The 57,671-nt window shown below is 56.3% G+C and carries 50 protein-coding genes and 1 pseudogene (2 of these 51 cut by a window edge); 28 read left to right on the top strand and 23 right to left on the bottom strand.

What is annotated here, in order from left to right:
• Window positions 1–386: the 3' portion of an undecaprenyl-diphosphate phosphatase gene (gene ybjG / locus AX755_RS12940; protein ID WP_020689884.1), read on the top strand. Its footprint begins 223 nt before the window's first position; the window shows 386 of its 609 coding nt (coding positions 224–609); its start codon lies beyond the left edge, outside the window; the stop codon is at window positions 384–386.
• Window positions 387–453: 67 nt separating this feature from the next.
• Window positions 454–1,212 carry a DNA-binding transcriptional repressor DeoR gene (deoR, locus tag AX755_RS12935; RefSeq protein ID WP_013097425.1) on the top strand — a complete coding sequence of 253 codons (759 nt, stop codon included), beginning with the start codon at window positions 454–456 and terminating at the stop codon, window positions 1,210–1,212.
• 66 nt (window positions 1,213–1,278) lie between these two features.
• Here deoR and dacC read toward each other — a convergent pair whose 3' ends face one another.
• Window positions 1,279–2,484 (bottom strand): serine-type D-Ala-D-Ala carboxypeptidase, encoded by a 1,206-nt coding sequence (gene dacC / locus AX755_RS12930; protein WP_040020720.1) that lies wholly within the window; start codon window positions 2,482–2,484, stop codon window positions 1,279–1,281.
• Between the two features lie 241 nt (window positions 2,485–2,725).
• Here dacC and AX755_RS12925 point away from each other — a divergent pair, with 241 nt between their 5' ends.
• Window positions 2,726–3,352, top strand: a complete 627-nt coding sequence (locus AX755_RS12925) for a glutathione S-transferase family protein (RefSeq protein WP_013097428.1) — start codon at window positions 2,726–2,728, stop codon at window positions 3,350–3,352.
• Here the strand turns inward: AX755_RS12925 and AX755_RS12920 are convergent, their stop codons facing one another.
• Both AX755_RS12920 and bssR read right to left on the bottom strand, forming a co-directional pair.
• Window positions 3,353–4,471 (bottom strand): PQQ-dependent sugar dehydrogenase, encoded by a 1,119-nt coding sequence (locus AX755_RS12920; protein WP_062856877.1) that lies wholly within the window; start codon window positions 4,469–4,471, stop codon window positions 3,353–3,355.
• A gap of 106 nt (window positions 4,472–4,577) precedes the next feature.
• Entirely contained in the window at window positions 4,578–4,961 is a 384-nt protein-coding gene (gene bssR / locus AX755_RS12915) for a biofilm formation regulator BssR (RefSeq protein ID WP_013097430.1), read from the bottom strand.
• 216 nt (window positions 4,962–5,177) lie between these two features.
• On the opposite strand from bssR, the gene rimO reads away from it, so the two are divergent.
• Window positions 5,178–6,503: a 30S ribosomal protein S12 methylthiotransferase RimO gene (rimO, locus tag AX755_RS12910; RefSeq protein WP_013097432.1), complete on the top strand. Its 1,326-nt coding sequence runs from the start codon at window positions 5,178–5,180 to the stop codon at window positions 6,501–6,503.
• 63 nt (window positions 6,504–6,566) lie between these two features.
• On the opposite strand, the gene gsiD is transcribed toward rimO, so the two are convergent.
• The 5 genes and pseudogenes from gsiD to iaaA form a co-directional block, all read right to left on the bottom strand.
• The gene (gene gsiD, locus AX755_RS12905) at window positions 6,567–7,478 is read right to left on the bottom strand and encodes a glutathione ABC transporter permease GsiD (RefSeq protein WP_029882874.1); all 912 of its coding nucleotides are present in this window, start codon (window positions 7,476–7,478) and stop codon (window positions 6,567–6,569) included.
• A gap of 1 nt (window position 7,479) precedes the next feature.
• Window positions 7,480–8,400 (bottom strand): glutathione ABC transporter permease GsiC, encoded by a 921-nt coding sequence (gene gsiC, locus AX755_RS12900; RefSeq protein WP_038984941.1) that lies wholly within the window; start codon window positions 8,398–8,400, stop codon window positions 7,480–7,482.
• 5 nt (window positions 8,401–8,405) lie between these two features.
• Window positions 8,406–9,944 (bottom strand): glutathione ABC transporter substrate-binding protein GsiB, encoded by a 1,539-nt coding sequence (gsiB, locus tag AX755_RS12895; RefSeq protein WP_013097435.1) that lies wholly within the window; start codon window positions 9,942–9,944, stop codon window positions 8,406–8,408.
• A 23-nt stretch (window positions 9,945–9,967) separates the two neighbouring features.
• Window positions 9,968–11,839, bottom strand: a complete 1,872-nt coding sequence (gsiA, locus tag AX755_RS12890; RefSeq protein ID WP_062856876.1) for a glutathione ABC transporter ATP-binding protein GsiA — start codon at window positions 11,837–11,839, stop codon at window positions 9,968–9,970.
• A pseudogene (gene iaaA, locus AX755_RS12885) lies at window positions 11,826–12,789 on the bottom strand (beta-aspartyl-peptidase). The gene gsiA and the pseudogene iaaA overlap by 14 nt, the downstream one beginning before the upstream one ends.
• Window positions 12,790–12,978: 189 nt before the next feature.
• Between iaaA and moeA the strand changes: the two are divergent.
• Both moeA and moeB read left to right on the top strand, forming a co-directional pair.
• Window positions 12,979–14,211 carry a molybdopterin molybdotransferase MoeA gene (gene moeA, locus AX755_RS12880; protein ID WP_045901364.1) on the top strand — a complete coding sequence of 411 codons (1,233 nt, stop codon included), beginning with the start codon at window positions 12,979–12,981 and terminating at the stop codon, window positions 14,209–14,211.
• A 1-nt stretch (window position 14,212) separates the two neighbouring features.
• Window positions 14,213–14,965, top strand: coding sequence for a molybdopterin-synthase adenylyltransferase MoeB (gene moeB, locus AX755_RS12875; protein ID WP_062856874.1), 753 nt, complete (start codon window positions 14,213–14,215; stop codon window positions 14,963–14,965).
• A gap of 62 nt (window positions 14,966–15,027) precedes the next feature.
• Here the strand turns inward: moeB and fsa are convergent, their stop codons facing one another.
• On the bottom strand, window positions 15,028–15,690 hold the full coding sequence (gene fsa, locus AX755_RS12870; RefSeq protein ID WP_029882869.1) for a fructose-6-phosphate aldolase: 663 nt from the start codon (window positions 15,688–15,690) through the stop codon (window positions 15,028–15,030).
• Between the two features lie 128 nt (window positions 15,691–15,818).
• Here fsa and AX755_RS12865 point away from each other — a divergent pair, with 128 nt between their 5' ends.
• The 4 genes from AX755_RS12865 to AX755_RS12850 all read left to right on the top strand — a co-directional run bounded on the left by AX755_RS12865 (window position 15,819) and on the right by AX755_RS12850 (window position 21,545).
• Window positions 15,819–16,718 (top strand): glycyl-radical enzyme activating protein, encoded by a 900-nt coding sequence (locus tag AX755_RS12865; protein WP_062856873.1) that lies wholly within the window; start codon window positions 15,819–15,821, stop codon window positions 16,716–16,718.
• Between the two features lie 4 nt (window positions 16,719–16,722).
• Window positions 16,723–19,155 (top strand): formate C-acetyltransferase/glycerol dehydratase family glycyl radical enzyme, encoded by a 2,433-nt coding sequence (locus AX755_RS12860; RefSeq protein WP_045901360.1) that lies wholly within the window; start codon window positions 16,723–16,725, stop codon window positions 19,153–19,155.
• Window positions 19,156–19,321: 166 nt separating this feature from the next.
• Window positions 19,322–20,137 carry a Cof-type HAD-IIB family hydrolase gene (locus tag AX755_RS12855; protein WP_062856872.1) on the top strand — a complete coding sequence of 272 codons (816 nt, stop codon included), beginning with the start codon at window positions 19,322–19,324 and terminating at the stop codon, window positions 20,135–20,137.
• A gap of 151 nt (window positions 20,138–20,288) precedes the next feature.
• Window positions 20,289–21,545 carry a DUF1479 domain-containing protein gene (locus tag AX755_RS12850; protein ID WP_062856871.1) on the top strand — a complete coding sequence of 419 codons (1,257 nt, stop codon included), beginning with the start codon at window positions 20,289–20,291 and terminating at the stop codon, window positions 21,543–21,545.
• Here the strand turns inward: AX755_RS12850 and AX755_RS12845 are convergent.
• Window positions 21,542–22,615 carry a LacI family DNA-binding transcriptional regulator gene (locus AX755_RS12845; RefSeq protein WP_062856870.1) on the bottom strand — a complete coding sequence of 358 codons (1,074 nt, stop codon included), beginning with the start codon at window positions 22,613–22,615 and terminating at the stop codon, window positions 21,542–21,544. The genes AX755_RS12850 and AX755_RS12845 overlap by 4 nt on opposite strands.
• Before the next feature lie 286 nt (window positions 22,616–22,901).
• On the opposite strand from AX755_RS12845, the gene AX755_RS12840 reads away from it, so the two are divergent.
• Together AX755_RS12840 and AX755_RS12835 are read left to right on the top strand one after the other, a co-directional pair.
• Window positions 22,902–24,203, top strand: coding sequence for an MFS transporter (locus tag AX755_RS12840; protein WP_023621974.1), 1,302 nt, complete (start codon window positions 22,902–22,904; stop codon window positions 24,201–24,203).
• A gap of 17 nt (window positions 24,204–24,220) precedes the next feature.
• Complete coding sequence (locus AX755_RS12835; RefSeq protein ID WP_062856869.1) at window positions 24,221–26,584, top strand: glycoside hydrolase family 31 protein; 2,364 nt, start codon at window positions 24,221–24,223, stop codon at window positions 26,582–26,584.
• Between the two features lie 91 nt (window positions 26,585–26,675).
• Here AX755_RS12835 and AX755_RS12830 read toward each other — a convergent pair whose 3' ends face one another.
• Window positions 26,676–28,271 carry an ABC-F family ATPase gene (locus AX755_RS12830; RefSeq protein ID WP_013097447.1) on the bottom strand — a complete coding sequence of 532 codons (1,596 nt, stop codon included), beginning with the start codon at window positions 28,269–28,271 and terminating at the stop codon, window positions 26,676–26,678.
• Window positions 28,272–28,492: 221 nt separating this feature from the next.
• On the opposite strand from AX755_RS12830, the gene ldtB reads away from it, so the two are divergent.
• Window positions 28,493–29,413, top strand: a complete 921-nt coding sequence (gene ldtB, locus AX755_RS12825; protein WP_020689864.1) for a L,D-transpeptidase — start codon at window positions 28,493–28,495, stop codon at window positions 29,411–29,413.
• A 43-nt stretch (window positions 29,414–29,456) separates the two neighbouring features.
• Here ldtB and AX755_RS12820 read toward each other — a convergent pair whose 3' ends face one another.
• The 9 genes from AX755_RS12820 to mntR form a co-directional block, all read right to left on the bottom strand.
• Window positions 29,457–30,173: a GntR family transcriptional regulator gene (locus AX755_RS12820; RefSeq protein WP_013097449.1), complete on the bottom strand. Its 717-nt coding sequence runs from the start codon at window positions 30,171–30,173 to the stop codon at window positions 29,457–29,459.
• Window positions 30,174–30,188: 15 nt separating this feature from the next.
• Window positions 30,189–31,511, bottom strand: coding sequence for a PTS sugar transporter subunit IIC (locus AX755_RS12815; RefSeq protein ID WP_038418970.1), 1,323 nt, complete (start codon window positions 31,509–31,511; stop codon window positions 30,189–30,191).
• Window positions 31,512–31,562: 51 nt separating this feature from the next.
• Complete coding sequence (locus AX755_RS12810; protein ID WP_062856868.1) at window positions 31,563–32,939, bottom strand: glycoside hydrolase family 1 protein; 1,377 nt, start codon at window positions 32,937–32,939, stop codon at window positions 31,563–31,565.
• 147 nt (window positions 32,940–33,086) lie between these two features.
• Window positions 33,087–34,127, bottom strand: a complete 1,041-nt coding sequence (locus tag AX755_RS12805; RefSeq protein WP_040020693.1) for an aldo/keto reductase — start codon at window positions 34,125–34,127, stop codon at window positions 33,087–33,089.
• A gap of 106 nt (window positions 34,128–34,233) precedes the next feature.
• The gene (locus AX755_RS12800; RefSeq protein WP_038984969.1) at window positions 34,234–35,757 is read right to left on the bottom strand and encodes an efflux transporter outer membrane subunit; all 1,524 of its coding nucleotides are present in this window, start codon (window positions 35,755–35,757) and stop codon (window positions 34,234–34,236) included.
• A complete protein-coding gene (locus AX755_RS12795) occupies window positions 35,757–37,328 on the bottom strand; it encodes a DHA2 family efflux MFS transporter permease subunit (RefSeq protein ID WP_062856867.1) in 1,572 nt (523 codons plus the stop codon). The genes AX755_RS12800 and AX755_RS12795 overlap by 1 nt, the downstream gene beginning before the upstream one ends.
• Complete coding sequence (locus AX755_RS12790; RefSeq protein ID WP_062856866.1) at window positions 37,325–38,419, bottom strand: HlyD family secretion protein; 1,095 nt, start codon at window positions 38,417–38,419, stop codon at window positions 37,325–37,327. The genes AX755_RS12795 and AX755_RS12790 overlap by 4 nt, the downstream gene beginning before the upstream one ends.
• 101 nt (window positions 38,420–38,520) lie before the next feature.
• The gene (locus tag AX755_RS12785) at window positions 38,521–39,630 is read right to left on the bottom strand and encodes an anion transporter (RefSeq protein WP_062856865.1); all 1,110 of its coding nucleotides are present in this window, start codon (window positions 39,628–39,630) and stop codon (window positions 38,521–38,523) included.
• Window positions 39,627–40,100, bottom strand: coding sequence for a manganese-binding transcriptional regulator MntR (mntR, locus tag AX755_RS12780; protein ID WP_013097457.1), 474 nt, complete (start codon window positions 40,098–40,100; stop codon window positions 39,627–39,629). Before mntR ends, AX755_RS12785 begins: the two co-directional genes overlap by 4 nt.
• Window positions 40,101–40,283: 183 nt before the next feature.
• Between mntR and mntS the strand changes: the two genes are divergently transcribed.
• Complete coding sequence (gene mntS / locus AX755_RS12775) at window positions 40,284–40,412, top strand: manganase accumulation protein MntS (protein ID WP_013097458.1); 129 nt, start codon at window positions 40,284–40,286, stop codon at window positions 40,410–40,412.
• Between the two features lie 283 nt (window positions 40,413–40,695).
• Window positions 40,696–42,279, top strand: coding sequence for a phosphoethanolamine transferase (locus tag AX755_RS12770; protein WP_023621661.1), 1,584 nt, complete (start codon window positions 40,696–40,698; stop codon window positions 42,277–42,279).
• A gap of 150 nt (window positions 42,280–42,429) precedes the next feature.
• Here the strand turns inward: AX755_RS12770 and ompX are convergent, their stop codons facing one another.
• Entirely contained in the window at window positions 42,430–42,948 is a 519-nt protein-coding gene (gene ompX / locus AX755_RS12765) for an outer membrane protein OmpX (protein WP_013097460.1), read from the bottom strand.
• Window positions 42,949–43,302: 354 nt separating this feature from the next.
• Here ompX and rhtA point away from each other — a divergent pair, with 354 nt between their 5' ends.
• The 6 genes from rhtA to ybiO all read left to right on the top strand — a co-directional run bounded on the left by rhtA (window position 43,303) and on the right by ybiO (window position 49,913).
• On the top strand, window positions 43,303–44,190 hold the full coding sequence (gene rhtA, locus AX755_RS12760) for a threonine/homoserine exporter RhtA (protein WP_062856864.1): 888 nt from the start codon (window positions 43,303–43,305) through the stop codon (window positions 44,188–44,190).
• Window positions 44,191–44,489: 299 nt separating this feature from the next.
• The gene (dps, locus tag AX755_RS12755; protein WP_013097463.1) at window positions 44,490–44,993 is read left to right on the top strand and encodes a DNA starvation/stationary phase protection protein Dps; all 504 of its coding nucleotides are present in this window, start codon (window positions 44,490–44,492) and stop codon (window positions 44,991–44,993) included.
• Window positions 44,994–45,354: 361 nt separating this feature from the next.
• Complete coding sequence (glnH, locus tag AX755_RS12750; RefSeq protein WP_062856863.1) at window positions 45,355–46,098, top strand: glutamine ABC transporter substrate-binding protein GlnH; 744 nt, start codon at window positions 45,355–45,357, stop codon at window positions 46,096–46,098.
• 93 nt (window positions 46,099–46,191) lie between these two features.
• Window positions 46,192–46,851 (top strand): glutamine ABC transporter permease GlnP, encoded by a 660-nt coding sequence (glnP, locus tag AX755_RS12745; protein WP_003858462.1) that lies wholly within the window; start codon window positions 46,192–46,194, stop codon window positions 46,849–46,851.
• A complete protein-coding gene (glnQ, locus tag AX755_RS12740) occupies window positions 46,848–47,570 on the top strand; it encodes a glutamine ABC transporter ATP-binding protein GlnQ (protein ID WP_013097465.1) in 723 nt (240 codons plus the stop codon). Before glnP ends, glnQ begins: the two co-directional genes overlap by 4 nt.
• 129 nt (window positions 47,571–47,699) lie before the next feature.
• Window positions 47,700–49,913: a mechanosensitive channel protein gene (ybiO, locus tag AX755_RS12735; protein ID WP_062856862.1), complete on the top strand. Its 2,214-nt coding sequence runs from the start codon at window positions 47,700–47,702 to the stop codon at window positions 49,911–49,913.
• Between the two features lie 45 nt (window positions 49,914–49,958).
• Here the strand turns inward: ybiO and rlmF are convergent, their stop codons facing one another.
• A complete protein-coding gene (gene rlmF / locus AX755_RS12730; RefSeq protein WP_013097467.1) occupies window positions 49,959–50,867 on the bottom strand; it encodes a 23S rRNA (adenine(1618)-N(6))-methyltransferase RlmF in 909 nt (302 codons plus the stop codon).
• A 243-nt stretch (window positions 50,868–51,110) separates the two neighbouring features.
• Between rlmF and mcbA the strand changes: the two genes are divergently transcribed.
• The 3 genes from mcbA (at window position 51,111) to ybiJ (ending at window position 52,307) form a co-directional block, all read left to right on the top strand.
• Window positions 51,111–51,377 carry a DUF1471 family periplasmic protein McbA gene (gene mcbA, locus AX755_RS12720; protein ID WP_062856861.1) on the top strand — a complete coding sequence of 89 codons (267 nt, stop codon included), beginning with the start codon at window positions 51,111–51,113 and terminating at the stop codon, window positions 51,375–51,377.
• Between the two features lie 117 nt (window positions 51,378–51,494).
• Window positions 51,495–51,761, top strand: a complete 267-nt coding sequence (locus AX755_RS12715; RefSeq protein ID WP_013097470.1) for a DksA/TraR family C4-type zinc finger protein — start codon at window positions 51,495–51,497, stop codon at window positions 51,759–51,761.
• A gap of 285 nt (window positions 51,762–52,046) precedes the next feature.
• On the top strand, window positions 52,047–52,307 hold the full coding sequence (gene ybiJ / locus AX755_RS12710) for a DUF1471 family protein YbiJ (protein ID WP_013097471.1): 261 nt from the start codon (window positions 52,047–52,049) through the stop codon (window positions 52,305–52,307).
• 113 nt (window positions 52,308–52,420) lie between these two features.
• On the opposite strand, the gene ybiB is transcribed toward ybiJ, so the two are convergent.
• On the bottom strand, window positions 52,421–53,383 hold the full coding sequence (ybiB, locus tag AX755_RS12705; RefSeq protein WP_062856860.1) for a DNA-binding protein YbiB: 963 nt from the start codon (window positions 53,381–53,383) through the stop codon (window positions 52,421–52,423).
• A 225-nt stretch (window positions 53,384–53,608) separates the two neighbouring features.
• Here ybiB and AX755_RS12700 point away from each other — a divergent pair, with 225 nt between their 5' ends.
• The 4 genes from AX755_RS12700 to AX755_RS12685 form a co-directional block, all read left to right on the top strand.
• Window positions 53,609–54,142 (top strand): fimbrial protein, encoded by a 534-nt coding sequence (locus AX755_RS12700; protein WP_029882477.1) that lies wholly within the window; start codon window positions 53,609–53,611, stop codon window positions 54,140–54,142.
• Window positions 54,143–54,203: 61 nt separating this feature from the next.
• Window positions 54,204–54,878: a fimbrial biogenesis chaperone gene (locus tag AX755_RS12695; protein WP_062856859.1), complete on the top strand. Its 675-nt coding sequence runs from the start codon at window positions 54,204–54,206 to the stop codon at window positions 54,876–54,878.
• A 71-nt stretch (window positions 54,879–54,949) separates the two neighbouring features.
• Window positions 54,950–57,445: a fimbria/pilus outer membrane usher protein gene (locus AX755_RS12690; protein WP_062856886.1), complete on the top strand. Its 2,496-nt coding sequence runs from the start codon at window positions 54,950–54,952 to the stop codon at window positions 57,443–57,445.
• A 17-nt stretch (window positions 57,446–57,462) separates the two neighbouring features.
• Window positions 57,463–57,671 carry the beginning of a fimbrial protein gene (locus AX755_RS12685; RefSeq protein ID WP_028027902.1) on the top strand. The gene runs 781 nt beyond the window's last position, so 209 of the gene's 990 nt are visible here — the first part of the coding sequence; its start codon is at window positions 57,463–57,465; its stop codon lies off the right edge, out of view.

The following is a 57,671-nucleotide window of genomic DNA, read 5'->3' as shown; positions in this document are numbered from 1 at the left end:
GCTATGTTCTGGGTCTCGCCTTCCCGCACGATCGTCCTTTTGTCGAACACGTCGGCTATACCTTCCTGCACCACGCGCCAGATGACTCGTTCCCAAGCGATCACGGTACGGTGATCTTTGCTTTTGCGCTGGCCTTCCTGTTCTGGCATCGCCTGTGGTCAGGTGCGCTGCTGATGGCCATTGCGGTCGCCATTGCCTGGTCTCGCGTGTATCTGGGCGTACACTGGCCGCTGGATATGGTAGGCGGCTTCCTGGTGGGGCTGATCGGCTGCGTAAGCGCGGCGATCCTGTGGAACCTCTTCGGGCTGGCGCTGTATCGCGGACTCTCGTCTCTCTATCGCACCCTTTTCGCTATCCCGATCCGCAAAGGCTGGATACGTGACTAACCCCGGTATGACAGGTTACACTTGAGCCCCCGCCCTGCGGGGGCTCACTTTTTCATCCTGAGGATCTATGGAAACACGCCGCGATGACCGCATAGCTCAGTTGATACAGGCGCTGAAGCGTAGTGATAAGCTTCATCTTAAGGAAGCCGCTACCCTCCTCGGCGTTTCAGAGATGACCATTCGCCGTGACCTGAACAGCGAGAGCGCGCCCGTCGTGCTGCTGGGCGGCTATATTGTGCTGGAGCCACGTAGCGCCAGTCATTATCTGATCAGCGATCAAAAGACGCGCCTGGTTGAAGAGAAACGCAAAGCCGCCCGTCTGGCGGCCTCTCTGGTGCAACCGCACCAGACGCTGTTTTTTGACTGCGGCACCACCACGCCGTGGATAATCGAAGCCATCGACAGCAGCATCCCCTTTACCGCCGTGTGCTACTCGCTGAACACCTTCCTGGCCCTTCAGGAGAAACCCGAGTGCCGGGTGATCCTCTGCGGCGGTGAGTTCCACGCCAGCAACGCCATTTTTAAACCGCTCAATCTTCAGGACACGCTCAGCAATTTGTGCCCGGATATCGCGTTTTACTCCGCGGCGGGCGTGAGTACCCGTCAGGGGGCGACCTGTTTTAACCTGGAAGAGCTACCGGTAAAACACTGGGCGTTAAGCGCCGCGCAGTACCATGTGCTGGTGGTGGATCACAGCAAGTTCGGCAAGGTGCGTCCGGCACGGATGGGCGAGCTGGCACAGTTCAATGCCATCGTCAGCGATTGCCGCCCGGATGAAGAATACGTGACCTACGCGAAGGCGCAGCAGGTGAAGTTAATGTATTGAGAGGGGTGCGGTGTGATGCCTCACCCCGGCCCTCTCCCACCGGGAGAGGGTGAAAAGCTGGAAGACTTAACTAAACCAGCTGCCAAACCAGCTATGGAATTTCATCATCACGAAGTCCCACATCCGGCTGAAGAAGCCGCCCTCTTCGACCGCTTCCATCACAATCAGCGGACGCTGTTCAATCGACTTACCGTTTAACTGGAAATCAATCGTCCCGACCACCTGGCCTTTTTTCAGCGGCGCGGTGAGCTGCGGATCGGTCAGGGTATAGCTCGCTTTCAGGTTTTTCAGCTGACCACGTGGAATGGTCACCGACCCGGCTTCACCGGCCCCCAGGTTCACTTCACTCTTGTCACCAAACCAGACGCGCTGGCTGACGAACGTGGCATCCGGTTTAATCGGCGTCACGGTTTCAAAGAAGCGGAAGCCCCAGGTCAGCAGTTTTTCTGACTCGTTAAAACGAATACGGTCGGTTTTGGTGCCCAACACCACCGAGATCAGACGCATGTCACCCTGGGTCGCGGAGGCCACCAGGTTATAACCCGCCCCGGCCGTGGTGCCGGTTTTCATCCCGTCAACGTTGACGTTGCTGCTCCACAGCAGACGGTTGCGGTTCGGCTGGCGGATTTTATTAAAGGTAAACTCTTTCTCTTTGTGGATGGCATATTCGTCCGGCACATCGTGGATGAGCGCCTTGCCGAGCAGCGCCATATCGCGCGCGGTACTGAACTGGCCCGGCGCATCCAGACCGTGGACGGTTTTAAAGGTGGTATTGGTCAGACCCAGCTTTTGCGCATAGCCGTTCATCAGGCCAATAAACGAGTCCTGGCTTCCCGCAACATAATCTGCCAGGGCGATACAGGCATCGTTGCCGGACTGGATAATCACCCCTTTATTCAGATCGGAAACGGAAACCTGATCCCCCGGTTTCAGGAACATTACCGATGACCCGCGCAGCGCCGGGTTGCCGGTCGCCCAGGCGTCCTTCCCGATGGTGACCATATCGTCGAGCTTGATCTTACCCGCCTTCAACGCCTGGCCAACCACGTAGCTGGTCATGATTTTGGTCAGGCTGGCCGGGTCGAGTTTCTCATCCGCATTGCCTTCCGCCAGCACTTTACCGCTGGAGTAATCCATCAGGATCCAGGCACGCGCATCTACCGGCGGCGCTTCGGGCGCAGCCTGCTCAGCCGCATAGAGAGTTGGTACAAACAGGAAAAGGAGCGCGGAGCCTGCCGCCAGGCTGCGCAGAGAAGTCATTTTTCGCGTCATAAATGCCACCCGAGTGTCCATTCAAAAATTACGTCACATCACCGTGTCGCAAGAAGCGATGAGTAATAGCGCACTAAAACGGTTAATGAAACCCAACGAGGGTAAAGTTATTAAAGTTTATGCAATAACATTCAGATACGCTTTGATTAAGGCGATTTTTTTCTCTTCTGTTGCGTAATTGTTAGGTTTATCTCACCATGGCGAAAAGCTGACTCGGATTCACATCTTATCGGGAGTAATTATGATTACGCTGTGGGGAAGGAATAATTCGACCAACGTCAAAAAAGTGCTCTGGACGCTGGAGGAGCTGGATTTACCGTTTAACCAGATAATGGCGGGTTTGCAGTATGGGGTTAATAAAGACGCCGACTACCTGGCGATGAACCCGAACGGCCTGGTGCCGCTGCTGCGCGATGATGAGACGGACGCCACGCTGTGGGAATCCAACACCATTGTCCGCTACCTGGCCGCCCAGTATGGACAAGGCCGTCTGTGGGTAGAAAATCCGGCCCGCCGCGCGCAGGGGGAAAAATGGATGGACTGGGCCAACCAGACGCTCTCCCCCACGCACCGCGTGATCCTGATGGGGCTGGTCAGAACCCCCGAAGCCGAGCGCGACTATCCCGCCATTCATGCGGCGCAGGACGCCTGTGAAAATCTGTTTGCGATGATGGACGATGAGCTGGCGAAACACGCCTGGTTCTCGGGTGCCGACTTCGGCGTGGGCGACATTGCCGTTGCGCCATTTGTCTGGAACCTGACCAACCTCGGTCTGACGTGGACGCCGCGCCCTCACCTGGCGCGCTGGCTTAAACAGCTGAGCGAACGCCCGGCCTACCGTAACGTGGTGATGATTCCGGTAAGCTGATCATCTCCCGGACGGGCTGACTTTCAGCAACTGCCCGTCCGTTTCATCGGTCAGAACATACAGATAGCCGTCCGGACCGACGCGCACATCGCGAATGCGCTGTTTCCGGTCGCCCAGGATCCGCCCGTCCTCGGTCACCGTGTTGCCGTTCACGCTCAGCACGATCACATCCTTCTCTTTCAGCGCCCCGATAAACAGCTTGTTTTTCCACTGCGGGAACACGTCACTGTTATAAAACGCCATTCCGCTCACGGCGGGTGAGACTTTCCAGACAAACAGCGGTTTTTCGGTTCCTTCAACGTGTTCACCTTTCGCCTCAGGAATTTTTAATCCGCTGTAGTTGATACCGTGGGTCGCCAGCGGCCAGCCATAGTTTTTCCCTTTCTCCGGGATGTTGATCTCATCCCCGCCACGCGGGCCGTGTTCGTTAAGCCACAGCCTGTCGCTCCACGGGTTCATCGCCATCCCTTGCGGGTTACGAATGCCATAAGACCAGATTTCCGGCCGCGCACCGGCGGTGTTCACAAAGGGGTTATCCGGCGGGACTTTGCCATCCTCCGTCAGGCGCACCACTTTCCCCTGGAGTTTATCCAGATCCTGCGCCGTCGGGCGCTGGTTGTTTTCGCCCAGCGCAATAAACAGATAGCCTTTGCCATCAAATACCAGCCTTCCGCCAAAGTGGTGACCGGTGGAGAGTTTCGGCATCTGACGGAACACCACCTGGAACGCCTCAAGGCGGGAAAGATCGTCGCTTAAGCGCCCGTAACCCACTGCCGTTCCGGCTTTGCCGTCAGCGCCTGCCTCGGCGTAGCTCAGCCAGACGCGGCGCGAGGTGGCAAAATCCGGCGCCAGCACCACGTCCAGCAGTCCTCCCTGTCCGTTGGCCCAGACTTTGGGCACCCCTGTTATCGGGTCTGACAGCCCTTTCCCGGCCTGCCAGTGTTTCAACTGGCCGCCCTTCAACGTCACGAGCAGCCCTTTGTTATCCGGCAGGAATGCCAGCGACCAGGGGTGTTCGAGTTTGTTCTGCAATACCTCAACCTTAACCGCATCAGGCGCAGCAAGGAGCGAAAACGGAAATAACAACGCAGGCAGGAAAATCAGCGAGGATCGGTGCATAACGCGCTCCTTTATCGGCATATGGCATAAAGATTAGCCACTACGTCCAGGCACGTTATCACTTTTACAAAAGCTTAATCAGAAGGGGGAGTTGCCTCCCCCGGAATCAGTGCTGTTCAAGCTTCGCGTGCTCGTTCAGACACATGATGCATAGAGAGAGCGTTGTCAGGCAGTTTTCAAGCTTCTCCGCGTTTACAGCGATAAAAGTCGGGCAGTCATGGCGTCCGTTCATCAGACAAACCCCGGCAATGGAGAGCACCTCGGCGGCGCGGCGCAGCGCTATACATTCGCTTTCGGCGTATTCCGCTTTCAGGATGGGTGCTTTTTCACGCATGAAATTGCAAAGTTCAAAGAAATTATCACGCAGATGTTCGCTTTCGCTGACTGACATATACCCTTTCGCCTTCCTCAGCTGCAGATATGCGGCAAGGTCGATTCGGGCGTTGATCAGCTTGTTCAGCAGATCGCGTTTCAGTCTGTCAACGGACATGCTCATTCCTCCTCTGTCAGCCCCTGTGCACAGTCAGAATAAGGTTATTTTTTGTACAGTTTAATGCCTGAGATCAATTATTCTTAACTGATTAACATTCTTTACAATGTTACAACCTGCGCGGGCATCATCTGCACTGCAAAGAGTGTATAAATCCCCCGCGATACGCTGTAAAATCCCGCCCTGATAACTCCATAATTGATGAATTTTTAACCTATGAGCAATGTTACGCACCCGCCGAAAATCGGCTTTGTCTCCCTGGGCTGCCCGAAAAACCTGGTGGATTCTGAACGCATCCTGACCGAACTTCGCACCGAGGGCTACGACGTGGTGCCAAGCTACGACAACGCCGACATGGTGATCGTGAACACCTGCGGGTTTATCGACAGCGCGGTTCAGGAATCCCTGGAAGCCATTGGTGAAGCCCTGACGGAAAACGGCAAAGTGATTGTGACCGGCTGCCTGGGCGCAAAAGAGGACCAGATCCGTGAAGTGCACCCGAAGGTGCTGGAGATCACCGGTCCACACAGCTACGAGCAGGTGCTGGAACATGTTCATCACTACGTACCCAAGCCTAAGCACAACCCGTTCCTGAGCCTGGTGCCGGAACAGGGGGTGAAGCTGACGCCGCGTCACTACGCTTACCTGAAAATTTCCGAAGGCTGCAACCATCGCTGCACCTTCTGCATTATCCCGTCCATGCGTGGCGATCTGGTGAGCCGCCCGATTGGCGAAGTGCTGGCAGAAGCCAAACGTCTGGCCGATGCGGGCGTGAAGGAGCTGCTGGTGATCTCCCAGGATACCTCCGCCTACGGCGTGGATGTGAAGCACCGTTCCGGTTTCCACAACGGCGAGCCAGTGAAAACCAGCATGGTCGGCCTGTGCGAACAGCTCGCTAAACTGGGCATCTGGACGCGTCTGCACTACGTTTACCCTTATCCGCACGTTGACGACGTCATCCCGCTGATGGCCGAAGGCAAAATCCTGCCGTACCTGGATATCCCGCTGCAGCACGCCAGCCCGCGTATCCTGAAGCTGATGAAACGCCCAGGCTCCGTTGACCGCCAGCTGGCGCGCATCAAGCAGTGGCGTGAAATCTGCCCGGATCTGACCCTGCGTTCGACCTTCATCGTTGGCTTCCCGGGTGAAACCGAAGAAGACTTCCAGATGCTGCTCGACTTCCTGAAAGAGGCCCGTCTGGACCGCGTAGGCTGCTTCAAGTACAGCCCGGTTGAAGGCGCAACCGCTAACGAACTGGCGGATCAGGTGCCGGAAGAGGTAAAAGAAGAGCGCTGGAACCGCTTCATGCAGCTGCAACAGCAGATCTCTGCTGAACGTCTGCAGGAGAAAGTGGGCCGCGAAATTATGGTCATCATCGACGAAGTTGACGAAGAAGGCGCGATTGGCCGCAGCATGGCGGATGCCCCTGAAATCGACGGCGCGGTGTACCTGAACGGGGAAACCAACGTCAAGCCGGGTGACATCATTCGCGTGAAAGTGGAAAACGCCGACGAGTATGACCTGTGGGGTAGCCGGGTTTAAACACCCAGCGCCTGTTTTGTAGGCCGGGTAAGGCGTAGCCGCCACCCGGCACATTCCACTGCCCTACCCCTTAATCCTCGGATCCAGCGCATCGCGCAGCCCATCCCCCAGCAGGTTGAACGCCAGCACGGTCAGGAAAATCGCCAGACTCGGGAATATCGCCACGTGTGGCGCAATCACCATATCTGCCCTCGCCTCGTTGAGCATCGCGCCCCACTCCGGCGTCGGTGGCTGGGCCCCTAATCCCAGAAACGACAGGCTGGCGGCGGAAATTATCGACACGCCGATACGCATCGTAAAATAGACCACAATTGACGATACCGTACCCGGCAGAATATGGCTGAACAGGATGTTGGCGTCGCTGGCCCCCATACTGCGGGCGGATTCAATAAAGGTCTGCTGCTTCAGTACCAGCGTATTGCCGCGCACCAGGCGGGCAAACGCCGGGATCGAAAAGACCGCGACGGCGATGATGACATTCGCCATGCCGCTGCCCATAATAGCGACAACCGCAATTGCCAGCAAAATGCCGGGGAAGGCAAACAGCACGTCGCAAATGCGCATAATGATCCGGTCCCACCAGCCCTCGTAATACCCTGCCACCAGGCCCAGAACGGTACCGATGACCGCACCGATAAGCACCGCAAACACCCCGGCGGCGAGCGATATCTGCGCGCCCATCAGCACGCGGCTAAAAATATCGCGTCCCAGAGAGTCCACGCCGAACCAGTGCATCATCGACGGTCCGTCATTCAGGCGGTCGTAATCAAAGTAGTTTTCCGCATCATACGGTGCCACCCACGGCGCAATGGCGGCCACCACAATCAGCAGCAGTACAAACAGCCCCGCCGTCATGGCAACAGGCTGGCGACGAAAGCGCCGCCAGAATTCAAACCATGGGGTGCGGATATGGTCCGGCTTCAGCCCCGGCATAGCGTTTACAATGGCCTGACGACGCCAGTTCAACAATCGCATCTTACTTATACCTGATGGCCGGATTAATGGCGGCGTACAGCACATCCACCACTAAATTGATAAGAATAAATTCCAGCGAGAAGAGCAGAACTTCCGCCTGAATGACCGGATAGTCGCGCATCTCGACCGAATCCACCAGCAGGCGCCCCAGCCCCGGCCAGTTGAAGACCTTTTCCACCACGATAGAGCCCCCCAGCAGGAAGCCGAACTGCAGCCCCATCATGGTCACTACCGGGATCATCGCGTTACGAAAACCGTGCTTGAGGATGACCCACTTCTCGCTCACCCCTTTCGCCCGTGCGGTACGGATGTAATCTTCACTCAACACGTCAACGAACGACGCGCGGGTGAAGCGCGCCATCACCGCGGATACGGCCGCGCCCAGCGTCATGGACGGCAGGATGTAGTGCTTCCAGGTATCGGCCCCGACGGTGGGCAACCAGCCCAGCTCCACGGAGAAAATCTGCATCAGGAGCATCCCCAGCGCAAAAGCCGGGAAAGAGATCCCGGTCACCGCCAGCGCCATGCCGAGCTTGTCCGGCCAGCGGTTGCGCCAGACGGCAGCGACAATCCCGGCGCCAAGCCCAAACACCATCGCCCAGCACATGCTGGCAATCGTTAACCAGAACGTAGGCATAAAGCGGCTGGCAATCTCTTCCGATACCGGGCGACGCGACACCATCGAGATACCAAAATCGCCCTGCAGCACGTTGCAAATATAATGGAGAAACTGCATGTACAGAGGCTGGTCGAGACCAAGCTGTTTGCGCACCAGTTCAATGACGGTGGCATCCGCCTCTGGCCCGGCCACCAGACGCGCCGGATCGCCCGGCAGCAGATGGACAAACAAAAACACCAGTACCGCCACAATCAGCAGCGTCGGGATAAGCCCCAGCAGGCGTTTACAAACATAATTGAGCATGAGTGTTATTTTAAATCCGCATCGTCAAAGCTAAAGCCCGTATCCGGCATGATGTAAAACCCGGTCAACGCTTTGTTATGCGCCGAAACCAGTTTTTCCACCACCAGCGGTACCCACGGCGACTCTTTCCAGATGATATCCTGTGCGTCTTTGTAGAGGCGCGCTTTCTCATCCGGTTTGGTGGTTTTCAGCGCATCGGCAAGATCTTTATCCACCTGTGGGTTGCTGTAGAATGCCGTGTTGAACAGGGTCGGCGGCCAGTTCTGTGAGGCGAACAGCGGCGACAGCGCCCAGTCAGCCTCACCGGTAGAGGCCGACCAGCCGGTGTAGAACATCCGCACGCCGCTCTCTTTCTGCCCTTTCCCTTCCACTTCTGCCGCACGCTGTCCGGCATCCATCGCGGTGACCTGCACCTTAATACCGACCTGCGCCAGCTGCTGCTGGGTAAACTGCAGCACCTTCTGCGCGGTACTGTGATTATGGGATGACCATAGCGTGGTGCTAAAGCCGTTCGGGAAGCCCGCCTCTTTTAACAGTTCACGGGCTTTCGCCGGATCGTATGGCCACGGCTGATAGCTTTGCGCATAGGCAATAGCCGGTGGCAGCACGCCGGTGGCCGGGGTGGCGAAGCCCGCGAAGGCCACTTTCACCAGCGCCTGACGGTTAATCGCGTAGTTGATGGCCTCGCGCACTTTGGGATTATCAAACGGCTTTTGCGTCACGTTCATGCTGATGTAACGCTGCATAATGGACGGACTGGCCACCAGCTCCAGCTTGCTGTTCTTCTGCAGGATCGCCGCCTGCTCGTACGGGATCGGGAAGGCAAACTGCGCTTCGCCGGTTTGCAGCATCGCCGCGCGGGTGTTGTTATCCACCACCGGACGCCAGGTGATGGTGTCGAGCTTCGGCAGCCCCTGCTGCCAGTAGCCGGCGAATTTCTTCACCTTTACAAAGTCCGTCTGGTTCCAGGTCACCAGCTCATACGGGCCGGTACCAACCGGATGGAACCCAATCTCTTTCCCGTATTTTTTCAGCGCCGCAGGGGAGATCATCGCCGTCGCCGGATGCGCCAGAATATTAATAAAGGCCGAGAACGGCTCTTTCAGGGTAATTTTTACCGTTGTCGGATCGACGGCCTCGGTGCTGGCAATATTTTTATAGAGGTTATAGCGCTTGAGGCTGTTTTCCGGGTTGCTGGCGCGGTCGAGGTTAACCTTCACCGCCTCCGCGTTGAAATCGGTGCCATCCTGGAACTTCACGCCGGTTCTGAGCTTAATGGTATAGACCAGCCCGTCATCCGAGACGGTGTACCCCTCTGCCAGCACATTTTTCAGCTTCATCTCTCTGTCCAGGCCAAACAGCCCCTGGTAGAACGACTTGGCGACCGCCTGCGACAGCGTATCGTTGGCGTCATAGGGATCAAGGGTGGTGAAATTGGAGCCGACGGCGACCACCACATCTTTGGCAGCGAACGCGGGAGAGGCGGCCAGGGCTGCCGTCACGCTCGCGGCTAACAGCCATGTACGAGCAACAAATTTAACCATTGTGTTCTCCTGCCTGTTGTACGTTATAACCGCGAAAATGCATTGTCCTGACGCGGAGGGGCAACAAAATGTCCGGGGCCCACTTCACGCAGCGTGACCCGCTCCATGACCTCACCCCGTTTACGAATATTGCTCGGCATCTCATCCTGCAGCAGCACGCGCTGCCCGTGACGGTGTTCGGGATCGGCAACCGGTACTGCAGACATCAGCTTACGGGTGTACGGATGCTGCGGGTTCTCAAACACCGCCCGCCGCGGACCAATCTCGACGATTTGCCCCAGATACATCACCGCCACGCGATGGCTGATGCGCTCCACCACCGCCATGTCGTGGGAAATAAAGAGAAAGGCAATCCCCAGATCCCGCTGTAAGTCGAGCAATAAATTGATGATTTGCGCGCGGATAGAGACATCCAGCGCCGAGACAGATTCGTCTGCGATCACCACTTTTGGGTTCAGGGCCAGCGCGCGGGCAATACAAATTCGCTGCCGCTGACCGCCGGAAAACTCATGCGGGTAACGCCAGGCATGTTCCGGCTTCAGACCCACGCGTTCCAGCAGCCACGCCACCCGACGCTGTGCGGCTTCGCCGTCGAGCAGGTTATGCACCCGCAGCGGCTCCATAATCGAATACCCCACCGTATGGCGCGGGTCCAGAGACGCATACGGATCCTGAAAAATAAACTGGATATTCCGCCTCATCGCCTGAAGCTTACTGTCAGGAAGGGTGTCGATACGTTCGCCGTTAAAGGTAATGCTCCCTTCCTGCGACTCCACCAGCCGAAGTAACGCGCGTCCGGTGGTGGATTTGCCGCAGCCCGACTCCCCCACCAGCGCCAGCGTTTCGCCTGGCCATAAATCAAAACTGACATTTTCAACCGCGTGCACTTCACGCTTTACGCGGTTGAAAATGCCGCTGCGCAGAGGAAAACGGGTCACCAGATCCCGCACCTCAAGAATGGGCTTGCCGGGGACCACGGTGTCCTGCTCGGTTTCCTCTTCCTGGCGGCCCGCCGCCTCAAGGGAAATCAGCGGGAAACGGCGCGGAAGATCGCTGCCGTTCATCGCCCCCAGCCGTGGAACCGCCGCCAGCAGCGCTTTGGTGTAAGGGTGGGCGGGCGCATGGAAAATCTGCTCTACCGTGCCGGTTTCTACCGCCCTGCCCTGGTGCATCACCAGCACGCGATCGGCAATATCCGCGACCACGCCCATATCGTGGGTGATAAACATCACCCCCATCTCCATCTCCTGCTGCAGCACTTTGATAAGCTGCAGGATCTGCGCCTGAATGGTGACATCCAGCGCTGTCGTCGGCTCGTCCGCAATCAATACCGCCGGACGGCATGAGAGCGCCATGGCAATCATCACCCGCTGACGCATCCCGCCAGAGAGCTGATGCGGATAGCGGCCGAGTATGGACTGCGACTCCGGGATACGTACCAGCTCCAGCATCCGTTTGGCTTCCAGAAGGGCTTCATCGCCGCTCAGTCCCTGATGCAGGCGGATGGATTCGGCAATTTGCTCTCCAACCGGGAAGACCGGGTTCAGCGAGGTCATCGGCTCCTGGAAGATCATCGCGATATCCGCCCCGCGCACGCCCTGCATCTGTGCTGCGCTCAGCTCGTTTAAATCAATGACCTGACGATTGCGACGGCGCAGAAGCATCTTCTCGCTGCTGATTTGCCCGCCCGTCTGTTCCAGCAGGCGCATCAGCGCCAGCGCGGTGACCGATTTCCCGGAGCCGGACTCCCCCACAATCGCCAGCGTTTCGCCGCGGTTGAGTGAGAACGATAAATTCTCCACTGCGGGGATGAACTGCCGCTCCTCCTGAAACGCAATATTCAGCTGATGGACAGCCAGCACTTCGCGGTTATCCAGCTCTTCACTGTGCGGCACGCGTTGCCCCCTTATTCACGATAGATCCCGGTGCTGGGTTCATCACCGGCATAGCCCCAGGCGCGGTACATCCCTTCGCTGTTGAACGGCAGGGCTACGTTACCCTCACGGTCCACCGCAATGAGTCCACCCTCACCTCCCAGCGCGGGCAACTTTTCCATTACCACACGCTCGCAGGCTTCACTCAGGCTGAGCCCGCCGTAATCCATCAGGGCGGTAATGTCATATGCGGCGAGCGCGCGAATAAACACTTCGCCGGTTCCGGTGCAGGAGACCGCCGCCGTGGCGTTATTGGCATAGCACCCGGCGCCCGGCAGCGGACTGTCGCCAACCCGGCCCGGTAGCTTGTTGGTCATACCGCCGGTTGAGGTGGCCGCCGCCAGATTACCAGCCTTATCAAGCGCCACCGCGCCAACCGTGCCCATTTTGGTGGTTTCATTGAGCGGTGAGGAGTGGTCCAGCTGGGTCATGCCCGCCGTACGGGCTGCCAGTAGCTGCTGGTAGCGCTCGTCAGTGGAAAAAAGATCCGGCGATACCCGCTCCATCCCGTGTGCGAAGGCAAAGTTCTCCGCCCCAACGCCCGTCAGCAGCACATGAGGACTCTCTTCCATCACCAGTCGCGCCGCCAGAATCGGGTTGCGCAGATGGCTCACGCCCGCCACGGCCCCTGCTTTCAGGGTGACGCCGTCCATCACGCAGGCATCCAGCTCGTGCGTCTCGTCACGCGTATACACGGAACCTATCCCCGCATTGAACAGCGGACACTCTTCCAGCAGACGTACCGCTTCGGTCACCACATCCAGCGCGCTTTCGCCCGCCTCCAGCATTCGCTGGCCCGTTTCGACAATGGCGTAGAGCGCATCAATGTAGCGCTTCTCCTGCTCAAGACTGAGCTGTGCACGGGTAATAGCCCCGGCGCCGCCATGAATTGCGATTACCGCATTAACCATTTCGCCTCACCTGTCAGCCTGCATGGCGGCTTTTTCTATAAATATCATTATCGTTGATGATTCTTCAGATAATTTTTGAATATAGAAAGACACAACTGCGATGTAAAGGGTACTCATGGTGAGTCATACAGTTAGCCGCACTTTTCTGCCATAATGAGCGCTTTCGTTGTTACTGTGCTGGAGCCCACTATGGATTTTACCGCCGGACTGATGCCGCTTGAGACGGCACTCACGCAGATGCTTGACCGACTTTCCCCGCTGCACGACGTAGAGACGCTGCCGCTGGCGCGCTGTTTTGGTCGTATTGCCGCGCGCGACATCATTTCCCCGCTTAACGTGCCGGGGTTTGATAACTCAGCGATGGACGGTTACGCGGTACGCCTGGCGGATCTCCAGACGGGTCAGGCGCTGCCTGTCGCAGGAAAAGCCTTCGCCGGTCAACCGTTTGACGGAGAATGGCCTGTGGGCACTTGCGTGCGCATCATGACCGGCGCGCCGGTTCCTGCAGGCTGCGATGCGGTGGTGATGCAGGAAGAGACCGAACAGACCGCTGACGGCGTGCGCTTTACCGCCAGCGTCAAAGCAGGCCAGAACATCCGCCGCACCGGCGAAGATATTGCTCTTGGCGCAACGGTATTCGCTGCGGGGCAGAAGCTGACGGTGGGTGAACTGCCGGTGCTGGCCTCGCTCGGTATCGCGGACATTGAGGTGATCCGTCAGGTGCGCGTCGCGCTCTTTTCTACCGGTGACGAATTGCAGCTTCCGGGCCAGCCGCTGCAGGACGGGCAGATTTACGACACCAACCGTCTGGCGGTACACCTGATGCTGGAACAGCTGGGCTGTGAGGTGATCAACCTTGGCATTATTCCTGATGACCCGGAAAAACTGCGCGCCGCCTTTATTGAGGCAGACAACGCGGCCGACGTGGTGATCAGCTCCGGCGGTGTTTCGGTGGGTGAAGCGGATTACACCAAAACCATCCTGGAAGAGCTGGGTGAAATCGCCTTCTGGAAGCTGGCCATCAAGCCGGGCAAACCGTTCGCTTTTGGCAAGCTTAAGCACAGCTGGTTCTGCGGCCTGCCGGGTAACCCGGTCTCTGCCGCCCTGACCTTCTACCAGCTGGTGATCCCGCTACTGGCGAAGCTTTCGGGCAACCGTGCCAGTCCGCTGCCGGTACGCCAGCGCGTGCGTGCCGCTACGCGCCTTAAGAAATCCCCCGGTCGTCTTGATTTCCAGCGCGGTATTCTGACGCGCAACGCGGAGGGCGAGCTGGAGGTGAGCACCACCGGCCATCAGGGCTCGCACATTTTCAGCTCCTTCAGCCAGGGCAACTGCTTTATCGTGCTGGAGCGCGAGCGTGGCAATGTGGAAGCAGGCGAATGGGTTGAGGTGGAGCGCTTTAACCACCTGTTCGGAGGCTAAGATGGCGGCGGAACTGAGCGATGAAGAGATGATGCGCTATAACCGCCAGATTGTCCTGCGCGGTTTTGATTTTGAAGGCCAGGAAGCGCTCAAGGCGGCCAGCGTACTGGTCGTCGGCCTGGGCGGTCTGGGCTGCGCCGCCGCGCAATACCTCGCCGCGGCGGGTGTGGGCAAGATGACGCTGCTGGACTTTGATACCGTGTCGGTGTCCAATCTGCAGCGCCAGACGCTGCACAGCGATGCGACACTCGGCCAGCCGAAGGTGGACTCTGCCCGCACGGCGTTAACGCGCATCAACCCCCACGTTCAGTTCACCCCGATTAACACGATGCTGGATGACGAGGCGTTATACGCGCAAATCGCAAAGCACGATCTGGTGCTGGACTGTACTGATAACGTTGCCATCCGCAACCAGCTAAACGCCGGCTGTTTTACCCACAAAACGCCGCTGGTTTCTGGCGCGGCAATCCGCATGGAAGGACAGATCAGCGTCTTCACCTATGCTGAAGGCGAACCGTGCTATCGTTGTCTGAGCCGCCTGTTCGGTGAGAATGCGCTCACCTGCGTCGAGGCGGGCGTGATGGCGCCGTTAGTCGGCGTGATCGGGTCACTGCAGGCGATGGAAGCGATCAAAGTGCTGACCCGTTACGGTACGCCAGCGGTGGGGAAAATTGTGATGTATGACGCAATGACCTGCCAGTTCCGCGAGATGAAGCTGATGCGTAGTCCGGGGTGTGAGGTGTGCAGCGGTTAAACCTCGTTGCGGCCTGATGCCCTCACCCCGGCCCTCTCCCACCGGGAGAGGGAGATAACGCGTCAGAGAGCCGTCCGTCCAAACGCCCCCTGCCAGTCCTGCTCAAACTTCACGATCGCCGCATCCACCGCCGGAGAGGTAATAAACTGCTGCGCCACGTCCAGCGGCAGCGTGATGGACTCACAGCCGGCCAGCAGGCAATCCAGCGCCTGACGCGGGGTTTTGAAGCTCGCCGCCAGCACTTTTGATTGCGGGGCATGCAGCGTCAGCAACTGCTGTAATTCCACAACGGTCTGGATCCCGTCTCCGCCCTGCGCATCCACGCGGTTAACGTAAGGCGCGACATACTCTGCCCCCGCCAGCGCGGACAACATCCCCTGTGCGGCACCATATACCGCGGTCCCCAGCGTCGGGATCCCTTCTGCTTTCAGCATTTTGATCGCCGCCAGCCCTTCCGCCGTCACCGGCACTTTCACCACCAGGTCGTTAATGATGGCACGCAGCTTACGCGCATCGTCCACCATGCCTTCGGCGGTCGTGGCCATCACCTGCGCGAACAGACGGCCTTTGCCACCCAGCGCGTCGTGCAGTTCTGGCAGCAGAACCTCAAGCGGCGTTTTGCCTGCCGCCACAATGCTGGGGTTGGTGGTTACGCCCGCCAGCGGGAAGATACGTGCGAGCTTTTTCACTGCCGCAACGTCAGAAGTGTCGAGATAAAGTTCCATGATGTCGCCCTCAATTTTAGCCTGCACTTACCCTATCACGACAAAACCTGCTCAGGAGTTGACCTGCATCAAGATAACTTTCATTCGAAAGTAATTTAATCTTCATATGCAAGATGAGAGGCAAAATCATGATCTTCAATATTCAGCGTTACTCTACCCACGATGGCCCCGGGATCCGTACCGTGGTGTTCCTGAAAGGCTGCTCGCTGGGCTGTCGCTGGTGCCAGAACCCGGAAAGCCGGGCCCGCACGCGGGACGTGCTGTTTGATGCACGTCTGTGCCTGGACGGCTGCGATCTGTGCCAGCAGGCGGCACCGGGCAGTATCGAACGTGCGCTGAACGGTCTGGTCATCCACCGAGAGAAACTAGACGAACAGACGCTTAACGCCCTTACCGACTGCTGCCCGACGCAGGCGCTCACCGTGTGTGGTGAAGAACGTCAGGTGGAGGAGATCATGGCGACCGTCCTGCGTGATAAGCCGTTTTACGACCGCAGCGGCGGCGGAATCACCCTCTCCGGCGGCGAGCCGTTTATGACCCCCGATCTGGCACTGGCGTTGTTTAAAGCCAGCCATGAACAGGGTATTCATACCGCCGTCGAAACCTGCCTTCACGTGCCGTGGCACTATATCGCGCCTTCACTACCGTATGTCGATCTGTTCCTCGCCGACCTGAAGCATGTGGATGCAGAGGTGTTCAAACAGTGGACGGACGGCTCGGCAAAACGCATCCTGGACAACCTGAAACGCCTGGCGGCGGCCGGGAAAAAAATCATCATTCGCGTGCCGCTGATCCCGGGCTTTAACGCCGATGAAGCCTCTGTTACCGCCATTACCAATTTCGCCGCCGACGAACTGAACGTTCGCGACATTCACTTTCTGCCGTATCACACGCTGGGCATGAACAAATATACCCTGCTCGGCCAACCCTACTCTGCCCCTGACAAACCGCTGGATAACCCTGCGCTACTGGACTTTGCACAGCAGTATGCCTGCCAGAAAGGGTTAACCGCGACCTTACGAGGATAAAACGATGACTACCCTGAATCTCAACACCCTCAGCGAGCGCATTAAAGCGCACAAAATGGCTCTGGTGCATATCGTGAAGCCGCCGGTCTGTACCGAGCGCGCGCAGCACTACACGGAAATGTACCAGCAGCATATGGATAAACCGATCCCGGTGCGTCGCGCGCTGGCGCTGGCGCATCATCTCGCGCAGCGCACCATCTGGATCAAACACGATGAGCTGATCGTCGGTAACCAGGCAAGCGAAGTGCGCGCCGCGCCGATCTTCCCGGAATATACCGTCTCCTGGATTGAGAAAGAGATTGACGATCTGGCGGACCGTCCCGGCGCGGGCTTTGCGGTCAGCGAAGAGAATAAGCGCGTTCTGCATGAGATCTGCCCGTGGTGGCGCGGCCAGACGGTACAGGATCGCTGTTACGGCATGTTCACCGACGAGCAGAAAAGCCTGCTGGAAACCGGCATTATCAAAGCCGAAGGCAACATGACCTCCGGCGATGCCCACCTGGCGGTGAACTTCCCGCTGGTGCTGGAAAAAGGGCTCGACGGCCTGCGTGCTAAAGTGGCCGAGCGCCGCTCGCGCATCAACCTGACGGTGCTGGACGACCTGCACGGCGATCAGTTCCTGAAAGCGATAGATATCGTGCTGGAGGCGGTAAGTCTGCATATCGAACGTTTTGCAGCCCTGGCGCGTGAAATGGCGGCTACCGAATCCCGCGTCAGCCGCCGCGACGAGCTGCTGGCGATAGCGGAAAACTGTGACGCGATTGCCCATGAACCGCCAAAAACCTTCTGGCAGGCGCTGCAGCTGTGCTACTTCATTCAACTTATCCTGCAAATTGAGTCCAATGGCCACTCCGTGTCGTTCGCCCGCATGGATCAGTATCTCTACCCGTACTACCGTCGCGACGTAGAGCTGAACCAGAGCCTTGACCGCGAGCACGCCATCGAGTTGCTCCACAGCTGCTGGCTGAAGTTGCTGGAAGTGAACAAGATCCGCTCCGGCTCGCACTCCAAAGCCTCCGCAGGCAGCCCGCTGTACCAGAACGTCACCATCGGCGGTCAGAAGCTGGTCAACGGTGAGCCAATGGACGCCGTCAACCCGCTCTCTTACGCGATTCTGGAGTCCTGCGGTCGTCTGCGCTCCACCCAGCCAAACCTGAGCGTGCGTTATCACGCAGGGATGAGCAACGACTTCCTCGACGCCTGCGTGCAGGTGATCCGCTGCGGCTTCGGCATGCCGGCGTTCAACAACGATGAAATCGTGATCCCGGAATTCATCAAGCTCGGCGTAGAAAAAGAAGATGCGTACGACTATGCCGCCATCGGCTGCATCGAAACCGCCGTTGGCGGCAAATGGGGCTACCGCTGCACCGGCATGAGCTTTATTAACTTCGCCCGCGTGATGCTCGCCGCGCTGGAAGGCGGCCGCGACGCCACCAGCGGGAAAGTGTTCCTGCCGCAGGAGAAAGCGCTCTCTGCCGGTAACTTCGGTAATTTCGACGAGGTGATGACGGCCTGGGATACCCAGATCCGCTATTACACCCGTAAATCCATCGAGATTGAGTATGTCGTGGACACCATGCTGGAAGAGAATGTCCACGATATCCTCTGCTCGGCGCTGGTGGATGACTGCATCGAGCGGGCGAAAAGCATCAAGCAGGGCGGCGCGAAGTATGACTGGGTCTCCGGCCTGCAGGTGGGGATTGCCAACCTCGGTAACAGCCTGGCGGCGGTGAAGAAACTGGTGTTCGAGCAGGGCGTCATCGGTCAGCAGCAGCTGGCGGCGGCGCTGGCGGATGACTTCGACGGGCTGACGCACGAGCAGCTGCGTCAGCGTCTGATCAACGGTGCGCCGAAGTACGGCAACGATGACGACAGTGTGGACATGCTGCTGACCCGTGCTTATCAGACCTACATTGACGAGCTGAAGCAGTATCACAACCCGCGTTACGGCCGTGGCCCCATTGGCGGTAACTACTACGCGGGCACATCCTCCATCTCCGCAAACGTGCCGTTTGGTGCAGCGACAATGGCGACTCCGGACGGACGCAAAGCGCACACCCCGCTGGCGGAAGGCGCCAGTCCGGCCTCCGGTACCGATCATCTCGGGCCAACGGCGGTAATCGGCTCCGTGGGTAAATTGCCGACCGAAGCGATTCTTGGCGGCGTGCTGTTAAACCAGAAGCTGAACCCGTCAACGCTGGAAAACGACAGCGACCGTCAAAAGCTGATGGTGCTGCTGCGTACCTTCTTCGAGGTGCATAAAGGCTGGCATATTCAGTACAACATCGTTTCACGCGAAACGCTGCTGGACGCGAAGAAACACCCGGACCAGTATCGTGACCTGGTGGTACGCGTCGCAGGCTACTCGGCGTTCTTCACCGCCCTGTCGCCGGATGCGCAGGACGATATCATTGCGCGTACGGAGCATACTCTGTAAAAAAAACGCCCGGTGGCGCTGCGCTTACCGGGCCTACAATTTTCCCCGTAGGCCGGGTAAGGCGAAGCCGCCACCCGGCTTTTCTACTTTCATTCGAAATTAAATTTGTGCTCTCCGTCACCTTGTTATTAGAATGTTTCAAAACGCAGTGACCCAGGAGCACAGTATGACCGTTAAAGTTATCGTCACCGATATGGACGGAACTTTCCTTGATGATGCCAAGCAGTACGATCGTGACCGCTTTCAGGCACAGTTTGAGCAGCTTAAAGCCCGTAATATTGAATTTGTTGTCGCCAGCGGTAACCAGTATTACCAGCTCATCTCCTTCTTCCCGGAACTGAAAGATCAGATCTCCTTCGTGGCGGAAAACGGTGCGCTGGTCTTCGATCACGGTGAACAAATTTTCCTCGGCGAGCTGACGCGTCATGAGTCGCAAATCGTTATTGGCGAACTGCTGAAAGACAAAGGGCTGAACTTTGTGGCCTGCGGTCTCGACAGCGCTTACGTCAGCGACCAGGCCCCCGAGGCGTTCGTGGCGCTGATGTCAAAGCACTATCACCGCTTAAAGCGTATCAGCGACTACCGCGACATTAATGACGTGCTGTTCAAGTTCTCCCTGAACCTGCCGGACAGCGATATCCCGAATCTGGTCGATAAACTGCATGTCTCCCTGGACGGCATTATGAAGCCTGTCACCAGCGGCTTTGGTTTTGTCGATTTGATTATCCCCGGCCTGCACAAAGCCAATGGCATCAGCCGTCTGCTGAAACGCTGGAAAGTCTCCCCGCAGGAGTGCGTGGGTATTGGCGACAGCGGCAACGACGCGGAGATGCTGAAGCTGGTGAAATACTCCTTTGCAATGGGCAACGCAGCCGAAAGCATCAGAGACGTAAGCCGTTACAGCACCGACGACAACAATCACCAGGGCGCGCTGAACGTTATTCAGGCGGTGCTGGATCACCACTCCCCGTTCGACGCCTGATTCCCTTCCTGCCGGAGCCGCGCTCCGGCCCCCATCACTCTTTTTCCATCCTGTGCTACCCGTCAAGTTTTTAAACTTGCATTAACCAATTTTTAACTTAAAGTATCACTTGTAGACATTTTTACTTTCGAATGAAAGATGCGAGGCAGTTATGACGTTTACCAGTGAAACTTTGCCGGCGGATCACAAAGCCGCAATCCGTGAGATGAAGCGCGAGCTACGGGCGCAAATCGGCGATGTGCAGGCGGTGTTCGATAAGCTCAGCGATACCATCGCGACCCGCGTGGCGGAAATTAACGCCCTGAAAAACAAAGGCGAGCCCGTCTGGCCGGTGATCCCGTTTGCGGATGTGAAAGATGGCACCATCACTTCCGCGCAGCGCGAGGCGATCAGACGCCGGGGTTGCGCGGTAATAAAAGGTCATTTCCCGCGCGAGCAGGCGCTGGCATGGGATCAGTCGATGCTCGATTACCTCGATCTCAACCAGTTTGATGAAGTCTATAAAGGGCCCGGCGATAACTTCTTTGGTACCTTAACGGCGTCTCGCCCGGAGATTTACCCTATCTACTGGTCACAGGCGCAAATGCAGGCGCGCCAGAGTGAAGAGATGGCGCAGGTGCAGTCGTTTCTGAACCGTCTGTGGACATTCGAGAGCAACGGCAAACAGTGGTTCGACCCGGACGTCAGCGTGATTTACCCGGATCGCATCCGCCGTCGTCCACCGGGCACCACCTCGAAAGGGCTGGGCGCGCATACCGATTCCGGTGCGCTGGAGCGCTGGCTGCTGCCCGCCTATCAGCAGGTTTTCGCCCGCGTCTTTGATGGCAACGTAGAGAAATACGATCCGTGGAATGCTGCGCACCGTACTGAAGTGGAAGAGTACACCGTGGATAACACCACCAAATGTTCGGTGTTCCGCACCTTCCAGGGCTGGACGGCGCTGTCGGACATGATCCCGGGCCAGGGGCTGCTGCACGTGGTGCCAATCCCGGAAGCGATGGCTTATATTCTGCTGCGTCCGCTGCTGGATGACGTGCCGGAGGACGAACTGTGCGGCGTCGCGCCGGGACGCGTTCTGCCGGTGTCAGAGAAATGGCACCCGCTGCTTATCGAAGCGCTCACCAGCATTCCGGCACTGGAGGCGGGCGATTCGGTGTGGTGGCACTGCGATGTGATCCACTCCGTCGCGCCGGTTGAGGATCAACAGGGCTGGGGCAACGTGATGTACATTCCTGCCGCGCCGATGTGCGAGAAGAACCTCGCCTACGCGAAGAAGGTGAAAGCGGCGCTGGAAACCGGGGCATCGCCGGGTGATTTCCCGCGCGAGGATTATGAAAAAACCTGGCAGGATCGCTTTACCGTGGCCGATCTCAATATCCACGGCAAGCGTGCGCTGGGCATGGCTTAACTGTCGTACAGCCCTTCCCGCTCAACGGCGGTGCGTCGTTTCCCCTGACGTATCCGCCGGACCGATTCCCGTACGGTCAGGGTGCCGTTAAGCAATAGCGTGCCTGATGGCGCCTCCGGGCGCATCAGCCGCTGCTGGAGCATATGTACCGCTTCGGTGCCCAGCTCATCACGTGGAACATGTACCGCGGTTAACGGTACATCCTGAATGGCCGCCAGATTAAAGCCGTCAATGCTCATCACCGAAATATCCTGCGGCACGCGTAACCCCTGTTTTTGCAGGGCACTGATGGTGCCCGCCGCCATAAAGTCACCACCCACCAGAAACGCAGTCGGCAAGTCTTTCCCCTGCATGCGGCTCAGCCAGTCGGTGACCAGTTGCTCTGTTTCGCGAGCGCTGAAGCTCGGCGCCACCAGCAAATCGCGTTTATCGTTGAACTTCAGGTTGTGTGACTGCCATGCATCGCGGATCCCCGCAAGGCGCAGCTCCATGGTGTAACGCCGCAGGCACAACACATTCATCACCTCACGGTGTCCCATTTCAAACAGATAGTCCGCCGCCCGCTCGCCAATGGCCCGATGGTCCGGCGCGACGGCAGGCAGGCGCATATGCCGGTCGCGGCAGTTAATCAGCATGCAGGGTTTACCGACATCCACTGCCAGGTCATGGATGTGCGGATCGTCAATGCCGAGGAGGATGGCGGCCTGGGTGTCCGGCTCGTTCATTCGCGCCAGAAACAGCTGGGCGTCGCTGTCGTTCTCCTCCAGCGCGCAGTAACGCAGGCGAACATCGTACGAGGCCAGGCCTTTGCTTACGCTCTGGATCACACGGTAGTAAAAGATGTCAGACCGCTCGTCAAAGGCGCGCTGTGGGGCGAAGACAACGAGACTGTTGAGCAGCAAACGGCCCGCAGCCATTCCGTCCAGCACCCCCAGCTCGCGCGCGCATGCCAGCACCTTCGCACGTGCTTTTTCACTGGTATTCGCCTTCCCGGCAAGGACCCGCGAAACGGTGCTGATGGAGAGCTGAGTCCGGGCAGCGATTTCGGCGATTTTTAGCCTTTTGTCCATTTTGTGATCTGGCTCCATTTGCGAAATGACAAAATTTTCATAGCGTGGATATCAGGCAATAGCTGATGTCAAAGCCATGATGCCAAATGATGTCGCTCAGTTATGAGAAATTTTGCACAAAATCCACTATTGCCCACTCATTTTCTCCCTTAAGGTGAACTTGTCACACAACTTCCATACTAGTTGTATAGCAACTTGAAGCGGTAAAACAGATAACAATCAACGTCATAAACCTGTGTGACACCTGAACCTACGTCCCCTTACCGTCCGTCTTGTGGAGAGTAAAATGAGTCAGGACATTAATAACACCGTTGCGGCAAGCAAAACCCGTCGCGTCATTAAAAACCTGCGCTGGTATGTGCTGGTGCTGTTCTTACTTGGCGTCACCGTTAACTACATCACCCGAAACTCACTCGGGATCCTCGCCCCGGAACTGAAAGAGAGCCTCGGTATCACCACCGAGCAGTACTCCTGGATCGTCGGGGCATTCCAGATCGCCTACACCATTTTCCAGCCTCTGTGCGGCTGGCTGATCGACGTGATCGGCCTGAAGATTGGCTTTATGATTTGCGCCGGGATCTGGGCGCTGATGTGTATTTTCCACGCGGGTGCCGGGAGCTGGCTGCACCTTGCCATACTGCGCTTCTTTATGGGGGCTTCTGAAGCCGCCGCCACGCCCGCAAACGCCAAAACCATTGGTGAATGGTTCCCGAAATCGGAACGTCCTGTGGCAGCCGGCTGGGCTGGTGTGGGCTTCTCCATTGGCGCAATGCTGGCTCCGCCTATCATCTACTTCGCGCACGCCTCGTTTGGCTGGCAGGGCGCGTTTATGTTCACCGGCGTGCTGGCGCTGCTGTGGGTGATCCTGTGGTGGGCGTTCTACCACAATCCGGAGCAGCACCCGAACCTGAGCAAAGACGAGCTGGCGTTTATCAAGCAGGATAACGAACCGCCTGCGGTAAAACTGCCCTTCCTGACCGCACTGAAAACCGTCTCAAAAAACAAACGCTTCTACGGTATCGCCATCCCGGCCTTTATGGCGGAACCGGCCTGGGCAGTGCTGAGTTTCTGGGTGCCGCTGTATCTCGCCAAAGAGCACGGCATGGATCTGAAGCAGATCGCGATGTTTGCCTGGCTGCCGTTCCTGGCCGCCGATCTCGGCAGCGTGGCGAGCGGTTACCTCACCCGTCTGTATACCCGCCTGTTTGGCTGCTCCCGCGTCAACTCCGTGGTGGCAAGCTCCGTCACCGGCGCGTTCCTGATGATCTCTCTGGCCGTCGTCGCCATTACCCGCGACCCGTACATCACCATCGTGCTGATCTCCATCGGCGGTTTCGGGCATCAGATCATCTCCTGCATGCTCAGCGCCCTGGTGGTGGAGTCGTTCGATAAAGGCCAGATGGCGACCGTTAACGGTATGCGCGGCTCGGCGGCGTGGATCGCCAGCTTCCTGTTCTCGCTGTTGATTGGTGTGACCGCCGACAAAATCGGCTTCAACCCGCTCTTTATTGCCATGGGTTTCTTTGACCTGATTGGCGCTGTTTTCCTGGTGGCATTTATTGCTGAACGTCGCGCCAAGCGCGCCTGATAGTGGATGTATTGCATATGAAAACCCTGAAAAACTGGTCCGTCGATAAGCAGTCGGCCAACCATCTGGAACTGCTGGTGGATAACCAGCACCGCCTGTGCCTGTATGTGCTGGAAGAGAACCTGTTCCGCGTACTGATCAAACGTAAAGGTGAACTGGCGCTGGACCGCACATGGAGCATCGCTCCGGAAGAAGATGTGCCGTGGGAAGGCCGTCGTCGCGACGATCTGAGCGGCTTCACCTGCCCTGCCTGGACGCTAAGCCAGCAGGATGAGGGACTGACAATTGCTACCGAACAGCTGCGTGTGACCGTTCATCAGCCGCTGTGGCTGGAGTGGCATTATCGCAATGACGCTGGTGAGTGGCAGCCGCTGGTCAATGACCGTCCGACCAGCGCCTATCTGCTGAACGCTCACGGTGACGGGGTGGCACACTACCTGAGCCGTCGCAAGGACGAGCGTTTTTACGGCCTGGGTGAGAAAGCGGGCGACCTGCAGCGCAACGGTAAGCGCTTCGAGATGCGCAACCTCGACGCCATGGGCTACAACGCGGCCAGCACCGACCCGCTGTATAAACACATCCCGTTTACCCTTACCCGCCGCGATGACGTGAGTTACGGCCTGTTCTACGACAACCTGAGCAGCTGCTGGCTGGATCTGGGCAACGAAATTGATAACTACCACACCGCCTACCGTCGCTGGCAGGCGGAAGCGGGTGATATCGATTACTACCTCTTTACCGGCAAACGGGTGCTGGATGTCACCAAAGCCTTTGTACGCCTGACCGGGAAAACGCTGTTCGGGCCGAAATGGAGCCTGGGCTACAGCGGGTCGACCATGCACTACACCGACGCGCCGGACGCGCAGAATCAGCTGATGAATTTTATTCGCCTGTGCGAAGAGCATGCGATCCCGTGCGACTCGTTCCAGCTCTCATCGGGTTATACCTCAATCAACGGCAAGCGCTATGTCTTTAACTGGAACTACGACAAAGTGCCGCAACCGAAGGTGATGACCCAGGCATTCCACGACGCGGGGCTGCGGCTGGCGGCAAACATCAAGCCGTGCCTGCTGCAGGACCACCCGCGCTATAGCGAAGTGGCGGAAAACGGCCTGTTCATTCGTGATTCAGAAACCGACGCACCAGAACGCTCCAGCTTCTGGGATGACGAAGGTTCCCACCTCGACTTTACCAACCCGCAGACGGTGAAATGGTGGCAGGAAGGGGTCACCACGCAGCTGCTGGAGATGGGGATCGACTCCACCTGGAACGATAACAACGAATACGAAGTGTGGGACGGCGAAGCGCGCTGCCATGGTTTTGGCAAGGAGATCGCCATCAAACACATCCGCCCGGTGATGCCGCTGCTGATGATGCGCGCCTCGCTGGAAGCGCAGCAGCGGTTTGCCCCGGAAAAGCGCCCGTATCTGATCTCCCGTTCCGGCTGCGCCGGGATGCAACGTTACGTTCAGACCTGGAGCGGCGATAACCGCACCAACTGGGACACCCTGCGCTATAACATCCGCATGGGGCTGGGTATGAGCCTGTCCGGGCTGTTTAACGTTGGTCATGACGTGGGCGGTTTTTCTGGCGACAAACCCGACGCCGAGCTGTTTGTCCGCTGGGTGCAGAACGGCGTGATGCACCCGCGTTTTACCATTCACTCGTGGAATGACGATCACACGGTAAACGAGCCGTGGATGTATCCGGGCGTCACCCCCGCTATTCGCGGTGCTATTGAGCTGCGCTATCGTCTGCTGCCGTATCTCTACACCCTGCTCTGGCAGGCACATGCCGATGACGAACCGATGCTGCGCCCAACCTTCCTCGACCACGAACACGATGCGCAGACCTTTGAAGAGTGCGACGAGTTCCTGCTGGGCCGGGACCTGCTGGTGGCAAGCGTGGTGGAGGCCGGACAGCGCGAGCGCCGTCTCTGGCTGCCGGATAACGAAACCGGCTGGTACGATTTTTACACCCACGCGTGGTACGCGGGCGGGCAGTGGATCGCTCTGGATGCACCGCTGGAAAAACTGCCGCTGCTGGTGCGCGCCGGTGCCGGTCTGCCGCTCAGCGAACGCATCACTCACGTCAGCGCGGAAAAAGACGACACCCGCGAACTGAAGCTGTTCCCGGTCAAAGGCGTGAGTACCAGCACCGGTCTGCTGTTTGAAGATGACGGTGAAAGCTGGGGCTATCAGAACGGCAATGCGCTGTGGGTAGAGTGGGAAATGGTGTGCGATGGGGCAACCATCAATTTGAAGATCACTGCGCGCGGAGATTATCGTCCGGCGTGGAAAGCACTGAAGGTGTCATTACCGGCGGGGGAAAAACGCAGGCTGCTGGTGAATGGGATTGAAGGGAGTGAGTGGGTGATGTAGTGCGGCCTGATGCCCTCACCCTAACCCTCTCCCACAGGGAGAGGGAACAGAACGTAGGCCGGGTAAGGCGAAGCCGCCACCCGGCTTTTTTTTAGTTCTCGATACCTTTGCTGCGCAGATAATCTTCATAGTTACCGGTGAAGTCCACCACGCGCTCTGGCGTAATTTCAATCACGCGGGTTGCCAGCGAGCTGACGAACTCACGGTCGTGAGAGACGAAGATCAGGGTGCCCTGGTACATCTCCAGCGCCATGTTCAGCGATTCAATAGATTCCATATCCAGGTGGTTGGTCGGTTCGTCCATCACCAGAATGTTCGGTTTTTCCATCATCAGCTTGCCGAACAGCATACGGCCCTTCTCTCCACCGGAGAGCACTTTGGCAGGCTTCTTGATGTCGTCCTGGCTGAACAGCAGACGCCCCAGAATACTGCGCACCGCCTGCTCATCGTCGCCTTCCTGCTTCCACTGGCTCATCCAGTCGAAGACGGTCAGGTCGTTTTCAAATTCATATTCATGATCCTGCGCGTAATAACCAATTTGCGCGTTTTCGGACCATTTCACGCTCCCGTTGTCCGGCTGCAGTTCGCCGACCAGGGTTTTCAGCATGGTGGATTTACCCACGCCGTTGGCACCCAGAATGGCGATCTTCTCGCCCACTTCCAGCAGCAGGTTGAAGTTTTTAAACAGCGGGCCTTCATCAAAACCTTTGGTAAGGGCTTCCACTTCCAGCGCATTACGGAACAGTTTCTTGTCCTGCTCGAAACGGATGAACGGGTTCTGACGGCTGGAAGCTTTAACCTCTTCCAGTTTGATTTTGTCAATCTGGCGGGCCCGCGATGTTGCCTGACGGGATTTAGAGGCGTTGGCGCTAAAGCGGCTGACGAAGGATTGCAGGTCCGCAATCTGCGCTTTCTTCTTGGCGTTATCCGCCAGCAGACGTTCACGCGCCTGGGTGGCCGCCGTCATGTATTCGTCGTAGTTGCCCGGGTAAACACGCAGCTCACCGTAATCCAGATCCGCCATGTGCGTACACACCATGTTCAGGAAGTGACGGTCGTGCGAGATGATGATCATGGTGCTGTCGCGGTCGTTGAGCGTCTGCTCCAGCCAGCGGATGGTGTCGATGTCCAGGTTGTTCGTCGGTTCATCGAGAAGCAGAATGTCCGGGTTAGAGAACAGTGCCTGCGCCAGCAGCACACGCAGCTTCCAGCCGGGTGCCACTTCGCTCATCGGGCCGTAATGCTGTTCGACCGGAATGCCCACGCCCAGCAGCAGCTCGCCCGCACGCGCTTCTGCAGAATAACCGTCCATTTCGCCGTATTGCGTCTCCAGATCGGCCACTTTGTAGCCATCTTCTTCGCTCATTTCGGCCAGAGCGTAGATACGGTCGCGCTCCTGCTTCACTTCCCACAGCTCCGCGTGCCCCATGATCACGGTGTCGAGCACGGTGAACTCTTCAAAGGCGAACTGATCCTGACGCAGTTTACCGATGCGCTCGTTGGGATCGAGCGACACGTTGCCGAGCGTCGGCTCCAGGTCACCGCCGAGGATCTTCATAAAGGTGGATTTACCGCTACCGTTGGCACCAATCAGGCCGTAACGGTTGCCGCCGCCAAATTTGACGGAAATGTTTTCGAACAGCGGCTTACTGCCAAACTGCATAGTGACGTTGCTGGTAACTAACACGGGGAGATTCCTGCGAAAAGTGTGATAAACACGGCATTATGCCACAATTCCGAATTGAGATCCTGTGTTGCGACGCTCCGCTAAACTTTAACAAAATCGAAAAAAATGTGATTTCGTACACATCTGAATTCCCTGTTAGCGGGAATGCACATATAATGCGCTCCCATCACAGATTCAGACTTATCAACTCACGCCTGAATGGCTTAGATACCTCGCACAACATGAACATGAAATTAACAACGCTTTTTGCGGCGGCGTTAGCCGTAGTAGGTTTTTGCAAAACCGCTTCTGCGGTGACTTATCCGCTGCCGACAGACGGTAGCCGTCTGGTGGGTCAAAACCAGGTGGTGACGGTGCCTGAGGGTAACACTCAGCCGCTGGAGTATTTCGCAGCACAGTACCAGTTGGGCCTGTCTAACATGCTGGAAGCGAACCCGGGCGTTGACCCATACCTGCCAAAAGCAGGTACCGTTCTCAACATCCCTCAGCAGCTGATCCTGCCGGATACCGTTCATGAAGGTATCGTGATTAACAGCGCGGAGATGCGTCTGTATTACTATCCGAAAGGCACCAACACGGTAATCGTGCTGCCAATCGGTATCGGTCAGCTGGGTAAAGATACCCCGCTGAACTGGACCACCAAAGTTGAACGTAAGAAAGCAGGCCCAACCTGGACCCCAACGGCGAAAATGCACGCGGAATACATCGCGGCAGGTGAACCGCTGCCAGCCGTGGTTCCGGCAGGCCCGGATAACCCAATGGGTCTGTACGCCCTGTACATCGGCCGCCTGTACGCCATCCACGGTACCAACGCTAACTTCGGTATCGGCCTGCGCGTAAGCCACGGCTGCGTGCGTCTGCGTAACGACGACATCAAATTCCTGTTCGAAAACGTGCCGGTAGGTACCCGCGTCCAGTTCATCAACGAACCGGTTAAAGCGACCTCTGAGCCGGATGGCAGCCGTTACATTGAAGTGCACAACCCGCTGTCCACCAGCGAAGACCAGATCAACAATAACGAAATCGTGCCGATTACGCTGACCAGCGCGGTGCAGTCCGTGACCTCTCAGCCGGACGTGGAAACGACTATCGTTGACCAGGCTGTGCAGAACCGTTCCGGTATGCCGGTGCGTTTGAACTAATCGCGATACAGCGAAAAAAGCGGGCTTCGATGCCCGCTTTTTTTTATCCGTTATTCACAATCACAATCCCGCCGTGGTCGTAACGATAATGACAGTGCGCATACTCCAGCGGTGTGCCATCTTCCAGATAGATCACCTGCTCCACCTCCAGCACCGGGTCGCTCTCCTCGCAGACCAGATGCTGCATATCCAGCGCATTCGGCTTTAGCGCCCGCACCACGCGGTACGATCCCATGATTTTCAGCCCCAGCGTCTCCTGCACATAGCGAAACACCGAGCTTTCAAGATGGCTTTTGTTCAGCCCGGGCACCAGGTTGAGCGGCATTACGGTCGCGTCCAGCGACATGGGCTCACCATTAAGCAAACGCAGACGAATGAAGTCATAGACCGGCGTATCGGCATTGATCATCAGCGAGGCCTGCTCTTTTTCGTTCGGGAAGCGCAGTTCAAAATGCACCACCTGGCTCGTCACCGTGCCCAGATGCTCCCAGGTTTTGGTCGCGCCAAAGTAGTCGCTGCCGGAGAGATCCCACTGCGACAGCTGAAGGAAGTTTTTGCGGATGAACGTCCCCTGCCCCTGACGGGTATATACCAGCCCTTCAACGATCAGCTGACGCATGGCCTGCTGAATGGTCATCCGGCTGGTATTGAACTCCGCCGCCAGCGCAAACTGGTCCGGCAGCGGTTCATTGGCGGCATACTGCTGGCTGATGATGCGTTTTTTGATTTCACGCGCTATGGTGATGTACTTCGCCGCCATCGTCCTTCCTTCTGTTTAATGTTCTATCCCGCTGTTTTTCAACGCCACTCGCTCGGCAATTTTGAGGAAAGGCAGGTAGAAGAATACACCAAATACGATGATTGCCAACTGCACCACCACCGCCCGCCAGTCCCCCGCGGTTGCCAGCCAGGCGCTCAGAATTGGCGGCGTGGTCCACGGGATCATCACCACGCAGCGCGACATTAATCCCAGCGTGGTGCAGAGCCAGGCGAAGTAAATGCCAATGGCGGGCAACAGGACAAACGGGATCATTAAAGGCAGGTTAAACACGATCGGCAGGCCGAAAATTACCGGCTCGTTGATGTTGAACAGACCCGGCGCCAGCGACAGACGTGCCACCTGTTTCGCCGATTGTTGCCGCGAGAAGATAAAAATGGCGATCAGCAGTGAAATGGTGCTACCGGTACCGCCCACCATGCCAAAGGTCGGCACGAAGATGTTGTTGATGATATGCGGGATCGGCTGGCCGTTGGCAAAGGCCAGCATGTTCTCATTGGTATTAATCAACAGGAACGGCTCCAGCACCACGCTGTTGACTACCGACTGATGAATACCCAGCGTGAAGAGGAAGTTACCAAAGCTGTAGATAAAAATCGTCCCCGGCAGGCTGGTATTGATGAGCCGCAGCGGCTGCTGGATAAAGGTGGTGATCAGGTGAATCAGATCCGTATGCAATACGTTCGCCAGCAGCGCGGCCAGAACGGCAAACAGTGAGAGCGTCAGGATGGTCGGGATCAGGGCGCTAAAAGATTTACTGACCGCCGGCGGCACGTTTTCCCCCAGTGATATTTGCAGCGCCTTGAGCCGCGAGATGGCGATAAACAGCTCCGTGGAGAGCAAGCCAATCAGCACCCCGGCGAAAATCCCGGTCGAGCCAATGTTGGCGAAGGTCAGCACCTGGGTGACATTCACCGTGGTGTCGCTGCCGACGGGCGTGAGCTGCAGACGCATCGGCATCATGATAATAAAGCTGCTGACAGCGATAACCACTGCCGAGACCGGATTGTCGAAATCCTTGTTGCGCGCCAGCGACCAGGCAATCATCGGCGCCAGCAGCAGCGCGGCGATATTCAGCGTGCCATTGATGATCGCCTCGCCCCATACCTTGAAGTGCGTGAGCGTGTCGCCGTCAAAAATCCATGGGAACACCACATTGTTCACCAGTACCGCCAGTCCGGCGAGGATGAAAATCGGCATCACCGTGGCGAAGGCATCGCGCAGGGAGCGAAGATGCACCTGGTTTGCCAGGCGCGCCGAGAACTCAACAAATTTATCGACAAAGGACTGCATATGCGGTGTGATTTTTGTTTCAGACATAGCGGATAGTTCCCATCAATCAGTCACAAAAACGGCCCGGCAGCGTACGGCTTACATCTCGCGTCCGTTGGTATGGATAACCTGTTTTAACCACGCGTAGCTCTTCTTCGGCACGCGTTTCAGGTCTTTAAGGTCGTGGTTTTCACGGTTGACGTAGACCACGCCGTAGCGCTTACGCATGTCGCCCTGGGAGCTCAGAATGTCGATCAGACCCCAGCCGAGATACCCCATTACCTCTGCGCCATCCTCGAACATGGCGGCTTTCATGGCCTCGATATGCGCCCGGTGATAGTCGATGCGGTAGGTATCCTCAATCGGGTTCACGCCATCCCAGGATTCAATCACGCCAATGCCGTTTTCAATCGGGAACACCGGCATGCGCCAGTCGTTGGCGTAGCGGGTGATGATGGTGCGAAAACCGAGCGGATCGATCTGCCAGTTCCATTCGGTGGCTTTCAGGTACGGGTTATTTTTATCGCCGTACAGCAGGTAATTGTTCACCGGGGTTCCCTGCGGAATGGCATCGCTGTCCAGCGTTTTACTGGCGTAGTAGCTGAAGGCCATAAAGTCGTTTTGGGTTCTTGCGAACAGCGCCAGATCCTCGGCACGGTAGATATCGCCAAACCCTTCCTGCTCCACCACCGCCATCACCGCCGGGCTATAGCCCTGACCAGCAAAGACGCGCAGCAGGTTCTGGTTGAGAAATTCGTCGTACTGCTGGGCGCAGAAGATATCGCGCGGTTTGCAGGTGGCCGGGTAAACCAGCTGGTGTGCCAGCATACCGCCCATCAGCTGACCCGGTTTTGTCTGGTGCAGGTATTCGGTCAGCGTCATGTGCGCCACCATGGTGTGATGCTGCAACTCGTAGAGCTCGCGCAGGGTTTTCTCACCTTTCATGTAGCCGGAAATACGAAACGCTTCCGGCATATGGAAGATGTTCTGTTCGTTGAAGGTCAGCCAGTACTTCACACGGTCGCCGAAGCAGTCGATCATCTTTTTGCCATAGCGGATAAAGGCATCCATGACGCGACGATCGTTAAAGCCGTTGTACTCCTGCGCCAGCGCCAGCGGCATATCGAAGTGATAAAGGCAGATCATCGGCTCGATACCGCGGGTGATGAGATCGTTAATAAAGCGGTCGTAAAAGGCGATGCCTTCATCATTGAACTCGCCGTCGCCCTGCGGACAGACCCGGCTCCAGGAGATTTGAAAGCGGTAGCAGTTCATGCCCAGATCCTGCATCAGGTCGAAATCTTCCCGGTAGCGGTGATAGGAATCGGTCGCCACTTTCCAGTCGGAGATGTTTTCCCCCGCTTCGCGAATGTCGTACACCGACATCCCCTTCCCGCCCTCATTCCATGCCCCTTCCGTCTGCATGCTGGATACCGAGTTGCCCCATAAAAAGTTGGCTGGCAGTGATTGATTCATGGTCTCTCCCTATATGACTAGTCATTTAAATTTCATGACTAGTCATATAGGCGAAGATGTAAAAGCGATCAAAGAGGAGGATCGAATTTTGTGAGCAGAGCGGGAAAAAAAGCCCCGGTGAGCGGTGCGCCACCGGGGAAAGGACGGTTATTGCTGTGCGAGCTGATTACGACGATATTCCCCCTGCCGCTCCAGCATCCAGCCCGGATATTCGCGCGGCAGTGCGCTGACGGCATCAAGCTGTTTCAGCTCGTCTTCACTTAAACGGATCCCCGTTGCGGCGATGTTGTCATCCAGTTGATCGACGCGTTTGGCACCAATAATGACGCTGGTCACCACCTTCTGATGCAGCAGCCACGCCAGGGCGATTTGCGCGACGGAGACGCCTTTGCTTTCGGCAATAGTGCGCATCACATCCACACAGTCGAAGGCGCGCTCTTTTTCCACCGGCGGGAAGTCAAACTCCAGACGACGACCACCGGCTTCACTCTGCCCGTCGCGGCCATATTTCCCGCTCAAGAGGCCACCCGCCAGCGGGCTCCAGACCATCAGCCCGACGCCTTCGCTCTGCATCATTGGCACCAGTTCGCGCTCCAGATCACGTCCGGCGATGGTGTAATAGGCCTGCAGCGACGCGAAACGGGCCAGACCCAGTCGCTCGGAAATGCCCAGCGCTTTAGCAATCTGCCACGCGGCCCAGTTTGAGACACCTATGTAGCGCACGTGCCCATGCTGCACCAGGTTATCCAGGGCATAAAGCATCTCTTCCATCGGCGTTGCGGGGTCGAAACCGTGAAGCTGGTAGAGATCGATATGGTCGAGCTGCATACGGCGCAGGCTCTCTTTCACGCTGCTGATAATGTGATAGCGTGAGCTGCCGCGTGAGTTCACCCCCGCCGTGCCCGTTTCGCCAAACACTTTGGTGGCAACCACCACGTTTTCGCGCGGAATTTTCAGGTTCTTGAGTGCCTGGCCGGTGATCTCCTCCGAGCGGCCTTCGGAATAGACGTTCGCGGTGTCGATGAAGTTGATCCCGGCATCCAGCGCACGGCCCACCAGCTGCTCGGCTTCACTTTGCTGCAGCTGGCCAATCTTGCCCCACATGCCACCTTCACCGCCGAAGGTCATGGTGCCAAGGCACAGTTCAGAAACAAACAGACCGGTATTGCCCAGTTTTTGATAACGCATAAGATAGTCCTCACATGTCGTTTGATGGGTGCCTGATAGTTATACCCGCCCCCTGGCCAATGCGAATGTGGCGTTCCTGTCCGTTTCTTGCCCAATCCTCTGAATATTATCCGCGCGGGGCATCGCCAAAGACGGCGTAATCCGGTAACTGCACCTGCTGATAGGGCTCCCAGCCGCCGCCCAGCGCCTTATAGAGCGCCACCAGATCGAGCGCGCTTTGCACCTGCGCCTGGGCACGTTGCTGCTCGGCCTGTGCCAGCTGCCGTTGGGCGTCGAGCACGTCGATAAAGCTGGCAATCCCCTGCCGGTAGCTATCGCTGGCCAAGTCGAAGGCGTTTTGCAGCGCATCGATGGTCTTCGCCAGACCCGCTTCACGCTGCTGATCGGTGCGGTAACTCACCAGCGCATTCTCAACATCCCCCAGCGCAGTCAGTACCGTCTGGCGATAATCCAGCACCGCCGCCCCCTGTTGCGCACGCGCCACTTTCACGCTGGAGACCAGTCTTCCGCCCTGGAAGATGGGAATGGAGACCTGCGGACCAAAACTGTAGAAGTGGCTGCTCCAGTCGGTGAGCCAGTTGGATTCGCTGTTACGCAGGCCAAACTGCCCGGAAAGGGTAAAGCTCGGGAACAGCTCGGCCACCGACACGCCAATTTGCGCTGTGGCGGCATGGAGATTCGCTTCCGCTTCTCGCACGTCCGGACGACGCCGCGCCAGCGTGGATGGAATACCCGTTTGCACGATATCCGGCAGCGCAGGCATCGGCTGGGCGGACTGCAGTTCCGCATCCAACGCCCCCGGCGGCTTGCCGAGCAGGATCGCCAGGCCGTTCATCGCCTGCCGCTCCTGCGCCTGGTATTGCGGCAGTTGTGCTTCAAGGTTGCCCAGTTGCGCCCGCGCATTTTCTACGTCCATCTGCGGAGACAGCCCGCCCCGCTGGCGACTTTCGGTCAGATCCAGCGTTTGCTGCGCACTTTTAATCTGGGTGTTCAGCGTGGCAATAATGCTCTGCGCCCCGCGCAGCTGGAGCCAGGCGCGCGCCACTTCGGCTTCAAGGGAGACCAGCGCGTCGTTACGCTGCTCAATAGCGGCTTTCTGCTGCGCTTCAGCAGCTTCAACCTGACGGCGAACTTTTCCCCAGAGATCAATCTCCCACTGGGCGTCGAAACTGCCCTGATAGAGGTTGATCGGCTGCGTCAGCGGTCCTAACGCACCCCTGAGTTCCGGATCGACGTTATCAAGCTGGTCGTAGACCCCATGAGACTTTAGCTCACCTTCCAGGCCGAGCTGCTGGCGCGTCGCCTGCAGATTGCCGTTGACCGACGGATAAAACGCCCCGCCCGCCTGGTTAATCTGTTCGCGCGCACCAGCGATGCGCAGCACCGTTTGTTGCAGGGACAAATTGCCGGCGATGGCGCGTTCAATCAGACTGTCGAGCTGCGGCGAGCCGAACGTTTTCCACCAGCGCGGGTTAGTCGCAGCGGAGGTGGTTTGTGATTTCACCGTGCTGTCGCCTTTATCGTTCCAGTGCGTGACGGCAGGCGGTGCAGGCGGCTGGTAATCCGGCCCCACGGCGCAACCTGCCAGCAGCATCATTATCATCAGGGGGTGTAAACGTCTGTGTATCATCAATGTGCTCCTGCACTCCCCTCGCTCTTAACCGGCGAGAGCAACAAACAAAACGGAATCAGGACCAGCGCCACCACGCTCAGAATGGTGAATACGTCGCTATAGGCCAGGAAGCGCGACTGCTCAATCATGGTCTGGTACATGCGCCCGGTGGCAATGCCGGTCGGGTCGCCGACCTGAGTGGTAAAGTTCTGGATCGCCTGCGCGCTTTCGCGGATCGCCTGCTGGAACTGCTCGTTAAACGGCGAGGCGTGGTACGCAAGGTGCGCGCTATGGGCCTGCGAGCGCTCGGTGATGGCCGCCGTGGAAAGCGATATGCCAATCGAGCCCGCAACGTTACGGAACATGGTGAACAGCGCTGCGGCATCCGCGTTCAGCCGCCTCGGGATAGAAATAAACGCAATGGTGGTCAGCGGGACAAACAGGAACCCCAGCCCAATCGACTGGGCGCTGCGGAACAGCACCAGCGTTTCGAAGTCGATATCCGGGGTGAGCGTGCGCGACCAGAAGAACGACACAGCCAGACAGGTAAAGCCAAAGGCGATGATCCAGCGCGTCTGCACCACCGGCATCAGCTTCAGGACCAGCGGGATGGTCAATACAATCAACACTGCGCCGGGCGACAGCACCAGCCCGGACCAGGTGGCGGTATAGCCCAGATCCTGCTGCGCCAGCTGCGGGATCACCACCGAGCTGCCGTAAAGGATCATCGCCATCCCCGCCATCAGCAGGCTGGAGATGGTAAAGTTGCGGTCCTTCATGCAGTGCAGATCAACAACCGGTTTTTTGGCATACATCAGCCAGTAAATGGCGCCAATGATGCCGACCAGCGTTAACACCGCAAAGGTGCGAATAAAGTTCGAGTAGAACCAGTCATCATCCTCGCCCCGGTCGAGCATCACCTGCAGACAGCCGAGGCCAAGCGCGATCAGGCCGATCCCCGTCCAGTCGATAGTCAGCTTCTCTTTAGCTTTGCTCTCCCAGGGTGGATCTTCCAGCAGCTGGTAGATCGCCAGCACCGTCACTATCCCCACCGGGATGTTGATAAAGAACACCCAGCGCCAGGAGTAGTTGTCAGTGATCCAGCCCCCGAGCGTCGGGCCGAGTACCGGCGCAACGATAATGGCGATGGAGGAGAGACCAAACGCTTTGCCCCTGTCTTCCGGTTTAAAGTAGTCAAGCAGCACCGACTGCTGCGTGGGCTGCAGGCCGCCGCCAAAAAAGCCCTGCATCACACGGAACAAGATGATTTGCCACAGCTCGGTGGCGATCCCGCACAGGAACGAGCAGACGGTAAACATCACGATGCAAATCAGGAAGAACTGCTTGCGGCCAAACACCCGGCTGAGAAACGCCGAGATGGGCAGGACGATGCCGTTAGCCACCAGGTAGCTGGTTAACACCCAGGTGGACTCGTCATAGCTGGACGAGAGCGAGCCCGCCACATGCGGCAGCGCCACGTTGACAATGGTGGTGTCGAGGATCTCCATAAACACCGCCAGCGTAACGACAATCGCCACCGCCCACGGATTGCTGGCGGGCTTCCAGTTGTCGTGGCTGTGATCCGTCATTCCACGGTGACCTTCGGTTCTACCGACAGCCCCAGCGGCAGCGGTTTGTTCGGATCCAGCCCTTTATCAATCACAATTTTCACCGGCACGCGCTGGACAATTTTAACAAAGTTGCCGGTGGCGTTTTCCGACGGGAACGCCGAGAAACGCGAGCCGCTGCCCTGCTGGATACTGTCGACATGGCCTTCAAGCGCCATATCTGGCCAGGCATCGACGGAGACGTCCACTTTATCGCCCGGCTTCATGCGCTCAAGCTGAGACTCTTTAAAGTTGGCCACCACCCAGACGTTGGGTGAGACCAGCGAGAACAGCGCCGTGCCCGCCTGCACCAGCGTACCCGGCTGCACGTTGCGCTTAGTGACAAACCCGTCGAACGGGGCGCGAACTTCGGTGTAAGAGAGGTTGAGGTTAGCGGTTTCCAGCTGCGCTTTAGCCTGATCGACCTGGCGCTCACGCGCTTCGACGTTGGTCTCCTGCTGGCGGATTTGCAGCTGTACCTGCTCCGCCACTTCCAGCTGGGCCTGCGCACTTGCCAGAGCGGCCTGTGCACTTCGCAGCTGGGCGTTGGCGGAATCAATGCTTTGTTGGGTGGTGGCACGCGGATCGACCCCGCGCTGGCGGCGATACTCCGCCTGCGCGTTGGCGAGGTCTGCCTGCGCTTTCAGCACCTGCGCTTTGGCTTCGTCGCGCTGGGCGGGGTATTGCACTTTCGAGAGCGCCAGCTGTGCCTGGGCCTGATGCAGCTGCGCAATAGCCAGGCCAAGCTGGGCCTGAGCCTGATCGCGCTGGGCGGTGGTATCACGCGGATCGATAACCACCAGCAGATCGCCCTTTTTCACGCGCTGGTTATCACGCACATGTAGCGCCGTGACATAACCCGCCGTTTTAGGGGCAATCGTCACCACATCGCCGTCGGTAAAGGCGTCGTCAGTTGTCTCTTCGTTACGGGTTAAAAACCACCAGACCAGCGCCACGATGACCATCACCACCACGACAATGCCGAGGATAATTAACGGTTTTTTGCCCGGACGCTTACGCTCATTATTGTTTTTGTCCTGCTCGTCAGCAGGCGGGTTTTGTTCTTCAGCCATAGTTCAGCAACGGTCCTGTCAGTGAGCGGCATCACACTATGCCGTTCACTAAAGCTAGGACGTTGCTATACGTTTGCCAGGAAAAACTGACAAATTGCGCACTATATGAGAAGGAATAATCCGAAACCGATCGCCGCAGCCCAGAGCAGCATGGGGATCGACCAGAGATGGAAGCGCCACCAGATGCGGCGATCGTTCGCCATCCGCAGGGCAATCAGGTTGGCCAGCGAGCCGGGCAGCAGACCAAACCCGCCGATGTTAACCGCCCAGGCCAGAAGCGAGTCCGGCGGAACATAGTTGAGCAGTAAAATGGTAGAAGGCACGTTGCTGATGACCTGCGAGAGGCCAATCGCCGTCAGCCACAGCCCCGGCTGAGACAGACCGCTGACGCTGTGCAGCACGTGTTGCAGCACCGGGAGCTGGATAAGCAGATGCACGTCGATGAACATCACCATAAAGACCAGCAACAGCGTCCAGTCCACGCTCACCAGCACGCGTCGCGCCAGCACGACAAAACCAGCCGCCACGAGCAGCACGCCCGCCAGTTCATACCGCAGCTCCAGCGCAAACAGAAAGACGATATACAACCCCAGGCAACTCCAGACCAGACGAGGCTGCCACTGCGGGCCGGTTGTGCCGCTGTGGTATTGCAGTTTTTTATCCGGGAAGGCAAACCAGCAGACCGCCAGCAGCGACGCCATCATCACCAGCGCCAGCGGCGCCATCTGCCAGGTAAAGGCGGCGAACGATAACCCTGAACGTCCCCAGAGCAGAATGTTTTGCGGGTTACCAATAGGGGTTAACAGCGAGCCCGCGTTGACGGCCAGCGCTTCAAAGATGATCAACCGGCTCACCGGGATCTCGCACAGCTTACGCAGGGTGAGCGTCAGCGGCACGATGATAAACAGCGCCACATCGTTGGTGAGAAAGGTCGACGGCACCGCGGCGGAGAACACCATAAACAACGACAGCCTGCGTTCGGTGGCAAACCGGCGCACCATTTTGCGCCCCAGCACGTCAAAGTAGCCGCTCAGCTCCACCCCTTTGGTGAGCATCATTAACCCGCTCAGGGTAATGATGGTGCGCCAGTCAATCGCCGCAGGCCAGGCCTTGGGCGCAAACGGCACAAAAAGGCTTAAACCTGCACCAATAATCAATAAGAGATGAAAGAAGCGATCGCGCGTGAGGGCCTGCAGTCCAGGGATTTTCATTCAGCGGAGGAACCATATTTAAGCGTAAACTCACGAAACTTCACCAGCGTCTCTTCGCTGACGTGGTGTTCCATTCCTTCCGCATCCCGACGGGCAATCTCCGGGCTTACGCCCAGCACCAGCAAGAAGTTCTCCACCAGCTGGTGGCGCTCGCGGCTCTCCTGCGCCAGCTTCTCCCCTTCCGGCGTCAGAAAGACGCCGCGCCACGGGATCATTTCGATTAAGCCGACGGAGGCCAGACGTTTTAACATCTTCGCAACGGTTGGCTGCGAAACCCCCAGCCTGGCCGCCATATCAACCTGACGTGCTTCCCCGACCTCGCGAATCAGATCGGAAATCAGCTCAACATAATCATCAATCAGTTCACGTCGGTGGGCTTCACGCACCTGACGAAAACCTTCAACGTGCTCTTCCACATTCACCAGTTGCGTCGTTTTTCTGATTGTTGGCTTACCTGCGCGACGGTTCATTGTACTTCCTCAGTGGGGTGACGCTTCCAGCGCCCGGTATCGAGAGCGCACATTGTAAACCATACCTCTACAAGCACAAAAAATTAACGAAATAGCCATAGCTATACAATATAGCCTGTGCTATATCTGTATGTAATGCAGTCACCCTTCACGGATCGAAGGGATCAAAAATCAGGAGGTCTTATGAACGAATTCAAGAGGTGTATGACCGTGTTTACTCACTCCCCCTTCAGGGTGCGCTTAATGCTGTTGAACATGCTGTGCGATATGTTTAACAACAAGCCGCATCAGGACGACAAACCTTCCCACTAAGCGGCGTTGCGGTACGCCGCTTCATTTTGCCGTCATATTCCCGCTGTAAACTGGCCTCCGGCCGCCCTATTCCCGGTTTTTTTTACGGATTTGCAATCCTCTTCGCAAAACATCTGCTTAGCAACGGTTGATATTATTTAGCGCTCGCACTATCTTCTTGCAGCCCTGCACAATTTGCGGCTCGCTGAAGCGGACCCTCATTCCCTCTCCACGCACTGTCAGGCAGGTTATGACCCTTGACGCCAGGGTGAGCACATGGCGTTTTTATGCATGATAGTGACCTATGAATTTAACCCTGATAGACACCGTTGTTACCCGCAGTCGGGCCTTAAGTCCGTGGACGGCATTCTACTTTTTACAATCCTTGCTGATTAACTTTGCGCTGGGTTACCCCTTCAGCCTGCTGTATGCCGTTGCGTTTACCTGCATTCTGCATTTGCTGTGGCGTACCGCGCCGCGCGCGCAAAAAACGTTAGTGGGCATCTGCTCCCTGATTGCAGCGCTCTATTTCCCGTTTGGTCAGGCTTACGGTTCGCCAAACTTTAATACCCTGCTGGCGCTGCACTCGACCAACATGGAAGAGTCGACCGAGATCCTGACGATCTTCCCGTGGTACAGCTACGTGGTCGGCCTCTTTATTTTTGCGCTTGGCGTTATAGCGGTGCGTCGTAAACCCGAAGAGAAAAAAGCGTGGGGAAAAATAGAGACGCTGTGTCTGGCATTCAGCGTAGTGACCTTCTTTGTCACCCCCGTGCAAAACCTGGCCTGGGGCGGCGTGTTCAAGCTGAAGGATACCGGCTACCCGGTGTTCCGCTTTGTAAAAGACGTTGTCGTCAATAACCAGGAAGTTCTCGACGAGCAGGCGCGCATGGCTGAGCTCTCCAATATGAAAGACACCTGGAACGTGCTGGCGGTGAAGCCGAAGTACCATACCTATGTGGTCGTCATCGGCGAAAGCGCACGCCGCGATGCGATGGGCGCGTTCGGCGGACACTGGGATAACACGCCGTTCGCCAGCGCCGTCAACGGTACCCTGTTTACCGATTATATTGCGGCCAGCGGCTCGACGCAGAAATCGCTCGGCCTGACCCTGAACCGCGTTGTCGACGGCAAACCACAGTATCAGGATAACTTTGTCACGCTGGCAAACCGTGCCGGTTTTCAGACGTGGTGGTTCTCTAATCAGGGGCAAATTGGCGAATACGATACCGCCATTGCCAGCATCGCGAAGCGTGCCGATGAAGTGCAGTTCCTGAAAAACGGTGATTTTGAAGCCGATAAAAATACCAAAGACGAAGCATTGCTCAAGATGACGGCGCAGGTTTTTGCCACGCAGCGCACGCAGCCACAGCTGATCGTCCTGCACCTGATGGGTTCACACCCTCAGGCCTGTGACCGCACGCAGGGGAAATACGCCGAGTTTGTGCAATCTAAAGAGACCTCTTGCTATCTCTATACCATGACGCAAACCGACGAACTGCTCAGCAAGCTGTACGATCAGCTACGTAATACGGGTGAGAGTTTCTCGATGGTTTATTTCTCGGATCACGGGCTGGCGTTTAAAGAGCGCGGTAAAGAGGTGCAGTATCTGGCGCACGACGATAAATTCCAGCAGAACTTCCAGGTACCGTTTATGGTGCTGTCGAGTGATGACAAGAAGCATCGTATTATCACCGCGCGCCGCTCGGCCAATGATTTCCTGACGTTCTTCTCGCAGTGGACAGGGATTTCAGCAGAGCAGATCAAAAATGCTTACCCGTTTATCTCAAACAAGAAAGCTCCCCCAGTGTACGTTACCAACTTCAAGTTACAGAAAGTTGACTATAACCATTTGGGTACGGATATTTTCGATATAAAGAGTAAGTAAGCTGTGCGGTCTGATGCCCCCATCCTGGCCCTCTCTCACAGGAGAGGGAAAAAACACTAAAAACGGCAACCCTTGGTTGCCGTTTTGCTTTTACCATGCAAAAAAAAAATCCGCCACATGGGCGGATTTTTTACTGGCTCACCGAAGTGATTAGAAGCGGTAACCTACGCCCGCGATCCAGGTGCCAACGTCAACGTTGCGGATACGGCTCTGCTCATAGGAGAAGTCCAGAGCAACGTCTTCGATTGGGTTGAACTGCAGACCCGCGCCATAGGAGAAGCCGTAGTCGCTGTTGCTTGCAGTGCGGTTCAGACCCTGGTTTTCGGTCTGCTGGAATTTACCGTAGCCAACACCTACAACACCGTAGATGCTTGCCCAGTCGTTGATACGGTAAGCTGGACCAGCGGTGATGCCGTAGTACTGGCCTTTGTTGTATGCGCCGTTTTCAGAACGATCTTTCTCGGTGTAGGTGAAAGAACCGATCACGCCCAGTGGGTTGTTATCCTGCTCGTAACGATACTTCAGGTTGAAACCGTTAGCTTTGTTCATTACGCCCTGCATATCGCTCTGAGCGTAACCACCGGTAACAGTGGAAGTAGCAGCTACAGCGGTACCTGCGGAAACAGCCAGTACAGCGGCCAGTGCTGAAAGACATGCAATTTTTTTCATAACCACCTCAAATGTGCTTCAAGTAAATCCGTAAGTTTTAAATATATCAAAAAAATTTGCGAAACTCTTTGTGATTCGTGATGTCTAACGGGACCTTTCCTGTAACAGAACGTTTCCAGCATCAGTTATCTTGTTCAAATCACAAAGGATTTCTGTTGCTAAATACTCATACTGCGCGTCAACGCCGTTACATTCATCCAGATTATTCCTAATCTGACAGGCGATAAAACCAGCAACGCTTATCCATTTTACGGATTTTCCCTGGTTTTTTTTCAACAGTAGCTCAACCGTTGCGCCATATTTCAATTACACTGCGGCTTTTACCCTATTTGACAAAAATTGACAGGAGAAAGGATGCCAGGGATATCCCGCACGTCATCGGTCTGGATGCCGGTTGCTGTAATTCTGATTGCGATGCTGTCCATACAGAGTGGCGCGTCCCTCGCGAAATCGCTCTTTCCACTGGTAGGCGCACCGGGGGTGACTGCCCTGCGTATCGCTTTGGGTACCCTGATCCTCGTGGTCATTTTTAAACCCTGGCGGTTGCGCGTCAAAAAAGAGCAGCGCCTCCCGCTGCTCTTCTACGGGCTGGCGCTGGGGGCCATGAACTATATGTTCTATCTCTCTATCCAGACCATTCCGCTGGGGATTGCCGTCGCGCTGGAATTTACCGGCCCGCTGGCGGTGGCCCTTTTCTCCTCCCGACGGCCTGTCGATTTTATCTGGGTGGTGTTAGCCGTTCTGGGGTTGTGGTTCCTCTTGCCGCTTGGCCAGAGAGTCTCTGAAATCGACCTGACGGGTGCTGCGCTGGCTCTGGGCGCCGGAGCCTGCTGGGCGGTGTATATCCTTACGGGTCAGCGCGCTGGCGAAGAGCACGGCCCGGCGACCGTCGCGCTGGGCTCGCTCATTGCCGCCATCATATTTGTTCCGCTGGGTATGGCTCAGGCGACGGACTCTATCTGGCAGTGGTCAGTGATGCCGGTGGGTTTTGCTGTCGCCATCCTCTCAACGGCTCTGCCTTATTCACTGGAGATGATTGCCCTCACGCGGCTGCCGACGCGCATCTTCGGTACCCTGATGAGCATGGAGCCTGCACTGGCCGCCATCTCCGGTATGGTATTCCTTGGGGAAACCCTCACCTTTACCCAGACGCTGGCGCTGTGCTCCATTATTGCGGCGTCGATGGGGTCAACGCTCACCATGCGCCCTGAGCCAAAAGTTGAGAAAGTGGACATCCGCTAATACCGTGTATTCTGCATGGCCTCGGTGCCATGCAGAATAAAGGCCAGTTCTGTATTATTTATAATTTCTTACATTCTTCGTCATCGAAAAGTCATATTTCTCTCGCCCTTAATGGGAAATAGAGAATTAAGATTGATCTGTGTCAATTTTAAAAAATAACTTATATTTCAATGAGTTAATAATTCAACTCCCTTCTTGCTATTAAACCAATAGGCACAGCCAAACCGCAGGGAAAAAATCCGGTGCTATACTTAGTTCCGTAATTACCTGGGACATAAACATCAAGAGGATATGAGATTATGAGTACCGCTAAACTGGTGAAAACGAAAGCGTCTAATCTGCTTTATACCCGTAACGATGTATCGGACAGCGACAAAAAAGCAACCATTGAGTTGCTGAATCGCCAGGTGATCCAGTTCATCGATCTTTCGCTGATCACCAAACAGGCCCACTGGAATATGCGCGGTGCAAACTTTATTGCCGTTCATGAAATGCTGGATGGCTTCCGCACAGCACTGGTCACCCACCTGGACACCATGGCCGAACGCGCCGTGCAGTTAGGCGGTGTGGCGCTGGGTACCACGCAGGTGATTAACAGCAAAACGCCACTGAAAAGCTATCCGCTGGATATTCACACCGTTCAGGATCACCTGAAAGAGCTGGCAGACCGTTATGCGATTGTGGCTAACGACGTGCGTAAAGCGATTAGCCAGGCTAAAGACGAAGATACTGCGGATATCTTCACTGCCGCGTCTCGCGACCTGGATCAATTCCTGTGGTTTATCGAATCTAACATCGAATAATCCATACGAATTTTCTATCAAACCCTCGCCTCCGGTGAGGGTTTTGCACATTTATGGTGCACACTTTTCCACTGAGACGCTGCAAAAGTGAAAGAAATGTAATAATCACCTCACACAACCGTTAACGGAAGATTGTTTTTTCATCATTATTTGCGCTAAATATCTCCCCGTCAGTTGAGCCAAACGACGTGCACCAAAACGGTGCTCCACCTTGGTGCAATCAGACATCATTGCCACGTTTATTGTGCAATGCATGACATCCTCCCCTTTGCAAAACAACAGCTTGTAAAGTTGGCACGATTTTTTCATTGTGCCTGTCGTTCTCGCAGGGGATCGCCCCGTGGATATAAAAGGAAATGCTATGAAGTCTGTATTAAAAGTTTCACTGGCTGCACTTACCCTGGCTTTTGCGGTCTCTTCTCAGGCCGCCGAGAAACTGGTTGTAGCCACCGACACGGCGTTTGTTCCGTTTGAATTCAAACAGGGTGATAAATACGTTGGTTTTGAAGTGGATCTGTGGGCCGCAATCGCAAAAGAACTCAAACTGGATTACACCCTGAAGCCAATGGACTTCAGCGGTATCATCCCGGCACTGCAAACCAAAAACGTAGACCTGGCCCTGGCAGGCATCACCATTACTGATGAGCGTAAAAAAGCGATCGACTTCTCTGACGGCTACTACAAAAGCGGCCTGCTGGTGATGGTCAAAGCTGACAATAACGACGTTAAAAGCGTGAAAGATCTCGACGGTAAAGTGGTGGCGGTGAAGAGCGGCACCGGCTCCGTTGATTACGCGAAAGCGAACATCAAAACCAAAGATCTGCGCCAGTTCCCGAACATCGATAACGCCTATATGGAACTTGGCACCAACCGTGCTGACGCGGTTCTGCACGATACGCCTAACATCCTTTATTTCATCAAAACCGCAGGCAACGGTAAGTTCAAAGCGGTCGGTGAGTCTCTGGAAGCACAGCAGTACGGTATTGCCTTCCCGAAAGGCAGCGACGACCTGCGTACGAAAGTTAACGGCGCGCTGAAAACCCTGAAAGAGAACGGCACGTATAACGAAATCTACAAAAAATGGTTCGGTACCGAGCCTAAATAATTTTACCTGAATTCAGGTTTGTAACGCCCGGTGACGCTCATGCTTACCGGGCCTACGTTTTTCGTTTTTCACCACGGTATACAGGAATACATCATGCAGTTTGACTGGAGCGCCATCTGGCCTGCCATTCCTCTCTTGCTTGAAGGCGCTAAAATGACCCTGTGGATTTCGGTCCTCGGTCTGGTTGGCGGGTTGATTATCGGTCTTGTCGCCGGTTTCGCCCGCACCTACGGTGGCTGGATTGCAAACCACATCGCACTGGTTTTCATCGAAGTGATCCGCGGCACGCCTATTGTCGTACAGGTCATGTTCATCTACTTCGCCCTGCCAATGGCCTTCACCGACCTGCGCATCGACCCGTTCAGCGCCGCCGTCGTGACCATTATGATCAACTCAGGTGCCTACATCGCGGAAATTACGCGCGGTGCGGTGCTGTCGATTCATAAAGGTTTCAGTGAAGCGGGTCTGGCGTTAGGCCTTTCGCGTCGCGAAACCATCCGTCATGTGATTCTGCCTCTGGCGCTGCGCCGCATGCTGCCACCGCTGGGCAACCAGTGGATCATCAGTATCAAAGACACGTCGCTGTTCATCGTTATTGGCGTTGCTGAACTGACCCGCCAGGGCCAGGAGATCATTGCTGGCAACTTCCGTGCGCTGGAAATCTGGAGTGCGGTAGCCGTTGTCTACCTGATTATCACTCTGGTTCTGAGCTTCGTTCTGCGTCGTCTTGAAAGAAGGATGAAAATCCTGTGATTGAATTTAAAAACGTATCCAAGCACTTTGGTCCAACCCAGGTGCTGCACAATATCGATCTGAGCATCAAACAGGGTGAAGTGGTTGTCATTATCGGGCCCTCTGGCTCCGGTAAATCCACGCTGCTGCGCTGCATCAATAAGCTGGAAGAGATCACCAGTGGCGATCTGATCGTCGATGGTCTGAAGGTAAATGATCCAAAAGTGGATGACCGTCTGATTCGTCAGGAAGCGGGCATGGTGTTCCAGCAGTTTTACCTGTTCCCGCACCTGACGGCGCTGGAAAACGTGATGTTTGGCCCGCTGCGCGTACGCGGTGCCAACAAAGCGGCGGCGGAAGCGCTGGCTAAAGATCTGCTGGCGAAAGTGGGCCTCGCAGAACGTGCTCACCACTACCCTTCTGAACTTTCCGGTGGACAACAGCAGCGTGTGGCTATCGCCCGCGCGCTGGCGGTTAAACCGAAAATGATGCTGTTTGATGAGCCAACCTCCGCACTCGACCCGGAGCTGCGCCACGAGGTGCTGAAAGTCATGCAGGATCTGGCCGAAGAGGGCATGACGATGGTGATCGTGACCCACGAAATCGGCTTCGCCGAGAAAGTGGCGTCCCGCCTTATCTTCATTGATAAAGGCCGTATCGCAGAAGACGGTAACCCGCAGGCGCTGATTGCAAACCCGCCAAGCCAGCGTTTGCAGGAGTTTCTGCAGCACGTCTCCTGAATGCCAGACCTCTGAAATACAAAGCCGGGCATGCCCGGCTTTTTTACGCCAGATTGTTCCCAAAACACGCCCTCCGCTCCCTGCCCTCTATACTTATCATTTTGTTCGACATTTTCACCGGAGGGCACCGTGCCGTGGATCCTGCTGTTGTTGCTTAGCTTGTTTAGTGCGCCATCGATAGCCGTTGCTATCCCCGGCGTCACCACCGGAACGTCCACTGCGCAGCAAAAAACGCCTCCACCGGAACCGGATGCAGAAGAGAAAAAAGCCGCCTACAGTGCCCTTGCCGATGTGCTGGAAAACGACACCTCCCGGCAAGAGTTAGTCGATCAGCTGCGAAAAATTGCCGCCACACCGCCCCAGGAGCCCGTTCCAACCATCACCCCGCCGCCGGTAGAAGAGCAAAAAACGGTGCTGGAAAATGTGACTGAGGTTAGCCGCCACTATGCCGATGCCCTCTCCTCACGCTTTGCCCAGCTCTATCGCAACCTGATGGGCTCTTCGCACAAGCCCTTTAACCCCCGGACGTTTACCGCGGCTGCCACGCAATTTTTACTGCTGGCGTCCGCCGTCTTCATTTTTTACTGGCTGGTGCGCCTGTGTGCGTGGCCCCTGTACCGAAAAATGGGGCAATGGGGACGCAAGAAGAATCAGCAGAAAAGCAGCTGGTTGCATCTGCCGCTGATGATCGCCGCCGCGTTTATCATTGATTTACTGCTGCTGGCGCTGACGTTGTTTACAGGGCAATTGCTGGCCGACAGGCTGAATACCGGCAACAAAACTATCGCCTTCCAGCAGGCGCTGTTTCTGAATGCCTTCGCCGTAATTGAGTTCTTTAAGGCGCTGCTGCGGCTGATATTTTGCCCACGCGTGCCGGATCTTCGCCCTTTCACTATTCGGGATAGCAGCGCCAGATACTGGGCGCTGCGTCTGAGCGTGCTCAGCGGGTTGATTGGTTATGGTCTGCTGGTTGCCGTGCCAATCATCTCCAACCAGGTGAACGTCCAGTCTGGTGCGCTGGCGAATGTGCTGATTATGATCTGCATTACCGTCTGGGCGCTCTACCTCATCTTCCATAACAAAAAGACGATCACCGAGAGCTTGCTGCACCTGGCTGACCGTTCCCTTTCGTTCTTTAGCCTCTTTATTCGCGCTTTTGCCCTGGTGTGGCACTGGCTGGCCAGCGCTTACTTCATTGTGCTGTGCTTCTTCTCGCTGTTCGATCCCGGCAACAGCCTGAAATTTATGATGGGTGCCACGTTTAAAAGCCTGGCCATTATTGGCGTCGCGGCCTTTGTTTCCGGCCTGCTCTCTCGCTGGCTATTGAAAACCATTACCTTGTCTGCGCAGGTCCAGCGCAATTACCCGGAGCTGCAAAAACGGGTGAACGGCTGGCTCTCGGTTTCACTGAAGGTGGCGCGCATTCTCACCGTCTGTGTGGCGATTATGCTGCTGCTCAATGCCTGGGGACTCTTCGATTTCTGGAACTGGTTGCACAACGGCGCGGGGGAAAAGACCGTTGATATTTTAATTCGTATCGCGCTGATCCTGTTCTTCTCTGCCGTAGGCTGGACGCTGCTGGCCAGCCTGATTGAGAACCGCCTGGTCTCTGACATTCACGGCAGGCCGCTGCCAAGCGCGCGTGCCCGCACCTTGCTCACCCTGTTCCGCAACGCGCTGGCGGTTATCATCAGCACCATCACGATTATGATTGTGCTTTCGGAAATCGGCGTGAATATCGCGCCACTGCTGGCCGGTGCGGGTGCGCTGGGTCTGGCTATCTCCTTCGGCTCGCAGACGCTGGTGAAGGACATTATCACCGGTATCTTTATTCAGTTTGAAAACGGCATGAACACCGGGGATCTGGTGACCATCGGGCCGCTGACCGGCACCGTTGAGCGAATGTCGATTCGATCCGTCGGCGTGCGCCAGGACACCGGGGCGTACCACATTATTCCGTGGTCATCGATAACCACCTTCGCCAACTTCGTCCGGGGTATTGGCTCGGTGGTGGCAAATTACGATGTCGATCGTCATGAAGATGCCGATAAAGCCAAGCAGGCGCTGCGGAACGCGGTAGATGAGATGATGGCCATGGAGGATATTCGCGGCCTGGTGATTGGCGAGCCGTCGTTTGCCGGTATTGTCGGGCTGACCAACACCGCCTTTACCCTGCGCGTGTCGTTCACTACCCAGCCGCTCAAACAGTGGACGGTACGTTTTGCCCTCGACAGCATGGTGAAAAAACACTTTGATCTGGCGGATGTGCGTATGCCGGTGCAGACGTATCAGGTGCTGCCGCCGCCCGCCTCGCCGCTCCCTCCGCAGGAGCCGACGCTGTAACCGAGCCGGGTGGCGGCTTCGCCTTACCCGGCTTACGACGGCGTGCTATTTGCGACGTTTGTTATCGTCCATAAACGTCCAGGCGATAAAGCGGCTCTGTTTTTGTCCCTGCGCCATCTCTTTTTTCACCACCTTCACGGCACCGGCTTCGGTCAGCGCGCGGTAGAGCGGCGGCAGGTTATCGCCGCGCGAAACCAGGGTGGTAAACCATTTCACCTGGCGGGCAAACTGTTTACTTTCCGCGATCATGCGCAGGATAAACGCCACCTCGCCCCCTTCGCACCACAGCTCCTGCTGCTGGCCGCCGAAGTTGAGCGCGCCATCTTCAGCCTGACCCAGATTGCGACGCTTACGTTCGCTCCCGGCCCGGGCGGCGGCCGCTGAATCATGGAATGGCGGGTTGCAGAGGGTGGCGTCGTAGTGCTCGTTCTTGTGGATAATGCCGTTGAAAATAGAGGCGGCATCTTTCTGACGGCGTAAGCGAATAGACCGACTTAAGCCAGGATTGGCATTAATGATCGCCTGCGCGCTGGCAAACGCCTCAGCGCCAATTTCGCTCCCGGTAAAGCGCCAGTGATATTCATGCACCCCGATCAGCGGATAAATCAGGTTCGCGCCGGTCCCAATATCCAGAACCGTGGCCTGCTGAGGAATAACGCCGCCACGATCGTCAGCCAGAAGATCGGCAAGATAGTGGAGATAGTCGGCACGCCCCGGCACGGGCGGACAGAGAAAGCCTTCCGGGATATCCCAGTGCGTAACGCCGTAAAAATGCGCCAGCAGGGCTTTATTCAGCATTTTTACCGCCTGCGGGTCGGCAAAGTTGACCGAAGGCTCACCGGCTGGGGTCTGCACGATGTAGTCCTGCAGCGGAGGGCAACTCTGGCATAACGCCTTCATGTCATAGCGGCTGCGGTGGCGATTTCGCGGGTGTAATCCCGGCTTGGAAGTCATGGCATTCTCCTTTAAACAGCGGCGTAAGATACCCTGTGCGGGAGCAACGGTAAATATCTCTCTGCTGTGCGCAAAAAAACGCCATAAATCAGTGACCTTTATGTCGCTGATCTGTCAGCGAATTGTCAATTTATATCGTTCAAAAAATAAGCAGATCATCATCAAATTTTTGCGCTAAATCACACTCGTCAGGCTTCTAAACTTAAAGGGAATCACCTGTTGTTTCCCCCTGAGGATGTGATTATGAAAAAATACCTGACTCTTGTTGTTATCACTGGCGCGCTGGCGAGTGCGTCATTTTCTGCCATGGCCGTTCAGTCACTGACCGAAAGTACCGATACCAGCCAGCTGCGCCCTGCAGGCACCGTCTCGGTAAGCCGTGCAAGTAACCTTGACGATCTGCAGAACAAGCTGGCCGAAAAAGCGCGCGAAGAAGGTGCGAAAGGCTTCGTAGTGAATTCCGCTGGCGGCGATAACCATATGTATGGCACAGCAACCATCTATAAATAAGTTCCCCTTCCGAGAACCACTGCATCTGGCTGACAGATGCAGTTCTCACCCCCCGTCTTGACTGTACGTTTTTTGACCCCATATGAATAAGATACACACCGAACGTGAGGATAAGCCATGGCTTCCGGATGGGCGAATGATGACGCCGTTAACGAACAGATCAACAGTACCATTGAAGATGCCGTTGCCCGTGCTCGCGGTGAAATTCCGCGCGGGGAAAGTTTAACGGAATGTGAAGAGTGCGGAGAAACGATTCCGGAAGCGCGCCGTAAAGCCATGCCCGGCGTACGGTTATGCGTCTCCTGCCAGCAGAATAAAGATTCAAAAAACAAATCACATTCAGGATATAATCGCAGAGGATCGAAAGACAGCCAGTTACGTTGACTTTCCTTTACCGAAGTTCACCGCGCAAGCGATTTCCTTTACGCTCACGTTTTTTTAACAGGCGCGTAGCAAAATGTGCCATGAATCATGCGTCTGTAAACCGGAGCGACAAGAACTGTAAATTGCCCTTCTGAATTTATTAATATTCAATAAGTTATTTGTCATTCAATTTTTTTGAGCAACCACGTCAATTCACTTCGATTTTATCTGCCGAAAAAAAACGTGATACTTATCACATCGACGGAACATCGTCCCCTTAACAGAAAAACCTGCGAGAGATTAATTATGAAAACCATCAAATATGCTGTTGCTGCTGTTGCCCTGTCCGCTCTGTCTTTTGGCGCTTTCGCTGTAGAGCCCGTTTCTTCTGCTCAGGCACAGAACATGAATAAAGTAGGTGTGGTGAGTGCTGATGGCGCAACCACGCTGGACGGTCTGGAAGCCAAACTGGCTGAAAAAGCCGCTGCGGCCGGTGCAAGCGGATACACCATTACCTCCGCTAACGGCAATAACAAGCTGAGCGGCACTGCGGTTATCTACAAATAATCGACTGAAGTAATGCTCCACCCTCACCATACCCTCTGGTGAGCTGCTCCAACCCTCATTGACCCTGTTGTTACCCTTGCTTGCCCGTCCGCCACTGGACGGGCTTTTTTTGCCTAAAACGCCTGTTCCACACGGGCTAACCCCGCCTGGACAGACTCCACTTCTCCGGTTGCCAGCAGGCAGCAGGCCATCTGCAGCTTAAGGGCGTGCGGAACAGGGACATTGCCGGCAAGGCACTGCTCAATCCAGTGCGCAGTCGTGTGCGGATCTTTTGCCTCCGGCAACACCACATCCACATTCTCTTCACCCCGCTCCAGCACGGGTCGCGTGCCGGCGGCATCAATCAGCACCAGCTGCGGGCAGCGCTGCGGATTGGCATAAACTTCCCCTTCGGTGCCGTGCATCAGCAGCGCCCTGCCGCCGATATCTTCAAAGAACTTGCCCACCCGCGTGACATACTCCGGGTGCGATACGCTGGAGAGGCGCAGGGCATCCGCTTCACCAAACGGCGTCGCCAGTTTCGCCAGGGTGTGCGCACTGTTGCGCACGCCCATGCGCCAGCGCATATCCAGCTGTTTTTCCAGCGGTGGACAGAGCGCCTTAACCGGAATAAAGACCGGCTGATGACCGTCCAGCTTTGCCTGTGCCTGTCCGGCGTGCAGGGTCGGCTCGATACCTAGCATGCCGAAAATGGTCTCTGTCAGGACGCGAGTCGGATCTTCGCTAACGCCATGGACAACTACCGGGAACCCGAGCTTATGCAGCAGAATAGCCAGCAGTGGCGTCAGATTCGCCTGTTTGCGCGCGCCGTTGTAACTAGGGATGACAATCGGCATCGGTCTGGCTACCGGTGGCGTTAAGCGCAGCGTTTGCGCCTGCATCGCGTCATAGAAACCGCGCATCTCCGCTTCGCCTTCACCTTTAATGCGTAGCGCAATCAGGATACCGCCCATCTCCAGATCGGGCACGTCGCCGTTAAGCATATGGGTGTACAGCGCACGGGCCGTTTCCTGATCCAGGTCGCGGGCATGGTTTTTCCCCCGCCCTACCTCTTTGATAATTTTACGATAGTCCACGACATCTCTCCTTGCGGCTCTTTGCAGATACTATAGCCCTGATAAATGCCTGGCGGGTAATCATTTTCCTTTCTCTCCCGACACCCGAACAAACGCCCTTCGAGGGTAAAAATGGTCTGAAGATAAATTGAACGAAAAATAGTTCTCAGCGATAGTTCATGCCGAATTAATCAGCCACGTGATGATTAATACCTGAAGTGCCATACTTTCATTCAGAGGATTTAAATGAAAAAAATGATTATTGCGGGGATCGCCGCCGGGATGGCGTGTGCTTCCGTTTCTGTATTTGCATCCAGTGGTGAAGGTCAAATTAATTTCACAGGTGAGATTATTGATTCTGCATGTACTGTGGTAAACGGTTTAAGCAATCCGCTTAATGTTTCATTAGGTAAGGTGTCTAAATCTGCATTTACCGGAAGTGGTTCGACGACCTCGACAACCCGCTTTAGTATTCAGTTAAAAGATTGTCCTGAAACGGTTACCAGCGCCTCGGTGACATTCGGCGGGACGCCTGACAGTAACAACAAAGATATTCTTGCTGTGACATCAGGAACCGGTTCGGCGTCAGGAGTGGGTGTTCAGTTGCTGGATAAAACGGAAAATCCACTGAGCTTATATACGGCCTCTGCTGCGTATACGCTCACGCCAGGTACCACAACAAACGATCTGCAGTTTGGTGCACGTTATATCCAGACCGGAGGAACGGTGTCTGCCGGACTGGCGAATGCCGCTTCTACCTTCACTATCGTTTACAACTAATAAAACAGATATTAGCTACCCCAGTGGCTAATATCTGTTATTGCTTTATTACGGTGTCACTATGCGAAAATATCTTCTGGCCTCCTCTTTTTTATTTATTGCTTCCGTTGCCCATGCGGGTATTACCATTGGCGGCACGCGCGTGGTCTACCCAGAAAGTAAAAAAGAATCCTCTATTGGGATCACCAACCCGGACAATCTCGATTATCTGGTGCAGTCATGGGTCGAGACGGAAGATAACGCACGTGAGAAAGCACCGTTCCTGATCACGCCGCCGCTGTTTCGCCTTGATGCGAAGCAAGAGAACGTTCTGCGCATCATCAGAACCGGGGGAAACTTACCTGCCGATCGCGAATCGCTGTTCTGGTTGAATATTAAATCCATCCCCTCTTCTGCACGCAATGAGAGCGTTAATACGCTGCAGATTGCGATTAAAACCCGCATTAAGCTGCTTTATCGCCCGTCAGGTATTACCGGAAAACCGGAAGATGTTGCCACGCAATTATCCTGGCACACCCGGGGAAAACAGCTGATTGTCGAAAACCCCACGCCGTTTTATATGAATTTCCAGGAAATAACGCTCGACGGTAAAAAGGTCGATAAAGCCACCTATGCCGGCCCAAAAAGTGAAACCCATTTCGCGATACCAGGAAATATTACAGCACACACCGTGACCTGGAAAATCATCAATGATTACGGCGGTATTAGCCAGTCCTATAGCGCACAGATTAAATAACGTCTGGAATAGCGAAATTTATTATGAGCTGGGACTACTCCACCGAACCACCCAAACAGCACGGACGCTCAATGCTTATTGCATTGGGCTGCACGCTGTTGGGTGTGTGTGTGCAAAAAGTTCTGGCCGATGATTATTTCAACCCGGCGCTACTGGATATTGATAACCCAGGCCAGGGTAAAACCGACCTCAGTATTTATGAGATTGGTCCCGGTCAGGCTCCCGGTAAATATCACGTTGACGTTTATGTCAACAATAATAAAGTGGCAAGCAAAGAGATTGAGTTCACGCTGAAGAAAGACGCCAGCGGTAAATCAACCCTGCAGCCGTGTCTTAGCGCCGCCCTGCTAAAAAGCTTCGGTATTAATATCGAAAAATTCGGGCAGGACGATAAGGCGCAGTGTATTGACCTGAGCGTGATCCCCTCCGCCAGCGCAACGTTTCATGTTAATCCGCAGCAGCTGCTGTTAAGCATTCCCCAGACCGCAATTACTCATGTACCGCGTGATTACGTCGACCCGCAGGAGTATGACGAGGGAATTAACGCCCTGCTGCTCAATTACAGCTTCACCGCCGGGGACAACCGCGGTAAAGGTGAGAACGGTAGCGATCAGCGCAGCGAGTTTCTTAACCTGCGTCCGGGTCTTAACCTCGGGGCGTGGCGTTTTCGTAACTACTCCACCTGGAGCAAAACCAGCGGTGACGGTGACGCAGAGAGCCAGTTTTCTTCGGTCTATACCTACGCCCAGCGCGATATTATCGCCCTTGGCGGGAACGTCACATTCGGCCAAAGCTCTTCCCCTTCCGACGTGTTTGACAGCATCTCTTACACCGGGGCGCAGATCGCCTCGGATGACGACATGCTCCCGGACAGCATGAAGGGCTTTGCGCCGGTGATCCGCGGTACGGCGCACAGTAACGCCCAGGTTATAGTTCGCCAGAATGGTTACGTCATTTACCAGAACTATGTCGCTCCCGGCGCGTTCGAGATCAACGATCTCTACCCCACCGGCGGAAGCGGCGATTTGAACGTCACCGTGAAAGAGACGGACGGCAGCGAACAGCATTTTGTGGTGCCTTATGCGTCAGTGCCGGTGTTGCAGCGTGAAGGCCGCTTTAAATACAGCCTCACCGCGGGGCGCTATCGCAGCTATGACAACGACGTCGAAAAAACTCCGTTTATGCAGGGTACGGCAATCTACGGATTGCCTTACGGCTTTACGGTCTACGGCGGCGTGCAGGCAAGCCAGTATTACGATGCGCTGGCGCTGGGGGTCGGCAAGAATATCGGCGATCTCGGGGCCTTTTCGGTGGATGTCACCGACGCCAAATCAGAGATGCAGGATCAGGATCCCACCCGCGGGCGCTCCTGGCGCATCCGCTACAGCAAAGATTTCGCCACCACCGGTACCCATTTTTCCATTGCTGGCTATCGCTATAACAGCAAGGGGTTCTACACCCTGCAGGACACGCTGGATTCCCATACCCGTAATGACGACTGGGAAACGCCGGACACGCGCCGCAGCCGCGAGGAGGCGACTGTCGACCAGTCCCTGGGCGGGGCGTTTGGTTCCCTGACGTTAAGCCTGGTCAAAGAGAACTACTGGAATTCAAGCCAGGGGATGACCTCACTGAACCTCGGCTACAACAACTCCTGGCACGGCATCAGCTACGGTTTCAGTTACGGACTGGATAAAAACACGCGTGACAGCGGGGATGACAATAATGAGAAAACCAGCGAGCAGACGATCGCATTTAACGTCTCCGTTCCGCTCGATCGCTGGCTCAGCAACACCTGGGTGAACTACAACCTGAACAGCACGAAGCACGAAACAACCCAAAGCGTGGGTCTGAACGGCACGGCGCTGGCCGGTAATAACCTCAGTTGGGGGGTTCAGCAGGGCCATAGTCAGAGCAGTGGGGACAGCACCAGTCTGAATGCCGATTATAAAGGCACCTACGGCGAAGTGAGCGCCGGGTATTCCCAGGATAACCAGCAACAACAGCTCAATGTCGGTCTTCAGGGCAGCATGATCGCCCATGCGCATGGCATCACCCTCGGTCAGCCGATGGGTGAGACCGCTGCGCTGATCGAAGCGCCGGGCGCAGACGACACCAACGTCACCAATCAGACTGGCATTAACACCGATTTTCGCGGCTATGCCATTGTGCCGTACGTTTCGCCATACCGTCACAACACCCTCGCGCTGAACACCGAAACCTTGCCGGAAAATGCCGATATCGACCAGGCCGCCAAAACAGTGACGCCAACGCGCGGCGCCATCGTGCGAGCACATTATGAAACCCACGTAGGCAGTCGGGTGTTGATGACACTAAAACGCGCGGATGGTCGCCCGATCCCCTTTGGCGCAACGGCATCTCAGGCCCATCAGGACGGTGAATTTATCGTAGGCGAGGGCGGGCAGGTGTTCCTCACCGGTATGCACGAGACAGGTACGGTTAACGTCAGCTGGGGGAAAACCGCCGACAGCCATTGCAAGGCAACTTATCACCTGCCCACCAAAGCCGACGGCCCTGTTCTTAACGTTACGGCGCAGTGTGTATGACCCTTCCCGAGGAAAAAATGAACATGTGTAGATATGTCTTCGCACTGCTGGTTTTACTCACGAGCGCGTGTCTGGTGCCGCATGCCCAGGCGGCAACCTCCTGTGACAGCGCCGATCTGCCTTATACCCTTGATGCGGGCACGCTTTCTGTACCCACAACACTCGATATTGGCGGCGTCATCCCGGGTTCGGCAAAGACCCATACCGTTAACGGCAGCTGTACCGG

The sequence above is a fragment of the Enterobacter sp. SENG-6 genome (assembly GCF_001605945.1).
GTDB classification, from domain to species: domain Bacteria; phylum Pseudomonadota; class Gammaproteobacteria; order Enterobacterales; family Enterobacteriaceae; genus Enterobacter; species Enterobacter cloacae.
Note: the sequence above shows the minus strand (reverse complement) of the source record. Positions and strands in the feature narration are given on the sequence as shown.

Coding starts and splice junctions, on each gene's coding strand:
- deoR (WP_013097425.1), top strand. CDS start 454: ATGGAAACACGCCGCGATGACCGCATAGCTCAGTTGATACAGGCGCTG.
- dacC (WP_040020720.1), bottom strand. CDS start 2,484: ATGACGCGAAAAATGACTTCTCTGCGCAGCCTGGCGGCAGGCTCCGCG.
- AX755_RS12925 (WP_013097428.1), top strand. CDS start 2,726: ATGATTACGCTGTGGGGAAGGAATAATTCGACCAACGTCAAAAAAGTG.
- AX755_RS12920 (WP_062856877.1), bottom strand. CDS start 4,471: ATGCACCGATCCTCGCTGATTTTCCTGCCTGCGTTGTTATTTCCGTTT.
- bssR (WP_013097430.1), bottom strand. CDS start 4,961: ATGTCCGTTGACAGACTGAAACGCGATCTGCTGAACAAGCTGATCAAC.
- rimO (WP_013097432.1), top strand. CDS start 5,178: ATGAGCAATGTTACGCACCCGCCGAAAATCGGCTTTGTCTCCCTGGGC.
- gsiD (WP_029882874.1), bottom strand. CDS start 7,478: ATGCGATTGTTGAACTGGCGTCGTCAGGCCATTGTAAACGCTATGCCG.
- gsiC (WP_038984941.1), bottom strand. CDS start 8,400: ATGCTCAATTATGTTTGTAAACGCCTGCTGGGGCTTATCCCGACGCTG.
- gsiB (WP_013097435.1), bottom strand. CDS start 9,944: ATGGTTAAATTTGTTGCTCGTACATGGCTGTTAGCCGCGAGCGTGACG.
- moeA (WP_045901364.1), top strand. CDS start 12,979: ATGGATTTTACCGCCGGACTGATGCCGCTTGAGACGGCACTCACGCAG.
- moeB (WP_062856874.1), top strand. CDS start 14,213: ATGGCGGCGGAACTGAGCGATGAAGAGATGATGCGCTATAACCGCCAG.
- fsa (WP_029882869.1), bottom strand. CDS start 15,690: ATGGAACTTTATCTCGACACTTCTGACGTTGCGGCAGTGAAAAAGCTC.
- AX755_RS12865 (WP_062856873.1), top strand. CDS start 15,819: ATGATCTTCAATATTCAGCGTTACTCTACCCACGATGGCCCCGGGATC.
- AX755_RS12860 (WP_045901360.1), top strand. CDS start 16,723: ATGACTACCCTGAATCTCAACACCCTCAGCGAGCGCATTAAAGCGCAC.
- AX755_RS12855 (WP_062856872.1), top strand. CDS start 19,322: ATGACCGTTAAAGTTATCGTCACCGATATGGACGGAACTTTCCTTGAT.
- AX755_RS12850 (WP_062856871.1), top strand. CDS start 20,289: ATGACGTTTACCAGTGAAACTTTGCCGGCGGATCACAAAGCCGCAATC.
- AX755_RS12845 (WP_062856870.1), bottom strand. CDS start 22,615: ATGGACAAAAGGCTAAAAATCGCCGAAATCGCTGCCCGGACTCAGCTC.
- AX755_RS12840 (WP_023621974.1), top strand. CDS start 22,902: ATGAGTCAGGACATTAATAACACCGTTGCGGCAAGCAAAACCCGTCGC.
- AX755_RS12835 (WP_062856869.1), top strand. CDS start 24,221: ATGAAAACCCTGAAAAACTGGTCCGTCGATAAGCAGTCGGCCAACCAT.
- ldtB (WP_020689864.1), top strand. CDS start 28,493: ATGAACATGAAATTAACAACGCTTTTTGCGGCGGCGTTAGCCGTAGTA.
- AX755_RS12820 (WP_013097449.1), bottom strand. CDS start 30,173: ATGGCGGCGAAGTACATCACCATAGCGCGTGAAATCAAAAAACGCATC.
- AX755_RS12815 (WP_038418970.1), bottom strand. CDS start 31,511: ATGTCTGAAACAAAAATCACACCGCATATGCAGTCCTTTGTCGATAAA.
- AX755_RS12810 (WP_062856868.1), bottom strand. CDS start 32,939: ATGAATCAATCACTGCCAGCCAACTTTTTATGGGGCAACTCGGTATCC.
- AX755_RS12805 (WP_040020693.1), bottom strand. CDS start 34,127: ATGCGTTATCAAAAACTGGGCAATACCGGTCTGTTTGTTTCTGAACTG.
- AX755_RS12800 (WP_038984969.1), bottom strand. CDS start 35,757: ATGATACACAGACGTTTACACCCCCTGATGATAATGATGCTGCTGGCA.
- AX755_RS12795 (WP_062856867.1), bottom strand. CDS start 37,328: ATGACGGATCACAGCCACGACAACTGGAAGCCCGCCAGCAATCCGTGG.
- AX755_RS12790 (WP_062856866.1), bottom strand. CDS start 38,419: ATGGCTGAAGAACAAAACCCGCCTGCTGACGAGCAGGACAAAAACAAT.
- AX755_RS12785 (WP_062856865.1), bottom strand. CDS start 39,630: ATGAAAATCCCTGGACTGCAGGCCCTCACGCGCGATCGCTTCTTTCAT.
- mntR (WP_013097457.1), bottom strand. CDS start 40,100: ATGAACCGTCGCGCAGGTAAGCCAACAATCAGAAAAACGACGCAACTG.
- mntS (WP_013097458.1), top strand. CDS start 40,284: ATGAACGAATTCAAGAGGTGTATGACCGTGTTTACTCACTCCCCCTTC.
- AX755_RS12770 (WP_023621661.1), top strand. CDS start 40,696: ATGAATTTAACCCTGATAGACACCGTTGTTACCCGCAGTCGGGCCTTA.
- ompX (WP_013097460.1), bottom strand. CDS start 42,948: ATGAAAAAAATTGCATGTCTTTCAGCACTGGCCGCTGTACTGGCTGTT.
- rhtA (WP_062856864.1), top strand. CDS start 43,303: ATGCCAGGGATATCCCGCACGTCATCGGTCTGGATGCCGGTTGCTGTA.
- dps (WP_013097463.1), top strand. CDS start 44,490: ATGAGTACCGCTAAACTGGTGAAAACGAAAGCGTCTAATCTGCTTTAT.
- glnH (WP_062856863.1), top strand. CDS start 45,355: ATGAAGTCTGTATTAAAAGTTTCACTGGCTGCACTTACCCTGGCTTTT.
- glnP (WP_003858462.1), top strand. CDS start 46,192: ATGCAGTTTGACTGGAGCGCCATCTGGCCTGCCATTCCTCTCTTGCTT.
- rlmF (WP_013097467.1), bottom strand. CDS start 50,867: ATGACTTCCAAGCCGGGATTACACCCGCGAAATCGCCACCGCAGCCGC.
- mcbA (WP_062856861.1), top strand. CDS start 51,111: ATGAAAAAATACCTGACTCTTGTTGTTATCACTGGCGCGCTGGCGAGT.
- AX755_RS12715 (WP_013097470.1), top strand. CDS start 51,495: ATGGCTTCCGGATGGGCGAATGATGACGCCGTTAACGAACAGATCAAC.
- ybiJ (WP_013097471.1), top strand. CDS start 52,047: ATGAAAACCATCAAATATGCTGTTGCTGCTGTTGCCCTGTCCGCTCTG.
- AX755_RS12700 (WP_029882477.1), top strand. CDS start 53,609: ATGAAAAAAATGATTATTGCGGGGATCGCCGCCGGGATGGCGTGTGCT.
- AX755_RS12695 (WP_062856859.1), top strand. CDS start 54,204: ATGCGAAAATATCTTCTGGCCTCCTCTTTTTTATTTATTGCTTCCGTT.
- AX755_RS12690 (WP_062856886.1), top strand. CDS start 54,950: ATGCTTATTGCATTGGGCTGCACGCTGTTGGGTGTGTGTGTGCAAAAA.